General features: G+C 51.5%; 52 protein-coding genes and 1 tRNA gene. 33 read left to right on the top strand and 20 right to left on the bottom strand.

All coding sequences use genetic code 11. From position 1 onward, the window contains the following. Positions 1-185: 185 nt before the first annotated feature. The 12 genes from rhaB to GBAG_RS19200 all read left to right on the top strand — a co-directional run bounded on the left by rhaB (position 186) and on the right by GBAG_RS19200 (position 13,579). Positions 186-1,658 (top strand): rhamnulokinase, encoded by a 1,473-nt coding sequence (gene rhaB / locus GBAG_RS19255; RefSeq protein WP_034499329.1) that lies wholly within the window; start codon positions 186-188, stop codon positions 1,656-1,658. Continuing rightward, positions 1,655-2,914: an L-rhamnose isomerase gene (locus GBAG_RS19250; RefSeq protein ID WP_034499328.1), complete on the top strand. Its 1,260-nt coding sequence runs from the start codon at positions 1,655-1,657 to the stop codon at positions 2,912-2,914. Before rhaB ends, GBAG_RS19250 begins: the two co-directional genes overlap by 4 nt. Positions 2,915-2,982: 68 nt before the next feature. After that, positions 2,983-3,807 carry a rhamnulose-1-phosphate aldolase gene (gene rhaD / locus GBAG_RS19245; protein ID WP_034499326.1) on the top strand — a complete coding sequence of 275 codons (825 nt, stop codon included), beginning with the start codon at positions 2,983-2,985 and terminating at the stop codon, positions 3,805-3,807. 81 nt (positions 3,808-3,888) lie between these two features. Then, positions 3,889-4,881 (top strand): rhamnose ABC transporter substrate-binding protein, encoded by a 993-nt coding sequence (gene rhaS / locus GBAG_RS19240; RefSeq protein WP_034499325.1) that lies wholly within the window; start codon positions 3,889-3,891, stop codon positions 4,879-4,881. Positions 4,882-4,976: 95 nt separating this feature from the next. Then, positions 4,977-6,488, top strand: a complete 1,512-nt coding sequence (locus tag GBAG_RS19235) for a sugar ABC transporter ATP-binding protein (protein WP_034499323.1) — start codon at positions 4,977-4,979, stop codon at positions 6,486-6,488. Further along, positions 6,488-7,495 (top strand): ABC transporter permease, encoded by a 1,008-nt coding sequence (locus GBAG_RS19230; protein WP_034499321.1) that lies wholly within the window; start codon positions 6,488-6,490, stop codon positions 7,493-7,495. The genes GBAG_RS19235 and GBAG_RS19230 overlap by 1 nt, the downstream gene beginning before the upstream one ends. Then, on the top strand, positions 7,488-8,492 hold the full coding sequence (locus tag GBAG_RS19225; RefSeq protein ID WP_034499319.1) for an ABC transporter permease: 1,005 nt from the start codon (positions 7,488-7,490) through the stop codon (positions 8,490-8,492). The genes GBAG_RS19230 and GBAG_RS19225 overlap by 8 nt, the downstream gene beginning before the upstream one ends. 92 nt (positions 8,493-8,584) lie before the next feature. Beyond that, a complete protein-coding gene (gene fucO, locus GBAG_RS19220; protein WP_034499317.1) occupies positions 8,585-9,733 on the top strand; it encodes a lactaldehyde reductase in 1,149 nt (382 codons plus the stop codon). Next, positions 9,730-10,044: an L-rhamnose mutarotase gene (rhaM, locus tag GBAG_RS19215; protein ID WP_034499315.1), complete on the top strand. Its 315-nt coding sequence runs from the start codon at positions 9,730-9,732 to the stop codon at positions 10,042-10,044. Before fucO ends, rhaM begins: the two co-directional genes overlap by 4 nt. 182 nt (positions 10,045-10,226) lie before the next feature. Continuing rightward, the gene (locus GBAG_RS19210; RefSeq protein ID WP_034499313.1) at positions 10,227-11,549 is read left to right on the top strand and encodes a 6-phospho-beta-glucosidase; all 1,323 of its coding nucleotides are present in this window, start codon (positions 10,227-10,229) and stop codon (positions 11,547-11,549) included. Between the two features lie 18 nt (positions 11,550-11,567). After that, entirely contained in the window at positions 11,568-12,818 is a 1,251-nt protein-coding gene (locus GBAG_RS19205) for a PTS sugar transporter subunit IIC (RefSeq protein WP_034499311.1), read from the top strand. A 32-nt stretch (positions 12,819-12,850) separates the two neighbouring features. Further along, on the top strand, positions 12,851-13,579 hold the full coding sequence (locus GBAG_RS19200) for a GntR family transcriptional regulator (RefSeq protein ID WP_034499309.1): 729 nt from the start codon (positions 12,851-12,853) through the stop codon (positions 13,577-13,579). 63 nt (positions 13,580-13,642) lie between these two features. Here the strand turns inward: GBAG_RS19200 and GBAG_RS19195 are convergent, their stop codons facing one another. From GBAG_RS19195 to GBAG_RS19140, 12 genes are all read right to left on the bottom strand, one after another. Beyond that, a complete protein-coding gene (locus GBAG_RS19195; RefSeq protein ID WP_034499308.1) occupies positions 13,643-14,608 on the bottom strand; it encodes a chemotaxis protein in 966 nt (321 codons plus the stop codon). A gap of 105 nt (positions 14,609-14,713) precedes the next feature. After that, the gene (locus GBAG_RS19190) at positions 14,714-15,271 is read right to left on the bottom strand and encodes a P-loop nucleotide/nucleoside kinase family protein (protein WP_034499305.1); all 558 of its coding nucleotides are present in this window, start codon (positions 15,269-15,271) and stop codon (positions 14,714-14,716) included. Further along, positions 15,268-15,705: a PTS sugar transporter subunit IIA gene (locus tag GBAG_RS19185; RefSeq protein ID WP_034499304.1), complete on the bottom strand. Its 438-nt coding sequence runs from the start codon at positions 15,703-15,705 to the stop codon at positions 15,268-15,270. Before GBAG_RS19185 ends, GBAG_RS19190 begins: the two co-directional genes overlap by 4 nt. A 9-nt stretch (positions 15,706-15,714) precedes the next feature. After that, positions 15,715-15,984, bottom strand: coding sequence for a hypothetical protein (locus GBAG_RS19180; RefSeq protein WP_034499301.1), 270 nt, complete (start codon positions 15,982-15,984; stop codon positions 15,715-15,717). 68 nt (positions 15,985-16,052) lie between these two features. Next, on the bottom strand, positions 16,053-16,895 hold the full coding sequence (locus GBAG_RS19175) for a class II fructose-bisphosphate aldolase (protein ID WP_034499299.1): 843 nt from the start codon (positions 16,893-16,895) through the stop codon (positions 16,053-16,055). Continuing rightward, positions 16,882-18,249: a PTS sugar transporter subunit IIC gene (locus GBAG_RS19170; protein WP_034499297.1), complete on the bottom strand. Its 1,368-nt coding sequence runs from the start codon at positions 18,247-18,249 to the stop codon at positions 16,882-16,884. The genes GBAG_RS19175 and GBAG_RS19170 overlap by 14 nt, the downstream gene beginning before the upstream one ends. Continuing rightward, the gene (locus GBAG_RS19165; protein ID WP_034499295.1) at positions 18,242-18,556 is read right to left on the bottom strand and encodes a PTS sugar transporter subunit IIB; all 315 of its coding nucleotides are present in this window, start codon (positions 18,554-18,556) and stop codon (positions 18,242-18,244) included. Before GBAG_RS19165 ends, GBAG_RS19170 begins: the two co-directional genes overlap by 8 nt. A gap of 11 nt (positions 18,557-18,567) precedes the next feature. Further along, the gene (locus tag GBAG_RS19160) at positions 18,568-19,548 is read right to left on the bottom strand and encodes a 6-phosphofructokinase (protein ID WP_034499293.1); all 981 of its coding nucleotides are present in this window, start codon (positions 19,546-19,548) and stop codon (positions 18,568-18,570) included. Positions 19,549-19,942: 394 nt separating this feature from the next. Beyond that, on the bottom strand, positions 19,943-20,524 hold the full coding sequence (locus GBAG_RS19155) for a maltose acetyltransferase domain-containing protein (protein WP_034499291.1): 582 nt from the start codon (positions 20,522-20,524) through the stop codon (positions 19,943-19,945). A gap of 12 nt (positions 20,525-20,536) precedes the next feature. Further along, positions 20,537-21,802 (bottom strand): MFS transporter, encoded by a 1,266-nt coding sequence (locus GBAG_RS19150; protein ID WP_034499289.1) that lies wholly within the window; start codon positions 21,800-21,802, stop codon positions 20,537-20,539. A 61-nt stretch (positions 21,803-21,863) separates the two neighbouring features. Beyond that, positions 21,864-23,987 carry an alpha-galactosidase gene (locus tag GBAG_RS19145; RefSeq protein ID WP_034499282.1) on the bottom strand — a complete coding sequence of 708 codons (2,124 nt, stop codon included), beginning with the start codon at positions 23,985-23,987 and terminating at the stop codon, positions 21,864-21,866. 106 nt (positions 23,988-24,093) lie between these two features. Further along, entirely contained in the window at positions 24,094-25,101 is a 1,008-nt protein-coding gene (locus GBAG_RS19140) for a substrate-binding domain-containing protein (protein WP_034499279.1), read from the bottom strand. Between the two features lie 186 nt (positions 25,102-25,287). Between GBAG_RS19140 and GBAG_RS19135 the strand changes: the two genes are divergently transcribed. From GBAG_RS19135 to GBAG_RS19120, 4 genes are all read left to right on the top strand, one after another. Next, positions 25,288-25,731, top strand: coding sequence for a PTS fructose transporter subunit IIA (locus tag GBAG_RS19135; RefSeq protein WP_034499277.1), 444 nt, complete (start codon positions 25,288-25,290; stop codon positions 25,729-25,731). Between the two features lie 16 nt (positions 25,732-25,747). Beyond that, complete coding sequence (locus GBAG_RS19130; protein WP_034499275.1) at positions 25,748-27,205, top strand: PTS fructose-like transporter subunit IIBC; 1,458 nt, start codon at positions 25,748-25,750, stop codon at positions 27,203-27,205. Beyond that, entirely contained in the window at positions 27,195-28,256 is a 1,062-nt protein-coding gene (locus tag GBAG_RS19125) for an aminopeptidase (RefSeq protein WP_034499274.1), read from the top strand. Before GBAG_RS19130 ends, GBAG_RS19125 begins: the two co-directional genes overlap by 11 nt. Before the next feature lie 120 nt (positions 28,257-28,376). Continuing rightward, positions 28,377-30,110 (top strand): putative frv operon regulatory protein, encoded by a 1,734-nt coding sequence (locus GBAG_RS19120; RefSeq protein WP_034499271.1) that lies wholly within the window; start codon positions 28,377-28,379, stop codon positions 30,108-30,110. A gap of 47 nt (positions 30,111-30,157) precedes the next feature. Here GBAG_RS19120 and fdhD read toward each other — a convergent pair whose 3' ends face one another. Continuing rightward, positions 30,158-30,982: a formate dehydrogenase accessory sulfurtransferase FdhD gene (gene fdhD / locus GBAG_RS19115; protein ID WP_034499268.1), complete on the bottom strand. Its 825-nt coding sequence runs from the start codon at positions 30,980-30,982 to the stop codon at positions 30,158-30,160. A 172-nt stretch (positions 30,983-31,154) separates the two neighbouring features. Here fdhD and fdnG point away from each other — a divergent pair, with 172 nt between their 5' ends. Genes fdnG through GBAG_RS19085 form a run of 5 tightly spaced genes read left to right on the top strand, consistent with a single transcriptional unit; the run spans position 31,155 to position 37,650 of the window. Beyond that, entirely contained in the window at positions 31,155-34,205 is a 3,051-nt protein-coding gene (gene fdnG / locus GBAG_RS19105) for a formate dehydrogenase-N subunit alpha (protein WP_156104914.1), read from the top strand. A 12-nt stretch (positions 34,206-34,217) separates the two neighbouring features. Continuing rightward, positions 34,218-35,123 (top strand): formate dehydrogenase subunit beta, encoded by a 906-nt coding sequence (gene fdxH, locus GBAG_RS19100; RefSeq protein WP_034499262.1) that lies wholly within the window; start codon positions 34,218-34,220, stop codon positions 35,121-35,123. Further along, the gene (gene fdoI, locus GBAG_RS19095) at positions 35,120-35,755 is read left to right on the top strand and encodes a formate dehydrogenase cytochrome b556 subunit (RefSeq protein WP_034499260.1); all 636 of its coding nucleotides are present in this window, start codon (positions 35,120-35,122) and stop codon (positions 35,753-35,755) included. Before fdxH ends, fdoI begins: the two co-directional genes overlap by 4 nt. Beyond that, positions 35,752-36,681, top strand: a complete 930-nt coding sequence (gene fdhE, locus GBAG_RS19090; protein WP_034499258.1) for a formate dehydrogenase accessory protein FdhE — start codon at positions 35,752-35,754, stop codon at positions 36,679-36,681. The genes fdoI and fdhE overlap by 4 nt, the downstream gene beginning before the upstream one ends. A 60-nt stretch (positions 36,682-36,741) precedes the next feature. Further along, the gene (locus GBAG_RS19085; protein ID WP_034499256.1) at positions 36,742-37,650 is read left to right on the top strand and encodes an alpha/beta hydrolase; all 909 of its coding nucleotides are present in this window, start codon (positions 36,742-36,744) and stop codon (positions 37,648-37,650) included. 11 nt (positions 37,651-37,661) lie between these two features. Here the strand turns inward: GBAG_RS19085 and GBAG_RS19080 are convergent, their stop codons facing one another. The 3 genes from GBAG_RS19080 to GBAG_RS19070 all read right to left on the bottom strand — a co-directional run bounded on the left by GBAG_RS19080 (position 37,662) and on the right by GBAG_RS19070 (position 39,144). Then, positions 37,662-38,222: an RNA polymerase sigma factor gene (locus GBAG_RS19080; RefSeq protein WP_034499254.1), complete on the bottom strand. Its 561-nt coding sequence runs from the start codon at positions 38,220-38,222 to the stop codon at positions 37,662-37,664. 5 nt (positions 38,223-38,227) lie between these two features. Beyond that, positions 38,228-38,701 carry a hypothetical protein gene (locus tag GBAG_RS19075; protein ID WP_034499344.1) on the bottom strand — a complete coding sequence of 158 codons (474 nt, stop codon included), beginning with the start codon at positions 38,699-38,701 and terminating at the stop codon, positions 38,228-38,230. Between the two features lie 221 nt (positions 38,702-38,922). After that, positions 38,923-39,144, bottom strand: a complete 222-nt coding sequence (locus tag GBAG_RS19070) for a YgdI/YgdR family lipoprotein (protein ID WP_034499252.1) — start codon at positions 39,142-39,144, stop codon at positions 38,923-38,925. 122 nt (positions 39,145-39,266) lie between these two features. On the opposite strand from GBAG_RS19070, the gene GBAG_RS22855 reads away from it, so the two are divergent. The 4 genes from GBAG_RS22855 to GBAG_RS19050 all read left to right on the top strand — a co-directional run bounded on the left by GBAG_RS22855 (position 39,267) and on the right by GBAG_RS19050 (position 41,423). Beyond that, positions 39,267-39,758 carry a hypothetical protein gene (locus GBAG_RS22855; protein ID WP_156104913.1) on the top strand — a complete coding sequence of 164 codons (492 nt, stop codon included), beginning with the start codon at positions 39,267-39,269 and terminating at the stop codon, positions 39,756-39,758. Between the two features lie 363 nt (positions 39,759-40,121). Next, the gene (locus GBAG_RS19060) at positions 40,122-40,610 is read left to right on the top strand and encodes an Hcp family type VI secretion system effector (protein ID WP_034499248.1); all 489 of its coding nucleotides are present in this window, start codon (positions 40,122-40,124) and stop codon (positions 40,608-40,610) included. Next, entirely contained in the window at positions 40,610-41,155 is a 546-nt protein-coding gene (locus GBAG_RS19055; RefSeq protein ID WP_034499245.1) for a DUF2778 domain-containing protein, read from the top strand. Before GBAG_RS19060 ends, GBAG_RS19055 begins: the two co-directional genes overlap by 1 nt. A gap of 19 nt (positions 41,156-41,174) precedes the next feature. Continuing rightward, entirely contained in the window at positions 41,175-41,423 is a 249-nt protein-coding gene (locus tag GBAG_RS19050; protein WP_034499243.1) for a hypothetical protein, read from the top strand. Between the two features lie 73 nt (positions 41,424-41,496). Here the strand turns inward: GBAG_RS19050 and GBAG_RS19045 are convergent, their stop codons facing one another. Next, positions 41,497-42,027 carry a hypothetical protein gene (locus tag GBAG_RS19045; protein WP_034499241.1) on the bottom strand — a complete coding sequence of 177 codons (531 nt, stop codon included), beginning with the start codon at positions 42,025-42,027 and terminating at the stop codon, positions 41,497-41,499. 129 nt (positions 42,028-42,156) lie between these two features. Here GBAG_RS19045 and GBAG_RS19040 point away from each other — a divergent pair, with 129 nt between their 5' ends. After that, positions 42,157-42,345 carry a toxin-antitoxin system HicB family antitoxin gene (locus GBAG_RS19040; RefSeq protein ID WP_034499239.1) on the top strand — a complete coding sequence of 63 codons (189 nt, stop codon included), beginning with the start codon at positions 42,157-42,159 and terminating at the stop codon, positions 42,343-42,345. Positions 42,346-42,417: 72 nt separating this feature from the next. Here the strand turns inward: GBAG_RS19040 and GBAG_RS19035 are convergent, their stop codons facing one another. Further along, the gene (locus tag GBAG_RS19035) at positions 42,418-43,026 is read right to left on the bottom strand and encodes a DUF6680 family protein (protein ID WP_034499238.1); all 609 of its coding nucleotides are present in this window, start codon (positions 43,024-43,026) and stop codon (positions 42,418-42,420) included. A gap of 165 nt (positions 43,027-43,191) precedes the next feature. Next, positions 43,192-43,286: transfer RNA gene (locus GBAG_RS19030), tRNA-Sec, on the bottom strand. Positions 43,287-43,626: 340 nt separating this feature from the next. On the opposite strand from GBAG_RS19030, the gene yicI reads away from it, so the two are divergent. Further along, positions 43,627-45,951 carry an alpha-xylosidase gene (gene yicI / locus GBAG_RS19025; protein ID WP_034499236.1) on the top strand — a complete coding sequence of 775 codons (2,325 nt, stop codon included), beginning with the start codon at positions 43,627-43,629 and terminating at the stop codon, positions 45,949-45,951. 41 nt (positions 45,952-45,992) lie between these two features. Here yicI and GBAG_RS19020 read toward each other — a convergent pair whose 3' ends face one another. Beyond that, positions 45,993-46,586 (bottom strand): YhgN family NAAT transporter, encoded by a 594-nt coding sequence (locus GBAG_RS19020; protein ID WP_034499233.1) that lies wholly within the window; start codon positions 46,584-46,586, stop codon positions 45,993-45,995. Positions 46,587-46,749: 163 nt separating this feature from the next. On the opposite strand from GBAG_RS19020, the gene asd reads away from it, so the two are divergent. The 6 genes from asd (at position 46,750) to glgP (ending at position 57,666) form a co-directional block, all read left to right on the top strand. Next, the gene (gene asd, locus GBAG_RS19015; RefSeq protein ID WP_034499230.1) at positions 46,750-47,856 is read left to right on the top strand and encodes an aspartate-semialdehyde dehydrogenase; all 1,107 of its coding nucleotides are present in this window, start codon (positions 46,750-46,752) and stop codon (positions 47,854-47,856) included. 350 nt (positions 47,857-48,206) lie between these two features. Beyond that, positions 48,207-50,393, top strand: a complete 2,187-nt coding sequence (glgB, locus tag GBAG_RS19010; protein ID WP_034499226.1) for a 1,4-alpha-glucan branching enzyme — start codon at positions 48,207-48,209, stop codon at positions 50,391-50,393. After that, the gene (gene glgX / locus GBAG_RS23010; protein ID WP_034499223.1) at positions 50,390-52,372 is read left to right on the top strand and encodes a glycogen debranching protein GlgX; all 1,983 of its coding nucleotides are present in this window, start codon (positions 50,390-50,392) and stop codon (positions 52,370-52,372) included. The genes glgB and glgX overlap by 4 nt, the downstream gene beginning before the upstream one ends. Positions 52,373-52,387: 15 nt before the next feature. After that, entirely contained in the window at positions 52,388-53,671 is a 1,284-nt protein-coding gene (gene glgC, locus GBAG_RS23005; protein WP_034499220.1) for a glucose-1-phosphate adenylyltransferase, read from the top strand. Between the two features lie 91 nt (positions 53,672-53,762). Continuing rightward, positions 53,763-55,196 (top strand): glycogen synthase GlgA, encoded by a 1,434-nt coding sequence (gene glgA, locus GBAG_RS18995; protein ID WP_034499218.1) that lies wholly within the window; start codon positions 53,763-53,765, stop codon positions 55,194-55,196. A 22-nt stretch (positions 55,197-55,218) separates the two neighbouring features. Further along, positions 55,219-57,666, top strand: coding sequence for a glycogen phosphorylase (gene glgP, locus GBAG_RS18990; protein ID WP_034499215.1), 2,448 nt, complete (start codon positions 55,219-55,221; stop codon positions 57,664-57,666). Positions 57,667-57,671 lie beyond the last annotated feature (5 nt).

The raw sequence follows: 57,671 nt of genomic DNA, 5'->3' as shown, positions 1-57,671 counted from the left end.
AATTATCAGGAAATGCGGAGAGCGTCACAGGGCAGCTTTATGGGGGATAAACATGAATCTGTGACATCACTCACGTTCACCTTTGCCTTTTTGCCAACGGCTGGTAGGCACTGTCAGTGTCGAGAAGGTGGACGACGGCGTTACTTTTTAGAGTGGGGGCAATTAATTTAGCAAGGACCCCCAAAATGACTCTACGCCATAGTGTTGCGGTAGACCTGGGCGCATCAAGCGGCCGTGTCATGCTGGCGCGTTTTGATAGCGACACTCGCAGTATCTGCCTGCGCGAAATTCATCGTTTCACTAACTGCTTAAAACTGGCCGAAACTTCCACCATCTGGGATGTCGACGCGCTGGAAGATGAAATCCGTACCGGCCTGCAAAAAGCCTGCGACGAAGGCATTGCTATCGACAGCATCGGCATCGACACCTGGGGTGTGGATTACGTGCTGATTGACCGCGAAGGCAAGCGCGTCGGGCAGCCTATTTCCTACCGCGACAGCCGTACCGATGGCGTGATGGACATCGCGCTCAAGCAACTGGGCCGGGAAGATATTTACCGCCGCACCGGCATTCAATTCCTGCCATTTAACACGCTCTATCAGTTCCGTGCGCTGGTGGAACAGCAGCCGGAACTGATCGATAACGTCGAGCACGCCCTGTTGATCCCGGACTATTTCTGCTTCCGCCTGACTGGCGCACTGAACTGGGAATACACCAACGCAACCACCACGCAACTGGTGAATATCAACAGCGACAACTGGGATGAAACGCTGCTCGACTGGGCGGGCGTGCCGCATAAATGGTTCGGCACACCGACGCATCCGGGCAACGTTATCGGGCAGTGGATTTGCCGTGAAGGCAACAAAATCCCGGTGGTTTCGGTTGCCACGCATGACACCGCCAGCGCGGTGATTGGTGCACCGCTGAAAGACAAAGATGCCGCGTATCTCTCTTCCGGCACCTGGTCGCTGATGGGTTTTGAGAGTAAAACGCCTTATGCCAATAGCGCGGCGCTGGCCGCCAATATCACCAACGAAGGTGGTGCGGAAGGGCGCTATCGGGTGCTCAAAAACATTATGGGACTGTGGTTGTTGCAGCGCGTGACACGCGAACTGGGCATCACCGATCTGGCTGATCTTATCGATCGCACCAGACAAACACCGGCCTGCCGTTTTGTGATCAACCCGAATGACGATCGTTTTATTAATCCGGAAAGCATGAGCCGCGAGATTCAGGCGGCGTGTCGCGAAAGCAACCAGCCGGTGCCGTTCACCGACAACGAACTGGCGCGCTGCATTTTCGACAGCCTGGCGCTGCTGTATGCCAAAACGCTGTCAGAACTCGCCTCCGTCCGTGGCCGCCCGTTTAGCTGCCTGCACATTGTCGGTGGCGGCAGCCAGAATGCCTTACTCAATCAGCTATGCGCCGATGCCTGCGGTATTCCGGTGTTCGCCGGGCCGATTGAAGCCTCAACGCTCGGCAATATCGGCTGCCAGTTAATGGCACTGGACGAAATCACTGATGTCGATGACTTCCGCAAAGTGGTCGCCGCCAACTATGAACTGAAATCTTTTTCCCCCGAAACAGAAAGCGAAATTGCCCGTTATATCGCGCAGTTTCCGCTGAACATTCAAACACGAAAGGAGTTTTGCGCATGACCACATCTCTTGAAACAGCCTGGGAACTGGCGAAACAGCGCTTTGCTGCTGTCGGTGTTGATGTTGAAGCCGCACTGCAACAGCTCGACCGTTTACCGGTTTCTATGCACTGCTGGCAGGGCGATGACGTTGCCGGATTTGAAAACCCGGAAGGCGCGCTGAGTGGCGGGATTCAGGCGACGGGCAATTACCCCGGTAAAGCGCGTAACGCCGCTGAATTACGCTCGGATCTGGAACGCGCACTAAGCCTGATCCCTGGGCCAAAACGCCTGAATCTGCACGCGATTTATCTGGAGTCCGAACAGCCGGTTGCACGCGATAAAATCAAACCAGAACATTTTAAAAACTGGGTTGAGTGGGCGAAAACCAACAAATTAGGGCTGGATTTTAACCCGTCTTGTTTCTCGCACCCGTTAAGCGCCGACGGTTTTACGCTTTCGCACGCTAACGATGAAATCCGCCAGTTCTGGATTGACCACGTTAAGGCCAGCCGCAAAGTGTCCGCGTACTTCGGTGAACAATTGGGCACGCCGTCAGTCATGAACATCTGGATCCCGGATGGCATGAAAGACATCACCGTTGATCGACTGGCCCCACGCCAGCGTTTAGTCGCCGCTCTTGATGAAGCGATGAGCGAAAAACTCAATCCGCAACACCACATCGACGCGGTAGAAAGCAAACTGTTCGGCATTGGTGCAGAAAGCTATACCGTCGGCTCCAACGAATTCTATTTTGGTTACGCGACCAGCCGCCAGACCGCACTGTGTCTGGATGCAGGCCACTTCCACCCGACCGAAGTTATCTCTGACAAAATCTCCAGCGCGATGTTGTATGTGCCGCGCCTGCTGCTGCACGTGAGCCGCCCGGTGCGTTGGGACAGCGATCATGTGGTGCTGCTGGATGATGAAACTCAGGCGATCGCCAGCGAGATTATTCGCCACGATCTGTTCGATCGCGTGCACATCGGCCTGGATTTCTTCGACGCCTCCATTAACCGCATCGCCGCATGGGTTATCGGCACCCGCAACATGAAGAAAGCGCTGTTGCGTGCATTGCTCGAACCTACCGAAACTTTGCGTCAGCTGGAGCTGGAAGGCGATTACACCGCGCGTCTGGCATTGCTCGAAGAGCAAAAATCACTGCCGTGGGCGGCGGTCTGGGAAATGTATTGCCAGCGCAATGACACGCCGGTTGATGCCCAGTGGCTGAAAACAGTGCGGACTTATGAAAAAGACGTGTTGAGTCAACGCGCTTAACCACCCTCATCCCGGCCTTCTCCTAAGAGGGAGAAGGGGAAAAACGAACACAACAGGAACACAAGACTATGCAGAACATCCTTAACGCCTGGTTTGTAGAAGGCATGATCAAAGCAACGAGCGACGCCTGGCTGAAAGGCTGGGACGAGCGCAATGGCGGTAACATCACCATGCGTCTGGATGAAGCGGATATCACGCCATTCCAGGCTGAATTCCATGCCGCTCCGCGTTATATCGCCCTAAGCCAGCCGATGCCTGAACTGGCGAACACGCCGTTCATCGTGACCGGTTCCGGAAAATTCTTCCGTAACGTGCAGCTCGACCCGGCGGCAAATATTGGCGTGGTGAAAGTGGACAATCGCGGTACGGGCTACCACATTTTGTGGGGGCTGGAGAACGAAGCGGTGCCGACTTCGGAACTGGCTTCGCATTTCCAGTCACACATCGTGCGTATCAAAACCACCGGCGGAAAAGATCGCGTCATTATGCATTGCCACGCCACCAACCTGATTGCCCTGACTTACGTGCTGGAAAACACGACCGACGTGATTACCCGCAAATTGTGGGAAGGCAGCACCGAGTGCCTGGTAGTGTTCCCGGACGGCGTGGGCATTCTGCCGTGGATGGTGCCGGGCACCGATGAAATTGGCACGGCGACCGCGGGCGAGATGACAAAACACTCGCTGGTGTTGTGGCCGTTCCACGGGGTATTTGGTAGTGGCCCAACGCTTGATGAAGCGTTTGGTCTTATTGATACCGCTGAGAAGTCTGCCGAAGTATTGGTAAAAGTCATTTCGATGGGTGGCATGAAACAAACCATTTCTCGTGATGAGCTTATCGCGCTGGGCAAGCGTTTTGGCGTCACCCCATTAGCAAGTGCATTAGAGCTGTAAGTCGTAAACGTAGGGTGGGTTCATCCACCCTACGAAAAAAATAAAAAACCTGCAAACCCTACATACATCGGAGTACAAGCAATGAAAACTAAAGCAATATTAGGTTGTACGCTCACCGTTGTCGCACTGGCTCTGTCCAGCTCTGCCCTTGCTGAAGTGAAAATCGCGCTGGTGGCGAAATCCCTCGGGAATGGTTTCTTTGAAGCCGCAAACGTCGGGGCGCAGGAAGCCGCCAAAGAGTTGGGGGATGTAAAAGTTATTTATACCGGCCCAACCACGACAACCGCCGAAGCACAAATTGAAGTTCTCAACGGCTTGATCGCTCAGGGTGTTGATGCCATTGCTATTTCTGCCAATGACCCAGACGCGCTGGTTCCGGTGCTGAAAAAGGCCATGCAGCGCGGCATTAAAGTGGTTTCTTGGGATTCCGGCGTGGCAAAAGAGGGCCGCCAGATTCACCTTAATCCTTCCAATAACGCATTGATTGGCGAAACCAACGTCAAGCTGGCGGCTGATGCATTAAAAGCGATGAACCTCGAAAAGGGCGACGTCGCGATCCTGAGCGCTACACCCACCTCAACTAACCAGAATATCTGGATTGCTGAGATGAAAAAAGTGCTGCCGAAATACCCTTCCGTGAACCTGGTGACGGTCGCTTATGGCGATGATCTATCTGATAAAAGCTACCGTGAAACCGTCGGCCTGTTGAAATCCTACCCGGATTTGAAAGTGATAGTCTCGCCGTCGTCCGTCGGGATTGTTGCCGCCGCGCAAGCGGTGAAAGACCAGGGCAAAATCGGCAAAGTTTATGTGACTGGCCTGGGTTTACCGTCAGAAATGGCGGGTGCGGTGAAATCTGGTGCGTCGAAAAGCTTCGCTATCTGGAACCCTATTGATTTGGGCTACGCCGCGACTTATCTGGCGGATGATTTAGTCAAAGGAACCGCCACCAAAGATGAAGCCAGCATGGGCAAATTGGGCAAAGTGAAACTGGATGCAGACGGTAGCGGCGCGATGGCTGAACCGTTTGTTTACGATGCCAGCAACATTGATAAATTCTCCAAAATATTCTGATTGGGTATTAAACAACCCTCACCCTAACCTGTTTTCCCCCTCTCCTGGGGGAGAGGGTCGGGGTGAGGGCGATCTGATTTAATGGGGAATTTACCATGACACTCACTACACCATTGCTGTCCCTGAAGGGGATAACGAAAGTTTTCCCCGGTGTGCGCGCGCTTGAAAACGTCCACCTCGATTTGTGGCCAGGAAAAGTCACGGCGCTAATCGGTGAAAACGGCGCAGGTAAATCCACACTGGTTAAAGTCATGACCGGGATTTATCAGCCGGAAGAGGGCGAACTGCTTTATAAAGCGATACCGATAACGCTGCCAAACCCGGAAGCGGCGCACAAAGTCGGCATCACGGCGATTCATCAGGAAACGGTGCTGTTCGATGAACTGACCGTCACCGAAAACATTTTTGTCGGCCACTACATTTATCGCGGCTTCTTCAAGAAGCTCGACTGGCCCGCCATGCACCAACAAGCGCAAGACATCCTCACTCGCCTTGAAGTGCAAATTAACCCTCGCGCCACACTCAAAACGCTGAGTATTGCCCAACGTCACATGGTGGCGATTGCCCGCGCGCTGTCGTTTGAAGCGCAGGTCGTGATTCTCGATGAGCCAACCGCCGCACTTTCGCAGCATGAAATCGTCGAGTTCTATCAAATCGTCGAGCGCCTGAAAGCCGAGGGGAAAGCGATTCTGTTTATCTCGCACAAGTTCGACGAGATTTTTGCCATCGCCGATCACTACACCATTTTGCGCGACGGCATCTATATCAGTTCCGGGCAAATCAGCGAGATAACCGAAGAGCGGATGGTCACCATGATGGTCGGGCGCGAAATCACTCACGCCTTCCCGAAAGTGAATTGCGAGCCAGGCGAGGTGGTGCTGGAGGTGAAAGACCTCTGCCATCCAACCGAATTTGCCCATATCGACTTCCAGTTACGCAAAGGGGAAATCCTCGGTTTCTACGGCTTAGTCGGTGCCGGGCGTACCGAATTAATGCAGGCGCTATCGGGTATTTCGCGCCCGTCCCACGGCGAAATCTTGCTCAACGGCCAGGCGATGCAGTTCCGCCAGCCAGCGGACGCGATCAAAGCCGGGATTGTCTGCGTGCCGGAAGAGCGTCAGAAGCAGGGCGCGATTATCGAACTGCCTATTTATCAAAACATTAGCCTGCCCCAACTGAGCCGCCTTAACCCGCGCGGTGTCTTAAACGATGCGCGCGAATGGGCGTTGGCGGACGAATACGCCAAACGGTTACAGGTAAAAGCCTTTAGCTGGAAACAGCCGGTTGAAACGCTTTCCGGCGGCAACCAGCAGAAGGTGGTGATCGGCAAATGGCTGGCAACTCAGCCGGAAGTCATCATTCTCGACGAACCGACCAAAGGTATCGACATCGGCTCGAAAGCGGCGGTGCACCAGTTTATGTCCGAGCTGGTTGGCCACGGTCTGGCGGTGATCATGGTGTCGTCCGAGCTGCCGGAAGTGATGGGCATGGCCGACCGAATTATCGTGATGCACGAGGGGCTGATGGTGGCGCAATTTGAAGCAGGTGAAGCGAGTGCTGAGATGATTGTTAGCGCCGCCAGCGGTTCCCATGAGGAGGCAGCATAATGTGGCAATCTCTTCTCAAACATCGTGAATTCCTCTTGGCGGGTGTGATCTTGCTGATGATTCTGGGGATTGGCAGCCGCGTGCCGTCGTTCCTGGCGCCCGGCAACCTCGTAGAAATGTTCAATGACACCTCGATTCTGATCATTCTCGCCCTCGGCCAGATGATGGTGCTGCTGACCAAAGGCATTGATTTGTCGATGGCCGCGAACCTGGCGCTCACCGGCATGATTGTCGCCTTGCTTAACTTCCACTATCCGCAAATCCCGGTCTGGGCGCTGCTATCCCTGGCGACCGTTCTTGGCCTGGTGATGGGGGTGATTAACGGTTTGCTGGTCTGGAAGCTCGGCATTCCGGCGATTGTCGTCACGCTTGGCACCATGAGTATTTATCGCGGCATAATCTTCCTGCTCTCAAACGGCGGCTGGATTAATGCGCATCAGATGAGTAGCGATTTTCTCGGATTGCCGCGAGCGGTAGTGCTGGGCATGCCGTTGCTCAGTTGGTGTGCGGTCGCGGCCCTTTTGCTGGTGGGGTATTTCTTGCGTTACAGCCGCACCGGGCGGGCGATGTACACCGCGGGCGGCAACGCGACGGCGGCGTATTACACCGGAATCAATGCCGGGAAAATGCAGTTCATCAGTTTTAGCCTCTCGGGAGCGCTGGCCGGTTTTTGCGGCTATTTGTGGATTTCTCGATTTGCCGTTGCGTATGTCGATGTCGCTAACGGTTTTGAACTGCAAATCGTCGCAGCCTGTGTGATTGGTGGAATTAGCACCATGGGTGGAATCGGGCGTGTGCTTGGATGCCTGCTGGGTGCTCTGTTCCTCGGCGTGATCAACAACGCGCTGCCGGTGATTGGCGTATCGCCATTCTGGCAAATGGCGATATCGGGTGCGGTGATTGTGATTGCGGTGCTGCTTAACGAACGCGGCAATAAACGCAAAGGGCGGCTGATTCTGCGCGACGCAGCGCTTGCGCGACAAACTTCGGGAGCGAGCCATGAATAAAACGCTGATCTCTGAATCTGTGCCATCGCAGGCTGGAGCGGCTCCGCTGTTGCGCCGTTTGCTGTGCTGGGAGTCATTTTTACTGGCGGTAACGCTGGCGGTCTTTGTGGTAAATGCGCTGGCTTCACCGTATTTCCTCAACATCTGGAACCTGTCAGATGCCACCTTTAACTTCACGGAAAAAGCGATCATCGTTTTGCCGATGGCGATGTTGATTATCGCCCGTGAAATCGACTTGTCTGTAGCGTCAACCATTGCGCTCAGTTCAACGGCCATGGGCTTTTGCGCTCAGGCAGGTGTCGATACCGCAGGGCTGGTGTGCATCGGGCTTGGCGTCGGGTTGTTGTGCGGTTTGTTCAATGGCCTGCTGGTCACGCGTTTTAACCTTTCATCAATTGTTATCACCATCGGCACCATGAGTCTGTATCGCGGCATTACCTACATTTTGCTGGGCGACCAAGCGCTAAACCACTACCCCGAAAGTTTTGCCTGGTTTGGGCAGGGCTATGTCTGGGGGGCATTGTCGTTTGAATTTGCGCTCTTCATTGTGCTGGGGGCGGTTTTCGCCTTCCTGCTGCATAAAACTAACTTTGGCCGCCGGACTTACGCCATCGGCAATAACCCCACCGGCGCGTGGTATTCCGGCATCAACGTGAAACGTCACAACCTGATGTTGTTTGTGCTGGTGGGCGTCATGGCGGGACTTGCCTCGGTGTTGCTGACCTCGCGTCTTGGCAGCACACGCCCGACTATTGCTATGGGTTGGGAATTAAGCGTGGTGACCATGGCGGTGCTGGGCGGCGTCAATATTCTTGGCGGCTCTGGCAGCATGGCGGGCGTGATCATCGCCGCGTTCCTGATGGGCCTCGTCACCTTCGGACTCAGTCTTTTGAATGTGCCGGGCATCGTGATGTCGATTATTGTCGGCGCGATGCTGATTACCGTGATTTCACTACCGATTATTACCCGGCGTTTTTTAGGTCGTCGGCGAGTTTGATTTTTTCCCTCCCTGGTTCTCCCCCTCTCCTGGGGGAGAGGGCCGGGGTGAGGGTATGGATTTATAAAACATCAATATTAAGGAGAATAGTAATGAGCTTTATGTTGGCTTTACCAAAAATCAGCCTTCACGGCGCAGGTGCCATCGGCGATATGGTGAAATTAATTGCCGCTAAACCCTGGGGAAAAGCCCTGATTATTACCGACGGGCAACTGGTGAAAATGGGCCTGCTCGACAGCCTGTTTAGTGCGCTCGATGAACATCAACTTTCTTACGAACTTTTCGATGAAGTGTTCCCGAACCCGACCGAAGAACTGGTGCAGAAAGGTTTTGCCGCGTACCAGGCGGCAAGTTGCGATTACCTGATTGCCTTCGGTGGCGGCAGTCCGATTGATACCGCCAAAGCGGTGAAAATCCTGACGGCAAACCCTGGCCCATCCACCGCATATTCTGGCGTAGGCAAAGTCGCCAACCCTGGCGTACCGCTGGTGGCGATTAACACCACCGCAGGCACTGCAGCGGAGATGACCAGCAATGCGGTAATCATTGATTCTGTGCGCCACGTGAAAGAAGTGATTATCGACACCAATCTGATCCCGGATATCGCCGTGGATGACGCCAGCGTGATGCTCGATATCCCGGCAAGCGTGACCGCCGCAACCGGCATGGACGCGCTGACTCACGCCATTGAAGCCTATGTTTCCGTTGCAGCTCATCCGTTAACTGATGCTAACGCACTGGAGTCTATCCGCCTGATTAGCCAGTGGTTGCCAAAAGCAGTCGACGAAGGGCACAACCTCGAAGCGCGTGAAATGATGGCTTACGGGCAATACCTGGCGGGCATGGCATTTAACAGCGCCGGCCTTGGCCTGGTACATGCGCTGGCTCACCAACCGGGTGCGACGCACAACCTGCCGCATGGCGTGTGCAACGCGATCTTGCTACCAGTTATCGAAGCCTTTAACCGCCCGAAAGCCGTTGCACGTTTTGCGAAAGTTGCCGCAGCGATGGGCGTAAATACTCAGGATATGAACGAAGAAGAAGCCAGCTTTGAGGCGATTCTGGCGATTCGTGCGCTTTCTACTCGCGTCGGCATTCCATCTGGCTTTAGCCAGCTTGGAATTCAAACTGCAGATATCGAAGGCTGGCTGGATAACGCTCTGGCTGACCCATGCGCAGGGTGTAATCCACGCCCGGCAACACGTGAGGAAGTGCGTGAGCTGTATATGGAGGCGCTATGATCCGCAAAGCTTTTGTGATGCAGGTAAATCCAGATGCCCATGAAGAATATCAACGTCGCCATACGCCGATTTGGCCAGAGCTGGAAGCGGTACTTAAACAGCATGGTGCTCATCACTACGCTATTTATCTTGATGCGGAGCGCAACCTACTTTTTGCCACGGTAGAAATAGAGTCCGAAGCTCGCTGGAATGCGGTCGCACAAACGGAAGTTTGCCAGCGCTGGTGGAAGCATATGAGCGAAATCATGCCGAGCAATGCCGATAACAGCCCGGTGAGTGTGGAGCTGAAAGAGGTGTTTTATTTAGAGTAAGACCTTTTTCCAAACAAGTTGAATCTATTCCCCGGCCCCGGTCGGGGATTTTTTGCCGATTTTCAGGTTATCAATAACCCTTTTAAATATGTGACAAATATCCAAAGTTGCTCTCAACGAGTGTGATATTTTCTTTTTTGCAAACTGGCATATGCCAGTTTAATTTAAAAAAAGGAAGCATCATGAAGCCATTAAAGATAGTTACTCTTGGCGGTGGTTCTGGTTATACGCCGGAACTCATAGACGGATTTATTAAAAGACACGCTGAACTTCCTGTTAGCGAATTTTGGTTGGTGGATATTGAAACAGGCCGTGAAAAGTTGGAAATCGTCGGTCAACTCGCCCAGCGAATGGTGAAAAAATCGGGTATTCCCATGACGGTGCACCTTTCCACCGACCGCCAGTTGGCGTTAAAAGATGCCGATTTCGTTACTACACAAATTCGCGTCGGGCAGCTTGCCGCACGTATTCAGGATGAAAAGATCCCCCTGCGTTATGGTGTTTTGGGCCAGGAAACCACTGGTCCTGGCGGTTTTATGAAGGCGCAGCGCACCATTCCGGTTTTGTTGGAAATCTGCAAAGAGATGGAGACGCTCTGCCCGGATGCCTGGCTAATCAACTTCACTAATCCGGCAGGGATTGTGACTGAGGCCATTGAGAAGCACAGCAAAATCAAATCTCTGGGGATTTGTAGCGGTGCAAACAGCATGATGATGGATATCGCGAAAACCTACGGCGTGGGCCGCGAGGCAATTGATGCCAGAATTATGGGGCTGAACCATTTAATTTTTGCCGACCGAATTACTCTGCATGGCAAAGATATTACCGCTGATTTTATTGAGAAACTTGCGCAGGGAGCGAGTGACAATAAATTAAAAAATATCCCTGATGTGGGTTTACCGCCTGAGTTTATCCGCGCGCTGAATGTATATCCACTCTCCTATTTAAAGTATTTCTACTTAAATCGGGAAATGGTTGAGCATGAACTGGAGGAATTAAATCAAGGCGGTACTCGTGGCGAACGTTCGCTGCAAATTGAAAAGGCCCTGTTTGAAATTTATCGCAACCCTGAGCTTTGCGAAAAACCCCCGGAACTCTCAAACCGGGGCGGCGCTTATTATTCCGACACTGCCTGCTCGATTATCAGCGCGCTTTATAACAATAAAAAAGAGGTACATGTCGTTAATACCGCCAATCGAGGGACAACGCCTGATTTGCCGGATGACGCAGTCATTGAAACCAATGCGCTGATTGATAAACAGGGCGCACGTCCTTTGGCTTACGGGCGCTTGCCAGCCCGCATTCGTGGGCTAGTTCAGAGTGTTAAAGCCTTTGAAGAACTGACCATTGAAGCGGCAATGACCGGCAATAAACATACGGCTTTGCTGGCGCTGGCGGCTCACCCGTTAGTGCCGTCCGTGGCGGTTGCGGAGAATATACTCAAGGAGTATTTAGCCGCTAACCGAGACTTCTTGCCGCAATACACTCTCGCCATGGATGAATAGTCATTAAAGGAATATTTCATGCAAAGCTTTCTGGAAAACAGAGTTATTCCGGTCTTAATGAAGCTCGGCAATAACGTTATTTTGGTCGCCATTCGTAACGGTATCGCTTTTACATTGCCATTTATTATTGCCGGAAGCCTGTTTCTGATTATTGCTAACTTACCCATTCCGGGCTGGAGTGAGTTTCTTGGAGCCTATGCGGATAAACTCAGTGTCCCGGTACAGGCAACTTTTGGGATAATTGGTTTAGTCGCGGCGATTGGCATCAGTTATAACCTGGCAAAACAATACAACCTTGATGGTCTAAGTTGTTGTTGTATTACGGTAGCGGTTTTTGTTCTCGCGCAACTCGATAGCCATTATAAAATTAACGTCGATAATTTTGGGGCCGCGGGGTTATTCTCAGCCATTATTTTGTCGATATTTACGGTCTATACCGTACGCTTTTTTATCACGCACAAAATCTATATCCGAATGCCAGAAGGTGTTCCTCCCGCCGTGTTGCAATCGTTTATCAGTCTGGTACCCGCAGTGGTATGCCTTACGATCGTCTGGTTTGTACGCGTGATTCTGAATTTTGATATCAACGCGTTCTTTACTCTGCTGCTCAGCCCACTGGTTCACGGTTTAGATACGTTGCCTGGTATGTTAATTCTGGTAGCGCTTATTTCGTTGTTATGGAGCTGCGGCATTCATGGCACCAACGTACTTTCCGGGATCACCAGCCCGATATTTTTAAAATTTATTGCTGAAAATACTCAGGCATATCTTAGTGGCCAGCCCGTTCCACACATAACCGCCGAAGGGTTTTATAACTTCTTTATCTGTGCCGGTGGATCGGGTGCCACCATGGGTTTAGTGCTGGCAATGCTGCTGTCTAAAAGCCGTTATTACAAATCCATTGGCCGCGTCTCTTTTGGGCCGTCGATTTTCTGTATTAACGAACCGGTTATATTTGGCGTGCCGATGGTCCTCAACCCAATCATGATGTTCCCGCTGATTGTCGCGCCCATGGTGATTTGTACCTGCTCTTATCTGCTGATGGATTTCGGCATTATTGGCAGGCCGGTATTCCAAATCCCCTGGACGATGCCACCCATTCTGAATGCGTATTTTGCCACCGGCGGGAATATTCCTGCGGCAATATGGTCGGGCTGCATGATTATTATTTCGACAATCATCTACTATCCGTTCTTCAGAATAATGGAAGTAAAACAGTTGGCTATTGAAGCGCAGGAAGCAGAGTTGTTAGCTGAAGTGGTACACTAATGGCTGGATGATAACACCCGGAAATAACCCCTATGGCTGCGCGATATATAGAAATAAAGAAGAGTATTCAGGATGATATCCTCAGCCATCGCTACCAGCTTGGCGAGAAAATCCCGTCAGAAAGAGAGCTTGCCGTGCAATATGGCGTCACGCGAGTGACGCTACAAAAAGCGATGCATATCCTTGAACAGGAAGGGTTTATCGAGCGAATCCATGGCAAAGGAATGTATGTCACGAAAGTGATTGAAGACAATGTCTATATGCTCAACAGCGGTACCGGGGATTCTATTTTAGGCTTTTCTCGTGAATTTGGTCAGCAGGCGAAAATCACCAGCCAGCTTGTTCAACATGAACAAATTCAAGTGCCGCAGTGGGTCGCGCAGCAGTTGGAAATGCAGCCAGAACAGCGGGTGCATTTTATTCGACGTATCCGTTTAATTGACGGTGTCCCGGTGCTGGTTGAAGACTCATGGATAAATAGTGATGTTATCGAAACCATTCCAGGCTCAGTGCTAGAGCATGGCTCTTTATATGAATACATCGAAAAATACACCGGCAAAAAAATTAAGTTTTATAACTCGGTTATTGAAGGCGATTTGTTCAATGAAGAACTCGCCGCTTTATTGTCGATTTCTGAAGGTTTACCAATGCTCAAAGTCTCTGGTGTGACCAAACTTGAAGATGGCAAAGCGTTTAACTTTTCGTGCAGCTACAACCGCGCAGACAAATTCAAAATAAAAAATAGCTGGGTGGGGAAGTAACAGGTAATAAACAGGTTTTGTAGGGGGGATAAACCTCAGCGCCAATCCACCCTTTTCGCCTGTTTAAACCACCGCACCTTCCAGCGCTTTATTAATCACTTGTGAAAGCTCTTTCACATCGAACTTCGCCACATAGCCGTTCGCGCCCACTTTGCGGACGTGATCTTCGTTGGCGCTGCCTGAAAGCGACGAGTGAATCACCACCGGAATGTGTTTTAACGTGATATCTGTTTTGATATTTCGCGTCAGGGTAAATCCGTCCATTTCTGGCATTTCAATATCCGTTAAAACCATACCAATGCGGTCGGTGATCGGCTGGCCAGCGGCCTTGGCTTCTGCGGCGATCACTTTTATTTTCTCCCAGGCCTCTAAACCCGTGGAATGCATCATCACCGGAATACCCATGCCTTTCAGGCCTTGCTCAAGCATCAAACGGGCGACTTTTGAATCTTCGGCAACAATCGCGACAGCACCCGGTTTCAGAGGGTTTGTGTTCCCTTCGATGGCCGCCATATCGACTTTGCGCCCGGAAGGAATAATGTCGTAAAGAATCTGTTCAACATCGAGTACCAGCGCCAGTTCGCCTTTGTATTCGTCGCTATTGAGTGAAGCGATACTGGTGATATTGCGGCTACTCACACCGGATTCGGCGGCGTGAACCTGGCTCCAGTCGAGGCGGATAATATTTTCTACCGACTCCACTGCAAATGCCTGTGTGCTGCGGGCGTACTCGGTTATCAGCAATAAATTCAAGCCAGTTTGTGGCGTGCAACCCGTAACGGCTGGCAGGTCGATGACCGGAATAAACTGGTCGCGAATATTCGCCATGCCCAGCAGGGGCGATTTCATTCCCGCCGCACGGTTAATTTTCGGCATCGGCACAATTTCACGTAGCTTAAAAACGTTGATGCCATACAGCTCAGAATTCCCGCCGTGCTGGCCTTCTCCTAAGCGGAACAACAACAGCTCAAATTTGTTGGATAACGCCAGGTTAGCCCTTTCATCAATATCTTTTTGAAAACTATCCATTTAAACCTCTGCTCGGTAACCTGGCGGGTAGTCGCCCTGGCGCGTGTTTAAGTTATCGGCAGAATGGGGAAAAAGTGGAGTCTGTATAGCCGGGAAAATTCACCCTTATTGGCCCATTCCATTATCCAGCCATGCCACGAGACCGGCTCTGTCTATCGGCTCGCGGTGGTCCACGGTGTAAACCGGCCCAAGCGACATCGGTTCTGCGTTATCCGCAAGTTTTACCAACTCCGGCAGATATTCTTCCCCTGGGTGCCCGTGGCGTCTTACGCCAAGCCGCTGCGCATAGCGTTCGGCGGCGAGGGGGCCAGGAATTTGGTTCCATACCTCCAGAACCCGGGTAACGCCCGCCTGCTCAAGATATCGTTCAAGCGCCTCTTTCGGTTGGAAGCCAAACCATGCATCGACAATAAAGACACATTGCATTGGGCTATCGGCCACTATCGACCAAATGACCTCATAAGCGGCACTTCCGAGGCGGCGGTTGAATGGCCGATCAATTTCATCGAACTGGGCCATAAAAGGCTCTTTTATGCCATCAATGGTCAGAATCGGTAGCGCAAAATGTTCGGACAACAAACGGGCGATAGTGCTTTTTCCTGAGGCGGGTACGCCGTTCACAAGTACCACCGTTTTGCCCTGTGTTCGCGTGGTCTGGCTCATAATATTGCGATCACCTCTTCCTTACCTTTTGCCCGACGCAGTTTTGCCATCACATCATCATCGCCCAACAAATTCACAATCGCGCGGATACCTTCTTCGATGTGCCCGTTGCTGTCGCAGGCGGCAAACATAATCACGATATCGGCCTTTTCGCTGTCGGCAAAGGCGATGGGCTCATCAAGCAAAACCAGACTGAAGCCATTTTTTATCACCCCGCATTCCGGGCGAGCGTGGGGCATGGCGACGCCCTCTTCAAAAACGTAATACGCACCATGCTCAAGGGTGTTATTAATTACTGCCTGGTAGTAGGAGGGCAGGATATAGCCATTATCAACCAGCGGTTGAGCCGCCAGTCTAATCACCTTTTTCCAGTCCGTTTCGCGCACGCCAACTTGTATTGCTTGCGCTTCAATTAATAACTCTTTAATGGCCATGAGTTCTCCCTAAATATTCTTACGAATAATATTTCTCAGCTCATCAATTTTGACAAATAAAGCATCGATATGCTGACGGTGTGTTTTACTCTTCGCAAAAACTTGTAACGCCTGGTTATAGCGCAACATTAATGCTTTTTGTGTTTCGCCATTATTTGGGTTTTCCGTTAACGTGTTTTCCAGAGCAGTTAATTCAGTTTCAAGTTGTACGGCTTGAATATCATATTGCGCCGTATCCGAATTATCACTGTGAAAAAGTTTTTTTAAAGATCCAAACATAGCTAGCTCCCGCCCGACGGTTGCCACGCAACCAGGGTTACAATGAAGAGTAGAGGATAACGCCTGCTTTATTTAAATAATGCGATCTTTTCGATTAATACAGCAGCGACTGCATCATTTGCCGGTATTAAAAATTTGCGCACACTGTCATTCACTTTGCCCTTCTCGAAGGTTTCTTTGCAGTGTCCAACCCATTGCACGTTCATTTCAGTACCGACGTTGACTTTATCAATGCCCCCGGCGACGGCGCGGCGCATATCTTCATCGCTGACACCTGTGCCACCGTGCAGTACCAGCGGGGTTTTGGTCACTTCGCTGATATCCGCCAGGCGTTGATGCTGAATTTTCGCTTTGCCGGTATACAGGCCGTGTACCGTACCGACGGATACCGCCAGCATATCCACCCCGGTTTCATCAACAAAGCGTTTGGCGTCTTCGGTGGTGGTAAAGCAAATATCTTCCATGGCAACCGCTTTGCCATCTTCTGAGCCGCCAATCGCGCCTAATTCTGCTTCTACAGAGATATTTCGCGGGCGAGCAATATCAATAACCTTACGGGTATTAGCAATATTATCTGCCATGTCCAGATGGGAACCGTCATACATTACTGAACTAAACCCGGCATCGATGGCTGTTTTAATGGACTCAATATCTGAGCAGTGATCCAGATGCAAGCAGGTGGGTATTTGCTGGCTTTCGGATAAAGAACGAATGGAATCTACTAATAAACGATAACCTAAATATTCCGCCGTCCCGGTAGAAATTTGAATCATTAACGGGCTATTGGTTGCTTTGGCAGCTTTAAAATAAGCGGGCAGCATTTCAAGACAATGCAAATTAAAGGAGCCTACCGCTTTAAATTTACGCTCTTTGGCTACCTGTAATAAATCCGGGAAGTTATACAGACTCATGTGCTTTTTCCTCTTGAGGTTTGGTTGATTTGCCATTCACGAACCAGGCGATAAGCGCTACGAACAGGATGAATAAGCCGACAAACGTCCAGTTATTCTGGAATACATGTCCCAAAATCAGGCCGCTACTGATCACATCAGAATCACTGAAAGTCACACCGGTAAAGCCGTAGCTTTCAAGCATTGGCACCAGGATGGCTGGCAGGAAGGTAATAAACAGTCCATGTACTACGCCGCCGATGATTGCACCGCGTCTGCCGCCCATTGCGTTACCGAAAATCCCAGCGGTGCCGCCAGCAAAGAAGTTGGTCAACAAGCCAGGCAGAATCATCGCCAGGCCAAACATTGGGAAGACAATCATGCCGATGATGGAGCCGACAGTTGTGGCAAGGAAACCAACAATTACGGCATTGGGGGCGTAAGGGAACAGCACCGGGCAGTCCAGCGCCGGTTTGGCATCCGGTACGATGCGCATCGCAATACCACGGAACGCAGGCACCAGTTCGTTAAGCAGCAAACGCACACCGCTATAGAGCACGAATACCCCGGCAACAAACTGAATTGCCTGCATAAACGCAAACATCAGGTAATTCACGCCGTTGGAGTATTGGCCGATGTATTCCGGGCCTGCCGCCAGCGCCGGGATGAGGTACATAGGGATCATCACCACGGCCATCGAAAGGTAAGTGTCCTGCAAGAATTTGAAGTTATCCGGTAGCACCAGGTCTTCGGTAGATTTAGAACCCTTGCCGACAACTTTCGCCACCGCAGCCTGCACCAGATAACCAATAGTGCAGAAGTGGCCCAGAGCGACATCGTCAGAACCGGTAATGCGGCGTACCACAGGTTGGGCGAGGGCAGGCATCAGCACCGCCATAATTCCGCCGAAGATCCCGCCAGTAAGAATCAACGGTAGCCCGGTCAGCCCGGCTTTATAGCCGATAACTGCACCAATCGTTGCCATCCAAAGCAGTGCTTGCCCGGTGAGAAAGATGTACTTAAACGGCGTGATGCGGGCAATGATGATGTTGACGATAAATATCACCATCAGCGTGAGTGCCACTTCGGAACCCAGCTCACGGTTTGCAAGGCCGGCAATAGCGGCCACATCGGTGATGTAGCCTTTCATACCGAAACCGTGGGTGAAGATGTCGTTCAGGAAAGTCAGCGTATCAACAATAATGTTGATACCCGCCATCATGATTAAAAAACCAAGCAGCGTTTTAAACGTCCCTTCCGCGACTTTACCCTTCGATTTTTTTTGCAGCAAAAGACCGAGCATGGCAATAAAGGCAATCAATATTGATGCCTGTCCTAGCAGGTCTTTAACAATAAAGTTAATGATGCTATTCATGGTCGAATACCTTCACATTGCGTTCTTTTAAAAAGGCGACAATCTTTTGTTCGATTTCGTCTTTATCCGTGAGACGGTGCAGCACAATGACGCGTTTAATTTCCTCTTCGCTGGCATCGGCCGTTAAAATATCGGCGAAGGTTTTTTGCGTTAAAATAATGTCAGATTTAAAGGCCCCCGCTTCTGATACGGTGGTGTGATCAATTTCTGCCGGGATTTGAAGTTTTTTAAGTACCGCAGTTGCAGCCATTTCAATGGCGAAACTGGAACCTAAACCACAGCCGCATACACAAAGAATTTTAAGCATTGAAAGTCTCCTCAAATAATATTGAGCTGCTTCGCTAATTTATAATGATGCCCTTCGGTGTCGACGAGGCGTTTTTGCATACTGATTAAATCTATAGGGATCGGTTTGTTACTCGAATTAATAATAATGGCTTTATTTCTCATACCGGACTGGATACAACGAACGACTTCACCTGCCATAATTGTGCCCTGATAAATTTCCTCGCAGGTAGGGTCACCGTTACGCAGGCTATAACCAATAATTGACTTACGAATTCGTACGCCAATTTTTGGCTCAAGTTGTTTAATCATGGTGTCAATCGCCCCCTGGAAACCGGGGGAATATTCTTTGGTGTAACCTTCAGAGCAAAGGATTACGACGCTGTTTTGTGTCTCAAGGCGTGCGCTAATCTTGTGTGCCAGTTCGCTCAACGACTGCTGGCATTCGGGGATGAGCGCAAAATCAGCATTGCTTTTAATCGCCGATTGCAGCGTCAATTCACCGCAGTAGCCGCCGAGCAGTTCAACCATAAAAACCCGCCCTGGCAAAGCGCGACCTGTATTACGCAGTTTGCCGACTTCTTTAATGACTTGTTCACAGGCAGTTGAAAAACCAATGGTGTAATCACTGCCGTAAACATCGTTGTCGATAGTCATACCGACACCGAAACAATTCACACCATATTCGCTAAGGTTATTCAGAAACTGTAAGGAGCCGTCTCCGCCTGCCATAATAAGCACATCGATATGCAGGGTTTTTAACTGTTTTGCGATGGTTTCATATTCGCTACCCATTAATTTACGATGAGTTCTGCCTGAAGACATAATCGGAATGGCAGCAACAGAAAAATCCACTAGATCCCGTGCGGAAATAGCCTGGTGATTATTCTGCAATAAACCTGGAATACCACCGTTAAACAAAACGATTTCTGCTTGTGCCAGTCGGGAAATCTGAAAAACAAAATTATTTATTCCCGTGACATCACCGCCGCTAATTACCATGCCGATTCTCATGACGCTCGCCTCGTTTATTTGCTTGCAGACATTTTTCCCTTTAAACAAGACTTGAATTTGCAATGGATGTCACAAAAGCAGGATTCATTTAAGCCTGGAGGTCATTGACAGAGGGTTTTTAGGGGCTTTTTTTGTGATATGAATCACAGCTAATTAATTGCGGAAAACAAAACATTTGTTGAAAATATTTTATATTTCAATGGATTAATCTTGGCGGGTGAAAACTAATAATATCAGCGTGTACTTGGTTTTGATGGGGGATTATTAGCTTTCAAAAATGTGACTGCTAACGCATTTTTATATGGCTGAAAAGGGAAGGGTTTAATTTAGATGTCTAAAAGAAATAAGCGTGAAGACGGATAAGCCATCCGTCTTCATCATTTAAAAGGGCATTCTAACCAGCAAAAGACAATTTATCTTCCACGGTAATGTCACGCAGCACCCGGCAAGGCACGCCTGCGGCAACCACGTTTGGCGGAATAGATTTTGTCACTACGCTACCCGCGCCAATCACGCTGTTGCGGCCAATCACCACGCCGGGGTTGATGATGACGCCCGTTCCCAGCCACACGTTATCTTCAATGATGACGGGCAAAGAAAACTGCTGCCCGGTGATGCGGATCTCCGGGTCTATCGGATGCCCGGCGGTAGAAATAGTCACATTGGGGGCAACCATCACGTTATCGCCAATCGTCACCGTGGCATCGTCCACCACGATGAAATTAAAGTTAGCGTAAAAGTTTTTGCCGATATGCGTGTGGTTGCCATAAGCCACGCGGATGGGCGGCTCGACCCAGCAATTTTCGCCCACGCTGCCAAATAATTGCTGGAGCAGTTCGGCACGGTGAGCTTCTTGCGAAGGGCGCGTCATGTTGTAGTCATAGACCAACTCTTTGCCTGCCCGGCGCTCTTCCGGCAACCCTTCGCAGTGGTCCGTATACAGCTCGCCAACTTCCATTTTTCTTCGTACTGACATGTTCTTTCTTCCTTAATTTGCCGGAGCTGCCGCAGTTTGTGGGAGCGGGACTCTGTGATTTGACAGGGTAAACGCTGACACGACGGTGATGGTCAGCACGATACCGCCCAGAATCAGGTATGTATCCTGGAAGCCAATCTTATCGTACATATTTCCGGCAAAAGCCGAGAGGAAAATCGCCGCGGACTGTTTGGCAAACTGGAAACCAATCAAATAAATCGTGGCTGACAGGCGGGTGTCGAACACGCCGGTAATATATTTAAATGCCCCAACCAACAGGAACGGCACTTCCAGCGCATGCAACATTTTGAGTGCAATCACTTCAAACGCGGAGGTGGCGAAAGCCGAGCCGATGATACGCGTGGTCATGATCGCCCCGGCAATCAGCAGCGTGTTTTTGGCGCCGATGCGGTTAATGATCCACGGCGAGCAGAACATAATAATCGCGTTGCAAATTTCTCCGGCAGTGGTCGCAAAACCGAAGGCTTGGGTGCCTTGCTGCGGAGTATCAAAGAAGGTTTTAAAGAAGGTCGCAAACTGTTGATCGAAGACGTCGTAAACGCATGCCACACCCACTACATAGAGAATGAACATCCACATTTTGGGCATTTTAAATAACGAAAAGACCATTTTTGCAGAAATCTGGCGCTGATTGGCACCCAAAGAATCCATAACCTGCGCGGTCTGGTTTGCCTGTGGGCGAGCGACCAGCAACAGCACCATCAAAATCACGGCCGCACCTGAACCCATCCAGAACACAAACGCCGGATTAACGTTAAATAACACCCCTGCGGTGGAAGCGCACAACCCCCAGCCCAGGCAGCCAAACATCCGCGCTTTACCGTATTCAAAATAGCTATTGCGGCTCACACGCTCGATATACGCCTCAATTGCGCCGGAACCGGCAGAGAATACAAAACCGATATAAATCCCGCCAGCAAGCGCCCCGAGCACGATATTGGCTTTTAGCAGCGGAGCAAAAACATACAAGAAGAAAGGGGCGAAGAAGAACAGCATCAGGGTTATGACCCACAGCAAATGCTTTTTAAGCCCAAGCTTGTCGGAAATGATCCCCAGAACGGGCTGGCAGAGAATGGCAAACAGAGAAATACAGGAAAACACGATCCCGGTATGCGTTTTATTCAGGCCGATTACGTCCGAAAGCCAGATGGGCAGGAACGGGAAACAGGTCGCCATAATGAAAAAGTAGAGAAAGAAAAACAGGCCAAAAATCCAGAAATTAGGGTTATTTTTATGGGTACAGGCAGGCATGCTCATTGTGTTTTCCTCAAAGGGACAAACTTGATGGGGCAGCGTGTGCCGCCCCGATGTCATGGTATTACACGCGTTCAAAGCCAATCAAAATGGCGCTTTCCGGGTCGAGGATCGGCAGGGCTAATCCGGCCTGCGCCAGCCATTCCCCGCTAACGGTTTGCGTTGTTTCCATCCAGCCCGGTAGCTTGCGCATGGTATGACCGCCTTTGCCCACCACGCTGATTTGCGGATGGTCGAGCAGCGTGATGCAATAACGTGCCGCCGGGTCGAGGCCTGGCACGCGCAAATTACCGGCGAGCGTATAATCCGGCATCGCCAGTTGGCTGACTAAATACAGCGCCTGAGACTTATCTTCCGCAACGACACCTTGCACTTGCGTTGTGGCATCTGGCATATCCACGCGCCACTGTTTGCCGGTATGCAGCAGCGGTCGCCACTGTTTGTAGAGTTGCACGTAGCGCTCGTAACCTGCGCTTTCGGCAGCGTCGGCCGTCATCGGGTCAAGCTCCATACCCAGGTGCCCGAACAGGGCTGTCAGGCCACGAAACTCAATGCTGTGCTGACGATAGGTGGCATGGCAACGCAGATTACCGATGTGCGCGCCCATCACTTCTGGTGGGAAGAAATAGCTCATGCCGCGCTGGATGGTATTACGCTCCAGCGCATCGTTATTGTCTGAGGCCCAGAAACGGTGGGTGCGTTTTAGCACTTCATAGTCGATTCGACCGCCACCCGATGCGCAGGATTCAAACTCAACATGCGGGTATTTGCGGTTAAGTTCGTCCAACAGACGGTAAAACTGACGAGTTTGTGCATCCGCTGCCGCTTTGCCATTATGCCCCGCCTGAACCAGCTCGCGGTTCATATCCCACTTCACGTAATCAATCGGATGTTCGCCCAGCAGCCAGTTCATGCGCTCTAAAAGATAATCGAACACCTGTGGATTGCTAAGATCGAGCACCCACTGGTAACGCCCGGTTGCCTGCTCGTAGCCCGGCAGCGCCAGTACCCAATCAGGATGCGCACGGTATAAATCGGAATCCGGGTTAATCATTTCCGGCTCGACCCAAATACCAAATTCCATGCCGCATGCCTTCACATGGTTGATAACCGGCATCAAACCATTCGGATATTTTTGCTCGTCAAGATACCAGTCGCCGAGCGCTGCCCGGTCATGATTGCGGCCTTTAAACCAGCCGTCATCAATGATGAAACGCTCCACGCCCAATTCGGCGGCGCGGCTCGCCATCTGCATGATGTATTCCGGGTTATGGTCGAAATAGATCCCTTCCCACGTATTGAGATGCACCGGGCGCGGCTTATTTTCCGGGAAGCGAATAACCTGTTCGCGCAGGAATTGGTGAAATTGCTGGCTCATACCGTTCAGCCCATTGCCAGAATGGCTGGCATAAAGCCACGGCGTGTGCAGCGTTTCGCCTTCACCCAGCGCCATTTCCCCCGCCAGATACAGCGCTTCGGCTTGCAGATAACGACGGCCATCCGTTTTCACTTCGCAGCGCAGACGATGGTTGCCGCTCCAGCCCAAATGCACGCCCCACACAGCGCCTTGCTGTTCACTAAATGCGGCCGTTCCCGCAATCATGGCCGGGAAATGTTCATGCGAGGTGCGCCCCCGGCGATTTTCCAGCACGAAGCTGTCGTGTTCGAGACGAATGCGGTGTGGCTGGAATTCACGTGTCCAGCGCCCATGAAACGCCATGACTTCCAGGGCGCGTTCAGCAATGGGCAGAGTGATAGCCAGGCGATCCACTTGCCACGGAGTCGCGCGTAAGTTGGTCAGCCCATGGCGAATTTGCAACACGCCGCTGCTATCAAGACGAAGCTCGCTAATCAGGCGCAAACCGGCCTGCTTATCCTCAGCGGTGATCGTTAAATTCTGGCCGTTTTGTTCCACCTGCGTGGTGGTAAAGATAGGGGAGGCATCCAGGCCGTTGCGATGGCCTTCAATCCCCGGCGAGCCAAACAGACCGCGCCCGAGTTCTGCACCTAAGGTTATCGGCGTATCAATATCAAGGCGGCCATTGGCGATGGGGCGATCCAGGCTGGCGCAATCTAGCGGTGAAAAGTGCACAAGATGCTGGCCCCAGTAGACAATTTCGGCGAAAGGTTGGGTTCTTATAACGATGTCGCTTTGGGCGCTGGTTAAGCGATGATAAATCGGTTCCATGAATGGCATCTCCGGGAAAGTGATGTCATTACTGTTGATCCGAAACGTTTCGGATGCCAACCAAAACGTTTCGGTAATGTGATCGTGATTATAAAATCAGTGAAAATCAGGCTGGAGGATTAGTGGTGACGCCGGGAAAAAATTCCGGTTGCCAAAGTATTTGCAGGGAATCGATAGGTTGGCCGGAAATCAGGCCCAGCACCATGCTTGAAATTTGCTTTCCGACACCTTCACGCGTCGATTGAATCACGGCGGCGACGTCAGTTTCGACAATGCTGTCTGTTGGCAAACCATCATAAACCACGAGGGACACGCGGTTTTCACCCGTCAGCAATCCCATATGTTGCAATGCCATCGCGGCACCGTCGCCATGCGAGTTGCAGTCGGTAATTATCGCCGTGGGTGGCGAAGGTAACGCCATTAACTCTTGCACGGCTTTGTAACCCGCGCGGCGGGTTGGTGGCACTTCGCGTAGATAATCCGTGCATAACTGGTGGTTTGCGAGTGCATCAAGATAGCCGTTGCGGCGTTGCGTGATAAACGCCTGGTAGTTATTTTCGCCAAGCAGCGCGATTCGCTCATGTCCGAGTGAAATCAGATGGTTAGCCGCATTAAATGTGCCAGCGTGGTTGTCAAAATCAAACCATGCGTAGGGTTGAGCCAGTTGGCTGCGACCCAGTGCCAAAAACGGAAAACCGGCAGATTGTAGCTGCTGCAAACGTGGATCGTTATCGAGCGTGTGAGCCACAATCAGCGCATCGACACGGCGGCCTTGCACCATGCGCATAAATCCGTGCCGATCGGCATTATCGTCATCGGCAATAAGCAGTAAATCCACTTCATGTTGCGCCAGTTCACGGCTAATTTCGCCGACCATGTCCATAAAGACGCTGTTATTGAGCGGCACGGGATGAACAGGAAAAACCAGCCCAACGGCATCAATTTTCCCCATCTTCAGGCGGCGGGCAAAGGTATTTGGGCGGTAACCACGGCGCTGTGCTTCGGCTTCGACACGTGCTTTTGTCTCTTGCGATACATCGTCATAACCGTTCAGCGCGCGGCTGACAGTAGTAACAGAAAGTCCGAGTTGTTTGGCGATGGCTTTAAGCGACATAAAAATCCGTGTCTGGTGAGTAAGTGGCGGAGCTGAAAGCTAGTTTCCCGCAACAATGTGTACCCGTCCACAGAATAACGTGATTAAGAGTCGCAAATATGTCACCGGGTCTGTGACATATCCGCTGTTATTTGCAGGCGTTTAACTTTCTACACTATCGCTTTGAATCTTCGATGGAGCGAACAGATGTCCTTCCTCAATGCCAATGCAGTAAACCTCAATATTGGCGGCAACAGCGCTTATTCAGTGCTGAAAAACCTTGCTGCAATGGCGGCAGATCTTGGCTACATCAATGACAAACAAGCCTTTATGCAAACGCTATTGCTGCGTGAACAAAACCACTCCACGGGTTTTGGTTCTGGTGTGGCGGTTCCCCACGGCAAAAGCGTTGCGGTAGTAAAACCTTTTGTTTTGTTCGCCAGAAGCACCCTGGATATTGACTGGAAAGCGATGGATGGCGAAGGGGTTAACTGCTGGATTTGCATCGGCATTCCCGAGATCGGCGGCGAAGAACAGGTGAATGTGATTTCCACATTGTGCCGCAAAATTATTCACCAGGATTTTATCCAACAGCTGAAAACCGGCAATGCGCAGGATGTCGTCGCGCTGCTCAACCAAACTCTCTCCTGAGCCTGAGGAACACGCCATGGAAGCCCCTCTCAAACTTGTCGCTATAACAAACTGCCCGGCGGGGATTGCCCACACCTACATGGTGGCTGAGGCGCTGGAGCAAAAAGCCCGTTCGCTTGGGCATGTCATTAAAGTTGAAACACAAGGTGCAAACGGAGTCGAAAACCGCCTGTTGGACAGCGAAATCGCCGCTGCGGACTACGTTATTCTCGCTATTGGGCGCGGATTAAACGAAGAAGATCGCGCCCGTTTCGCCGGGAAAAAAGTGTATGAGTTGCCTATCTCGCAAGCGCTAAAAAACATTAATCAGATCTTTGAACAATTACCGACGCATTCAAAACTTTTCGCGGCAGATAGCGGCGTGAGACTGGGAAATCAGGAAGTAAGGCAGGGCAGCGTGATGAGTCACCTGATGGCAGGTGTTTCAGCCGCTCTCCCGTTCGTGATTGGCGGCGGTATTCTGGTGGCAATCGCCAATATGCTGGTGCAATTTGGCCTGCCGTATCAGGACATGAGCAAAGGCGCGCCGTCGTTTAGCTGGATTATCGAGTCCATCGGCTATCTTGGCTTCAAATTTATGATCCCGATAATGGGCGCATATATCGCCTGGTCAATTAGCGATAAACCCGCGTTTGCTCCGGCGTTTATCGTCTGTTACCTCGCAAATGACAAAGGTTTACTCGGCACTCAATCTGGCGCGGGATTCTTGGGCGCGGTCGTGCTCGGCCTGGCGATTGGTTATTTCGTTCGTTACTTCCGTAAGGTCAAACTTGGCAAGGCGCTGCAACCTCTGCTTGGCTCGATGCTGATCCCTTTCATTACGCTTTTCGTGTTTGGTGTTTTGACGTATTACGTCGTCGGGCCGTTTATGGCGAGCATCATGGACGGGCTGCTGCATTTCCTGAATACCATTCCACCGTCGATGAAACTGGGCGCGGCGTTCCTTGTTGGGGCCATGCTGGCGTTTGATATGGGTGGGCCAATCAACAAAACTGCGTGGTTCTTCTGCTTTTCACTGCTCGAAAAACACATTTATGACTGGTACGCGATTGTCGGCGTGGTGGCATTAATGCCGCCGATGGCTGCCGGTATCGCCACCTTTATTGCGCCAAAACTGTTTACCCAGCAGGAAAAAGACGCCGCAGGCAGCGCGATTGTGGTGGGGGCTACCGTGGCAACCGAACCTGCAATACCGTATGCGCTGGCTGCACCGTTACCGATGATTACCGCGAATACTTTAAGCGGTGGGATCACTGGAATGTTGGTTATTGCCTTTGGTATTCAACGCCTGGCTCCGGGCCTTGGCGTATTCGACCCGCTGATTGGTTTGATGTCTCCTGTCATTCCATTTTATGCGGTGCTTGCCGCAGGACTGGCGTTGAACATCACGCTGATTATTGTGCTCAAAGGCGCCTGGCTTAAACATAGCGCTCGTAAACTCGCAGCAAAACAGGACGTTGCTCATGAAATTTAACTTCTTAAAACAGCTTTGTGACGCCAGCGCAGTCAGTGGTGACGAACATGAAGTCCGCCAAATTCTGGCGCGCCAACTACGCCCCTTCGCGGATGAAATTACGTTCGATGGGCTGGGCAGTTTTATCGCCTGCAAAGGCAATAAAGGCCCGAAAGTGGCGATAGTCGGCCATATGGATGAAGTCGGTTTTATGGTGAAACACATCAGCGAACAAGGCTTTATTTGGTTCGATACCATTGGGTCATGGTGGAACCAGTCAATGCTGAATCACCGCGTAACAATCAGAACCCGTGGCGGTGAGAAAATCCCCGGTTTGATTGGTTCCGTAGCGCCTCATGCCTTAAGTGAAAAGCAAAAACAGCAGCCGATGGCGCATGAAGAAATGTTTATTGATATCGGTGCCAGCAGTCGGGAAGAAGTCTGTTCGCGCGGCATCGCTATTGGGGATTTCATTAGTCCAGAGGCCAATTTTGCCCGCTGGGGTGAAGATAAAATCACCGCGAAAGCGCTGGATAATCGTGCGGGTTGCGCATTAATGGCGGAGTTATTTGAGAGTGTTAATAACCCTGACATCACGCTTTACGGCATTGCGACGGTTGAAGAAGAAGTCGGTCTGCGCGGGGCTCAAACGTCTGCCGAATTTGTTAAACCGGATATTGTGATTGTGCTGGATACCGCCGTGGCAGGGGATATTCCCGGCATCGACCCCATTAAATTCCCGCTCAAACTTGGCCACGGCCCGGCGGTAATGCTGTTTGATAAACGTTATTTCCCCAACCAAAAGCTGGTGGCAGCGCTGAAGCAAAGTAGTGAAGCCGTAGGCGCGCCCGTGCAGTTTTGCACAATGAAAACGGGGGCCACAGACGGCGGGCGTTTTAATGTGATGGGAGGAGGCCGCCCGGTAGTGTCCATTTGCCTGCCAACACGTTATCTGCACGCGAATAGTTCGATGATTTCCGGGAACGATTATGCAGCGGCTTTTAGCATGATTCATCATCTTCTAAATAGAATTAACGCTTCATTTATTGATGAGGTAAATACTTATATTTAAAGATAATTACGGGATTGCGTAAGTTCTGGAATGTATCTCGCAAACCCGTTTTTTGATGCTTGCCATTCTCCGGGCGAATCGCAAAAGTGGTTATGTTTTCTTCAACCCGGTACGCCATCAATGCTTAGTGAACGTCAGTTGTCCCTGCTCGAAAGACTGGAAAACCAGAACCTGACCATGAAGGAGTTGGCGAGCGGGGGAAATGTCTCCAGCCGAACTGTGCTGCGCGATATCGACTACCTGAATTTTACTCTCAGCGATGCGGCACGCATTAGCACTAACGGTAGTGGCTATCAGTTAGATATTTTCGACAGAAACCGTTATTTCATGCAGTTACAGCGCCATGATAACGATGACAAAATGCTTTTTGTCTTACTCACGAACCTGTACACCACACGGCTGCAACTGGCAGAAGCCCTCAATTTGCCTGAGAAAATCGTTAACGATCAACTCGCACGGCTCAAGCAGCGAAGCTCACGGTGCTTCAGGATCACCAGCAGGCCAAACTCCGGGCACTATATTGATGAGCCGCGCCGAAAGAAGCTGATCATTTTGGCTAATTTAATCAAAAAATCACCGTCGGCAGTCTGTGCCAGTCTCAACCTTGAAAGCCGGGTCTTTCAGGTTCTGCAACAGAATATTGAAGGCATCAGCGATAACTCTGAATACTGCGCAACGTTGTTGTTGGCGGTTTACGCGCTGCGAAATCAAAAATCGCCTTCGGTACCGGCAGGCAACAGCCAGACTTTCCATGCTGCTTACGAAGCCGCTGGACTGTACCTTTCGCATGACGCGCTGAAGGAAGCCGATTCCCTGGTAAAAGCGCTGCAAGACAGTGCTTCGCAAGTCACCACCACAGTGATAGGCGAGTTGACGAATGAGTTATTGATTAGCCACGGTTTGGGGGAACTGGATCAGCAACTGATTGATGACCTGACTGCTCATATTGCGCGGTGTGCGGCGCGGCCTTTATGGTTACAAGAGAGCCGTCAAGGGTCCATGAACAACCTGAAGGCAGCGTGGCCAGTGGCGTTTGATCTCAGCATCGGGCTGATTAACCAAATCAGGCAGCGGCTGAATATTGAAATTTATGACAGCGATTTGATAGGCCTGTATTTCGCCTGTGCGCTGGAACGCAACCAGGGTGAAAAGCACACCATTGTTTTGCTCGCCGAGCAAAATGCCATCGCCACTATCAATCAACTGGCTATTGAACGTGAGTTGCATAATTGCCGGGTGGTTATCGCGCTCCACCCTGCGGAGTTGTACGCATTGTGCGAAGAAATGACTCCCGCGCTGATTATCAATAACAGCGCTTTTCCACTGGATACACTCGTGGCGGAAATGCTGGTTATCAAGAATATTATTAATCCGGCAGGCATTAATCTCGTGAAAGAGAAGCTGGATTATTCATTGATAAAACAAAAGCTACCGCAATTTATCCCTGAGGAGTGCAGTTTTGTTTATGCCAACACTCCGGGTGATCAGTGGCTAACCATTATCAAAGATATCTGTGCCAGGTTAGTGAAGCGGGGGCTTTTAAATAAGGATGATGCGCACAGTGTTTATCAACGAGAAACTGAAGGGGAAAACCTGGTCGTCAATCATATCGCCATCCCCCATTGCTGGAGTGAATCGAGCAATCAATTTCGCAGCTATTTTATTTGCCTTAAACACCCGGTGATGATTAACGGCGAGTCTGTTGCCCATCTGTTGTTAGCCTGCACCAGCACTGCATTGCGCCAGGAGCTAAAGATTTTCAGCTATTTAGCTAATGCGTTAAACCGCTACGATGCGCATGAGATTGAACGCATCAGGAGCTACCCGCAGTTTATGGCGTTACTTTGCGGCTAACCCGTTACCCGCTAACCATTAAAAACGAATGCTGAAACAGGTGATTATTATCGCAGCCGCTGCGGGTGCGTATAAACCGTGGCTCGACCTGGTTTACTAAAGCCAACCAGCGTCAAATTGCAGCGGCTTGCCACTTCTACGGCAAGCGTTGTCGCGGCAGAAACGGCAAACAGAATTTCGACGCCGCACTGGGCCGATTTTTGCACCATTTCATAGCTGGCACGGCTTGAGACTAAAACCGCGCCGTTGTGCCAGGCCTCGCGAGCGCGTGCACCGAGCAGTTTATCTAATGCCACGTGGCGACCAATATCTTCTCTGCCATCCAGAATGGTGCCGTTTGCATCAAGCCAAAGTGCGGCGTGAGTACAACCCGTGAGTTGCCCGACCGGCTGGTATTCGCGCATCTGGTTTAAGGCGGCATCAAGTTGGTTTAAATCGAAGGTTTGCGTAAATGGCAGCGGGGTAATCGGGCGACCAATATCATTGAGCTGCTCCACACCGCATACGCCACAGCCGGTGCGCCCGGCAAGGGAGCGTCGGCGCTCTTTCAAGCCCATAAAACGGCGGCTGGAAAGCTCAATTTGCACTTCTAAGCCATTACAAACGGATAAAACATCAATTCCATAAATGTCTGCCGGAGATTCAATAATCCCTTCAGATAAAGAGAAACCGAGCGCAAAAAGTTCCAAATCTTTGGGCGAGGCCATCATGACCACGTGAGAAATACCGTTGTAGACCAGCGCTACTGGCACTTCTTCAGCCAGCCAGTCGTCTTTGGACTCGAGCAAATCCTGGCGTTGCCATAGCTCGATAGTCCGCGCACCAGTGACGGCGTTCACAATTTTGCTTTGATTTGGGTTGGAATTGTTCACTTTGTCTTAACCTGATTGGAACAGCCTTAATTCTAATGTGGTATTCTGGAAACACTAACCCTTCTGGAGTAGGGGATATTTCCAGTTCGGTTTGATTGTGGACTTTTGCGGCGCAGACCGCAAAAAAAATACACCTATAAGTCATGTGAAAATGTCGAAACAAGGAGCACCCATGCAGGTCAGCAGAAGACAGTTCTTTAAGATCTGTGCTGGCGGTATGGCAGGGACTACAGCAGCGGCACTGGGTTTTGCCCCGGGCGTTGCACTGGCGGAAACACGGCAATACAAATTACTACGTACCCGTGAAACGCGTAATACCTGCACATACTGTTCCGTCGGTTGCGGGCTATTGATGTACAGCCTCGGTGACGGCGCGAAAAATGCCAAAGCATCTATCTTCCATATTGAAGGCGACCCGGACCATCCGGTAAACCGTGGTGCACTTTGCCCTAAAGGCGCAGGGCTGGTGGATTTCATCCACAGCGAAAGCCGTCTTAAATTCCCGTCTTACCGCGCCCCAGGCTCGGATAAATGGGAACAAATCAGCTGGGAAACGGCGTTTGACCGTATCGCCAAACTGATGAAAGCTGACCGCGATGCCAACTTTATTGCCCAGAATGACCAGGGAACCACGGTTAACCGTTGGCTTTCCACCGGCATGTTGTGCGCATCCGCTTCCAGTAATGAAACCGGCTATTTAACCCAGAAATTTTCCCGCGCCCTCGGCATGTTAGCCGTAGATAACCAGGCGCGTGTCTGACACGGACCAACGGTAGCAAGTCTTGCTCCAACATTTGGTCGCGGTGCGATGACCAACCACTGGGTTGATATCAAGAACGCCGATCTCGTTATTGTGATGGGTGGAAACGCGGCAGAAGCGCATCCAGTCGGGTTCCGCTGGGCGATGGAAGCCAAAATCCACAACGGTGCGAAGCTGATTGTTATCGATCCGCGCTTCACGCGTACCGCTTCGGTGGCGGATTTCTACACCCCGATTCGTTCCGGCTCAGACATCGCTTTCTTGTCTGGCGTGTTGCTGTACCTGATCAATAACAATAAATACAACCGTGAATACGTTGAGGCTTACACCAACGCCAATCTGATTGTGCGTGAGGATTACAGCTTCGATGACGGCCTGTTCTCGGGCTATGACGCGGTAAATCGTAAATACGACAAAACCACCTGGAACTATGAGCTGGACGAAAAAGGCTTCGCCAAACGCGACCTGACGCTGACTCATCCACGTTGCGTGTGGAACCTGCTCAAAGAGCACGTTTCTCGCTACACGCCGGAAGTGGTTTCCAATATTTGCGGCACTCCGAAAGATGACTTCATCCAGGTCTGTGAATACATCGCAGCGACCAGCGTAAAAGATAAAACCGCGTCGTTCTTGTACGCGCTGGGCTGGACGCAACACTCCGTGGGCGCGCAGAACATTCGCACCATGGCGATGATTCAGTTGCTGCTCGGCAACATGGGGATGGCAGGCGGCGGCGTCAACGCCCTGCGCGGCCACTCCAATATTCAGGGTCTGACCGACCTCGGCCTGCTGTCACAAAGCCTGCCAGGCTACATGACGCTGCCGAATGAAAAACAGCCTGACCTCCAGACTTACCTTGCTGCCAACACGCCGAAACCGCTGCTGGAAGGCCAGGTCAACTACTGGGGCAACTACCCGAAATTCTTCGTTTCGATGATGAAAGCCTTCTTCGGCGACAAAGCCACAGCGGAAAATAGCTGGGGTTATGACTGGTTGCCGAAGTGGGACAAGGGCTACGACGTCCTGCAATATTTCGAGATGATGAACCAGGGCAAGGTGAACGGTTATTTGTGCCAGGGCTTTAACCCTGTCGCCTCGTTCCCGAACAAAAACAAGGTCATTGCGTCACTGTCGAAGCTGAAATTCCTCGTGACCATCGACCCGCTGAACACCGAAACCTCGAACTTCTGGCAAAACCACGGCGAGATTAACGATGTCGACCCGTCGAAAATCCAGACCGAAGTGTTCCGCTTGCCATCCACCTGCTTTGCTGAAGAAAACGGTTCTATCGTTAACTCCGGCCGCTGGTTGCAGTGGCACTGGAAAGGTGCGGATGCCCCAGGGGAAGCGCTGAACGACGGCGAAATCCTTGCGGGTATCTTTAGCCGCATGCGCCATATGTACCAAAGCGAAGGCGGTGCGCTGCCTGAGCAAGTGCTGAACATGACCTGGAATTACCAGACGCCAGACAACCCGGCTCCGGAAGAAGTGGCGATGGAAAGCAACGGTAAAGCGTTGCAGGACGTGGTCGATCCGGCAACCGGCGCGGTACTGGTGAAAAAAGGTCAGCAGCTTAGCTCGTTCGCACAACTGCGCGATGACGGCACTACTTCCAGTGGCTGCTGGATTTTCGCCGGTTCCTGGACGCCAGACGGCAACCAGATGGCACGCCGCGATAACGCTGACCCGTCTGGTTTGGGTAACACGCTAGGCTGGGCCTGGGCCTGGCCGCTCAACCGCCGCATTCTGTATAACCGTGCTTCTGCTGATCCAGCGGGTAAACCGTGGGATGAAAAACGCCGCCTGATCTCCTGGGATGGCGCGAAGTGGAGCGGCGCGGATATTGCCGACTACAGCACTGCCGCACCTGGCACTGACGTTGGGCCGTTCATCATGCAGCCGGAAGGTTTAGGGCGTCTGTTTGCTATCGACAAGATGGCAGAAGGGCCGTTCCCGGAACATTACGAGCCGTTTGAAACGCCGCTTGGCACCAACCCGCTGCACCCGAACGTGGTTTCTAACCCGGCGGCGCGCGTGTTCAAAGGTGACCTGGAAGCGATGGGCAAGCATGACAAATTCCCGTATGTCGGCACCACGTATCGTTTGACCGAGCATTTCCACTACTGGACTAAACACGCGGTACTTAACGCCATCGCGCAGCCAGAGCAGTTTATCGAGATTGGCGAAAAGCTCGCGAATTCACTCGGCATTGCTCACGGCGACACGGTGAAAGTCTCCTCCAACCGTGGCTTTATCAAAGCCAAAGCGGTGGTGACCAAGCGTATTCGCCAGCTCGATGTGAACGGCCAGAAAGTGGACACCATCGGTATTCCGATTCACTGGGGTTATGAAGGTGTGGCGAAGAAAGGCTTTATCGCTAACACCCTGACGCCATTTGTCGGTGATGCCAACACGCAAACGCCTGAATTTAAGGCGTTCCTGGTCAATGTGGAAAAGGTGTAACGGAGACGAATTATGGCTTATCAATCTCAGGACATTATCCGTCGTTCCGCCACCAACGGCCTCACGCCCGCGCCACAAGCGCGGGGAAGTCAGCAAGAGGTCGCGAAACTTATCGACGTCACCACCTGTATCGGCTGTAAAGCCTGCCAGGTGGCATGTTCGGAGTGGAACGATCTGCGTGATGAAATCGGCAGCAACGTCGGTGTTTATGATAATCCGGCTGATTTGACCGCCAAATCATGGACGGTCATGCGCTTCTCGGAAGTGGAGCAAAACGACAAACTGGAATGGTTGATCCGCAAAGATGGTTGTATGCACTGCGCGGACCCAGGCTGCCTGAAAGCCTGCCCGGCTGAAGGCGCAATCATTCAGTACGCCAATGGTATTGTCGATTTCCAGTCCGAGCAGTGCATCGGCTGCGGTTACTGCATTGCCGGTTGCCCGTTCGATGTACCGCGCCTGAACCCGGAGGACAACCGTGTCTACAAATGTACCCTGTGCGTAGACCGTGTGACCGTCGGCCAGGAGCCTGCCTGCGTGAAAACTTGCCCAACCGGCGCGATTCATTTTGGCTCGAAAGAGTCGATGAAAAACCTGGCGGGCGAGCGCGTGGCAGAGTTGAAAACACGCGGTTATGACAACGCCGGATTGTACGACCCGGAAGGCGTTGGCGGCACTCACGTGATGTACGTGCTGCATCATGCGGACAAGCCGACGCTGTACCACGGCCTGCCGGAGAATCCGTCCATCAGCCCAACCGTGAAATTCTGGAAAGGTGTCTGGAAGCCGCTCGCCGCTATTGGCTTTGCTGCGACCTTCGCCGCCAGCGTGTTCCACTATGTGGGAGTTGGCCCGAACCGTGCCGATGATGAAGACGAAAACTTGCACCATGACGATGACGAGGTGCGCAAACCATGAAAAAACAAGTGACCATTCAACGTTACAGCGCACCAGAGCGCATCAACCACTGGGTAACCGCCTTCTGCTTCATACTGGCGGCGGTGAGTGGGCTGGGGTTCTTCTTCCCATCCTTTAACTGGCTGATGCACATTCTGGGTACGCCGCAGCTGGCGCGCATCCTCCATCCGTTCGTCGGTGTGGTGATGTTTGCCTCGTTTATCATCATGTTTTTCCGTTACTGGCACCACAATCTAATCAATCGGGATGATATCTTTTGGGCGAAGAATATTCGTAAGATCGTCGTCAACGAGGAAGTGGGTGACACCGGGCGTTATAACTTCGGCCAGAAATGCGTGTTCTGGGCGGCGATTATTTTCCTGGTGCTACTGCTGGTGAGCGGCGTGATTATCTGGCGTCCTTACTTCGCTCCTGCTTTCTCAATCCCGGTGATTCGCGTAGCCCTGATGGTGCATTCATTTGCCGCAGTGGCACTGATTGTGGTTATTATGGTCCACATCTACGCCGCCCTTTGGGTGAAAGGCACGATTACCGCGATGGTGGAAGGCTGGGTCACAACGTCCTGGGCGAAGAAACACCATCCGAAATGGTATCGTGAAGTTCGCCAGAAACAGGAAAAACGACAGGAATGAGCATTCGCATAATCCCGCAAGACCAGCTGGATAAGAGCGCGAAACGTACGGCGGAGACTATCCCGCCGTTACTGTTCCCCCGGCTGAAAAATCTCTACAACCGCCGTGCAGAACGCCTGCGCGAACTGGCGACCGACAATCCGCTGGGTGATTTCCTGCGCTTTGCGGCGCTTATTGCCCATGCGCAGGAAGTGGTGCTGTACGACCACCCGCTGGAAATGGATTTAACGGCGCTGATTCAGAAATCTTCTGAAACGGGCAAGCCGCCGCTGGATATCCATGTTCTGCCGCGTGACCCGCACTGGCAGCGTTTGCTCAACTCATTGATTGCTGAGCTAAAACCAGAGATGAGCGGCCAGGCGCTGGCGGTTATCGAAAATCTGGAAAAGGCTTCAACTCAAGAGCTGGAAGAGATGGCTACTGCGTTGTTTAACGCTGATTTTGCGCTGGTTTCCAGCGACAAAGCCCCGTTCATCTGGGCTGCGTTGTCGCTTTACTGGGCGCAAATGGCGAGCCTGATTCCAGGGCGTGCGAAAGCGGAATACGGCGAGCAACGCCAGTTCTGCCCGGTTTGCGGTTCGATGCCGGTTTCCAGCATCGTGCAGATTGGCGGCACCAGTGGCTTGCGTTACTTGCACTGCAACTTGTGTGAAACCGAGTGGCACGTGGTGCGTGTGAAATGTAGCAACTGCGAGCAAACCCGCGATTTGAACTACTGGTCGCTGGAAAGCGAACAGTCAGCGATTAAAGCGGAAAGCTGTGGCGACTGCGGCACCTACCTGAAGATTCTCTATCAGGAAAAAGATGCCAAAGTGGAAGCCGTGGCCGACGATTTAGCCTCGTTAGTGCTGGATGCACGCATGGAGCAAGAAGGCTTTGCCCGCAGCAGTATCAATCCTTTCCTGTTCCCGGGGGAAGGGGAGTAACAAGTTCCCAGGGCGGAGAGCTTTGGCTTATCCGCCCTGGTCATCACGCAGGATCACAGTATGTCCCTCGAACCCGCAATTGCCGGGCTGGTTGATGAATTTATTAACTCTGGCCGCCCTTCTTCACGCCAACAAACTTTTGCCGAACGCCGGGCTGGGTATATCGCCAGCACTGTTTTAGCGGGCGAAACCGAAACCCGAGTCGACGTGAAAGACATCAGTCTTAATGGATGCACGTTACGTATATTTTCCCCACTAAATTCAACCGGATCACTCCCCGCCGTGATCTACTACCACGGCGGTTGCTTTGTTAGCGGGGGGTTTGAAACCCATGACAATCAGTTACGCCAGCTTTGCTATCACAGTGGTTGCCGGGTGATTGCCGTTCAGTATCGTGTGGCACCGGAGCACACTTACCCGGCTGCGCATGACGACGCTGAGCGTGCAGCGGACGCTATCTGGCAAGCGGCGGAACAACTGGAAGTGAATCGTGAACGAATCACGCTCGCGGGCGACAGCGCTGGCGGGCACATTGCTCTGGTCACCGCCTTGCGCCTGAAAAGTGCGGGAAACTGGCTGCCTGCGCGGCTGATGCTGATTTACCCGATGCTGGACGCGACGGCGGAATCGGTCAGTTATCAGGAAAATGGCTACGACTACATCATTACCCGCGATACGCTGCTTTCAGGCTACGAAGCCTATATGCCCGATCTTGACTCAATGGATGAAGAGGCCAGCCCGTTATTTCGTGAAGATTTTGCAGGCCTGCCGCCGGTACATATCATTACCGCTGAATATGACCCACTGCGTAATGAAGGCGAGGTTCTGCATGAGTGCCTGATGGATCAAGGCGTTGAGTCCACCTGCCAACGCTATCTCGGCGTGATCCACGGCTTTTTCCAGCTTGGTGGTATCAGCCAGGCAGCCCGCGATGCCATGCGTGATGTTGCGTGGCGGGTCGGTCAATAAGCGCAATTAACTCAGTCTTCGGTTAGCTCATCATAAAGAGTGCGAAGACGGGTTCGTAGATAAAGCACGGCCTTGTGTTTGCGGGATAACAGGGCCTGGACGCTAGTGCCTGTTTCTTCCGCTAACTCTTTAAAGCTGTAGCCGTGGAGTTCGGTTTTTTCGAACGCCTCACGCTGCGCCACAGGAAGCTCCGACATTGCATCTTCCAGCTCATCCCAGAGCAGCTGACTCAGATATTCGTCTTCCGGTGACTGTGGCACGCCAAACAACGTTTCCGCCAGTTCGTCTTCAGGAAGAAAACCATCATCGTCGTCAGAATAGTAGTCAGAAAGCGGAAGCTCGCGCTTTTTACGCGCCCTGTCGGTCATTTCATTACGTGCGGCGCGAAACAACCAGGCGGCGACGTTCTCCACCGGTTGCTCCACCTTCATCAACTGCCATGTCACTTCTTGCAGGATATCGTCTGCGTCATCACGTATCGGCGTGCGGCCAACGATAAATGCTTTCAGCTTCGAGCGACAAGCGTTGAGCGCCAACATGACTCGAGAATGTCCTGCCGTCCCGGCTTTCATTATCGTCACTCAGCTTGCGTCGGTTTCTGGACGTTATCTTCCGGCTTCTGACGGCAAGGCTCATGCTCACCGCGCTCGTGGCGATCGGCATGATGCTCATCGCGATGATGGCAATGCCCGCGGCCATGACGCCAGAATCCCCCACGGCGCTGCTGAACAAACTGCTCGCGCTGTTCTGGTGTCATTTGCATCCAGCGTTCATGCATACGACGGCGATCGCGGCCCATACCGAACATCCCTGGACGCAGCCCAAGACCGCCGAACAGAATCCGACACAGCACCAGCAACCCAAGCGCCTGCCAGAAGCCAATGCTTTTCACGCCGATAATCGCAGGCAACAATGCATTCCACAGCGACATCACCAGCAGGCTTAACACGGCAATAAACACAATGCCAATCAGCAGTGGTTTCGCCATCGGGTGGCCGCCGAATCCGCGACCGTGCTCCCGGCCATGTCCACGCATATCAAAATCTCTCATCATTTTTACTCCTCATCAGATTAGTTAATTATTGCTTCTGATGAGGTAGACGAATGAGAAGCAGAAATATTGCCAGGAAAATGAAATTTTTATGCGGCTAGAATAAAAGTACACCCTCTCCGGCACGTATTTGTGCAGCACAGACAGTGATTTAACCCAGGGAATAAGCGGGGGGATGAAAATACCAGCCAACCTAAGCTGGCTGATATTGGCGCAGAAAATCAGTCTTTCTTAATCATCTGCACGATTTGGTCATTATTAATCTGGCGCTCGTTGCCTTGCTGATCGGTGTAACTAATCAGGCCAGTATCTGAATCCACTTGCGGTTTCCCCTGCGTCACAATCATATCGCCTGCTTTGGTCGACATAACGTAATCGCTCGAACACGCCGTGACCGAAAGCGCTACACCGCTTAACAGAAGAACTGCCATCAATTTTTTCATGCTGAAACATCCCTTTTAAATAAGAAGGGGATTCTACCTACTGCGCTCAAGACAGATTGTTAAGGTGTATTACGAAGGGTTTTAGGGGGAGGGTTCAGCGTTGCCACAAAACAAAAACCCGCATGGCGAAACCATACGGGTTTTCAGTTTGTTCAGGCTTAAGAGCTCAGATGCGCCTGCTTTCTGCGCGCGATATCAATAAACAAAATGCTGGCGCCAAAAGACAAACAGGACGCAATAATCAAGACAAGAAGATAGGACGTGACATAGCTATATTCTTTGTCCAGATGGGACAGTTGTTCCGATATCAGATCAATGTTTTCTACGGTGTAATTTCTGCACGCATAAAGCCCGTACCAGAAGGCGCTGAAGCCGACCAAACACGTGTAACAGAACCAGGTGAGTTTTTTATCTATGTACTCAAGATAAAACTTTGGGTCGGAGTAGGCGACTTTGAGAAGCCCAAAAAAACAGCCAAAGTAGATGCCAATCAACCACTTCAACACATCCCAGTTCATACAAACCTCTTAAATTGCTGCTACCTGTTTCGTCAGGCATTAAAAAAGGGCTACGCGTCACGTAACCCCTTGTTTTCGTTTGTTTACGCCAGGTGAGTTTTTGTGGCGGGAACAATATCTGCACAGTATGTCACATGCTTCATCGACAAAGAAGACCGTACAGGTTGTGCGGTAGGGGGATGTAGGATGGATAAGCGTTAGCGTCATCCACCATTTGTCGGGTGACGCTGCGCTTGCCCGACCTACGAAAATTGAGGGAAATATACATCGAAATAATGAATATAACATTCTGGGATATATATTTTTGATATAACTCTTCACAATTATCTTCATGTCTGACATTTTTATTATTTTAACTGCGAAATAGATCATGAAAATATGTTTTTTGTTCCTGTAACTTTAACGTGATATTTGATTTTCACGTTAATAACACATCAACTAATAATGGAGAAATAGAACATGGCTGTTCCTGCATATTTATGGCTTTATGATGCAACCGGTGCATTAATTGTTGGTGACTGTAACGTGTTGGATAGGACTGGTGCTATTGAGCTGCAAAGTTTCAACCATGGTGTACATGTCCCTTTTGACGGGAACAGTGGAAGCCTTGCCGGGACTAGAGTCCACGATCTGTTAAGCTTCACCAAAGAGTTTGATAAGGCTACACCTTATCTATATCGTGCGACCGCTCAGTGTGAAAAACTTCAAAAAGCTATTATTAAATGGTATCGCATTAATGACGCCGGAATTGAAGAAGAATTTATGCACATGATGATGGAGGGGATTCGTGTAATAGGAGTTACGCCTGTAATGCATAATTTTAAAAGTTCTAATCAGCCTTCTAATCCGACTGAATCTATATCACTGGGCTACCAGCGTATAACCTGGAAATATCTGGATGGGAATATTCAGTATACCGACGAATGGAATAACCGGGTGGTCTACTGATGATTTATTGCAGGCTTGATTTTAATCATCTGCTGGATCACGGCCGGATTGCCGACTTTCAGGTATCTGGCGTCGGGCGTTTTCCTGTATTCAGTGGTATGGGGAATTATGTGAATCGCCCTGAGTGCTCAATGCTGAGCAATGCAGCGATACCTCCTGGAAGTTACTGGATTGTTGAGCGCCCCTCCGGTGGGCGGCTTGGTGCGTATTACCAGTGGGGGAAGGAAATGTGGACAGGTAATACTTACGACGATTGGTTTGGCCTATTCCGAAAAGATGGCGTTATTGATGATCACATGGCCTTCCAGGTTGGTGCAGGGCAATATTTCCGTTCCAGCTTTCGCCTTCACCCGCTCAGACCGGACGGCACAGGCTTAAGTGAAGGTTGTGTAACTTTCTATCGGCGCGAAGACTTCTATACAGTGCGCAGAGCATTGCTTGCTACGCGCAAACAGCAAATATTAGGCGGCGGTGGTTTATTTTCTTATGGTGAAGTTGTTGTGATCGGAAGAAACAGCGGGGCATGCGATATTGAAGAGTCTTAGATGGATATTAAGGACTGGCTTGTTTTTATTTTTTGGCTGGTTGCTGGTGCTCGGCGGTGTGTTTCGTTCACTTTCTTATGCGCTGGCTGGGCCATATACCAATCTGCTTACGTCGCTGGGAATGGGGCGATTACCGGATTATAGCCAACGGCTGGAAACAAACGGGATAGTCATATATTTCACTCTTTCCGTCATCCTCGCTGTTTTGCTGGTAGCGCTGCTCGAATGGCTGGTTTTGTACGTCATTAAAGACATGCGTTCGAGATAATATATGAGAACTTTAACAAGAGTGCCATCCACCAAAAATGGTGGATGACGCAAGCTTATCCACCCTACAAAAACTAGTGAATCCCAGGCACTGCCTCGCCGCTGATCATCACCAGCCCGCCATCTGTGCTAACAAAGCGTGGTGCTTTTAAATCCTCGACCAGAACGTTAACCAACTCGAATAATAGCCCTGTGATGTGTTCTTTCTGCTCGGGTGACTGCTGGTGTTGCAGCAATAAGATGGTGAGTGCGGAACAATACTCGCGCAGAGTTTCGGAATCAGTAGAAAGCGGAGCACGATAATTATCGGGTTCCGCCACATCCACTGTCAGTCGTTCGATTAAATGCGCGGGTAACGGCGTTTTTAGCGCAACTTTCAACACTTCGAGCGCGGCAAGCAGTCGCCCACACAATGCCATACATTCGGTGTTGTCGTCGTTTTCAATCAGCGCATCGACATGGTGCTGGCAGGCGTCGAGGATCTGGAATAAATCCAGATGCGCACCAAGTGGGGTTTTTAGCAGTGCGGTAATAGCGGTTTCATTAACTGACGGCAGGCACACGCTTTCAGTGCAAGCGGTTGTGGTACTATTGGTGTTAGCCATTGCGTTATGTCCTTAACGATAGTGGTTAAACGCCTCGGTAGTGTTGACGCACTCCGGGGCGTTGCTCTTTATCTCGTACCGTTATAATGTACGTACGCGACTAGAACATAATGAGGAACGCGTACGTACATGTCAACTATCAAACGTGATAAAAGCCCTAAGGGAAAAGGACTATCTCCGACATTTCAGATCCGCATCACACCGGAACTGAAATCCCAATTTGAAGTTGCAGCGAAAGATGCTGGTATGAGTTTGGGGAATTGGTTGAAGGAGTTGGGTAGGAAAGAATTGGAGAGGCTGGATCACAAAGAAATATAGAATTTATGTTTCTATATTTTTTCGCCATCAGATTTTAAATATGACGGCGAAAAATTAGGTATGTATAATTACTCACTGTGAATTGAATATTTTTTCGACAACATCTGATTTCTCTGTCTTCTCTTTTTGTGTGGGAAGATCCATTCCAGTAATATTAATTGAAATGGGAGATTTCCCTTGCAATACCTTTAATAATGACTCTTTCCCTATGGTTGCATAATTCTCATCCGTGTTGAAACGCTCCGGATAATATACTTGATTCTTAATGTGTGTTTTATCGAAATCATAACCTAAATATTTTGCCATCCTACTAAGCAATTCAATCTGGTGATTCTTTCTTTCTGATTCCCAGTTATCAGCATTTTCAGCTGTGTATTTTCTGGTTGCTAAAAAGTCTAAATATTCTTTCCACGCAAGGCGTATATTTTTTTCATCTTTATTTTTTTGATTTGAAAATATAACATCAATAGAATTCAATGCTTCTACATGTCTAATATCAGTTGACGTCGCTCTGGTTGCCATAAGAGTTCTAAATAAAAATTGTTGATTTTGACCCACTTCTCTTTTTCTATCTAAATAACGTGTAGCTTGAATTGCTAGCAATGGTGCAAACAATGTTGCTAAAACAACAAGAGTATTACTATTAAACAACATTCCAAATAAATTTGTACTAGTTTCCATAAAGATCTCCAGCGCAAAATATTATTAAATGACTAAAAGTGCATATAATTAGCGAGATTTATAAACTCACGCTAGTATAGATAATTATGCTAGGAGTGGAAGTGATTAATGGATCAGGATCGTAAAATGTGTAATTCCGCATATCTACATGATTGAATCAAAAAATGGCGGAAGATCACAGGAGTTGAACCTGCCCGGCACCGCTGGCGGCACCAACTGGATTTGAAGTCCAGCCGCCTCACCGGAGACGACGATCTTCCTAGCCTCGATTGCTACATGGAGGCGGTGCGCAGTATACCTGGTTTCTCCCGCTTACCAAACAATGCTTTGCCCTTTCCACAATGATTTCCTGAAAACTATTAGCCGGATCAATTAAACCGTACGAAATCCACGCGTTTAGCACTTCTGGCACCCTCTATTGAGCGACTCTGCTCACACTTATCAAGAAACGTAATCTGATAACCAGAAATTGGAATTCCGGCCCGCCTCCCGATGCTTTAAAACCTGAACTATCGAATTTTTTACACTCGCTTTTAAAGGTGATCACCAGACCCACTGGCACACCGTTTCCAAAAATTCAGTATTCAAAAGGACGGCATAATGAAAATTAGTGACGGCAACTGGCTGATTCAGCCCGGTTTAGCGCTTATCCACCCGGTGCAAGTGTTTGAAGTTGAACAACAGGGCAACGAAATGGTGGTGTACGCGGGCATGAAGGATGTGCGGGAGCGGGGGAATCAGCTTGATACTCCACTGTTTACGCTGCGCTTTTTCTCCCCGCAGGAAGGGATTGTTGGTGTGCGCATCGAGCATTTCCAGGGCGCGGTGAATAACGGCCCGCATTATCCGCTCAACGTATTGCACGATGTGAAAGTGACCATGCAAAACACCGCTGAATTTGCCGAGCTGAAAAGCGGCAACCTGGCGGTGCGCGTAACCAAAGGCACTGAATGGGCGCTGGATTTCCTGCGCGATGGCGTGCGTATCACCGGCAGTGCAGTGAAGAACAACGGTTATGTGCAGGATGCGAACAGCGGTAATACGCACATGTTCGAGCGCCTGGATTTGGGCGTCGGTGAAACGGTTTACGGCCTGGGCGAGCGTTTTACCGCATTGGTGAAAAATGGTCAGACGGTGGAAACCTGGAACCGCGATGGCGGCACCAGCACCGAGCAATCCTACAAAAATATTCCGTTCTATCTCACCAATCGCGGTTATGGCGTGCTGGTGAACCACCCGGAATGTGTCTCCTTTGAAGTCGGTTCCGAGAAAGTCTCCAAAGTGCAGTTCAGTGTCGAAGGCGAATATCTCGAATATTTCGTGATTGACGGCCCAACGCCGAAAGCGGTTCTCGACCGTTACACTCGCTTCACCGGCCGCCCGGCGTTGCCGCCAGCGTGGTCGTTTGGCCTGTGGCTCACCACTTCCTTTACCACCAACTACGACGAAGCGACGGTTAACAGCTTTATCGACGGCATGGCCGAACGCAATTTGCCGCTGCACGTGTTCCATTTCGACTGCTTCTGGATGAAAGCCTTCCAGTGGTGCGATTTTGAGTGGGACCCGGTGACGTTCCCCGATCCGGAAGGCATGTTGAAACGCTTGAAAGCGCGTGGCCTGAAAATCTGCGTGTGGATTAACCCGTATATCGGCCAGAAATCCCCGCTGTTCCGCGAAGGAATGGAAAAAGGCTATCTGCTCAAACGCCCGAACGGCGCGGTGTGGCAGTGGGATAAATGGCAGCCAGGCCAGGCGATTGTCGATTTTACTCATCCGGCGGCGTGCGAATGGTATGCAGGGCATCTGAAACGCCTGGTGCGCATGGGTGTGGATTGCTTCAAAACTGACTTTGGCGAGCGCATTCCAACGGATGTGGTGTGGCACGATGGTTCCGACCCGCAGAAAATGCACAACCATTACGCGTTCATCTATAACGAGCTGGTGTGGAACGTGCTCAAGCAAGAGCTGGGCGACGAAGAAGCGGTGCTGTTTGCCCGTTCAGCCTCCGTTGGCGCACAACAATTCCCGGTTCACTGGGGTGGCGACTGCTACGCCAACTACGAATCAATGGCGGAAAGCCTGCGCGGCGGCCTGTCACTCGGCATGTCCGGCTTTGGCTTCTGGAGCCACGATATTGGCGGCTTCGAAAATACCGCTCCGGCGCATGTGTATAAACGCTGGTGCGCGTTCGGGCTGCTTTCCAGCCACAGCCGCCTGCACGGTAGCAAATCCTATCGTGTGCCATGGGCGTATGACGATGAAGCCTGCGACGTGGTGCGCCACTTCACGCAGCTGAAATCACGCATGATGCCGTATCTGTATCGTCAGGCGGCGCAGGCCGCAGAGTTTGGTACGCCGATGATGCGCGCCATGATGCTGGAGTTCCCGGACGATCCGGGCTGCGATTATCTCGACCGCCAGTACATGCTGGGCGATTCCGTGATGGTTGCGCCGGTGTTCTCGGAGGCAGGCGACGTGCAGTTCTATCTGCCAGAAGGGCGCTGGACGCATTTGCTCAACAACCAGCAAGCGCAAGGTAGCCGCTGGCATAAAGAGAAGCATGATTTCCAGAGCCTGCCGGTGTACGTGCCTGACAATACGCTGTTAGCGCTGGGCAATAACGACCAGAAACCGGATTACGCGTGGCATGAAGGCACCGCCTTCCAGCTGTTTAATCTCGACGATGGGCGCGAGGCGCTTTGCGAAGTCCCGGCAGCAGACGGTTCGGTTATCTTCACGCTGAAAGTTCGTCGTGAAGGCAATACGCTGGCGGTGCAGTGCGAGGGTCAGGCAAAAGACTGGACGCTGTGTCTGCGCAATATCGGTAACGTGAAAGGGGTGAAGCAAGGTAAGAGTGCTGCGGGCGAGCAGGGTGTGGTGATTACACCGGATTCGCACGAGGCGGGATTGGTTATCGAGCTTTAATTGGTCTTTCCCCTCTCCCTAAGGGAGAGGGGACTAAAAATTTAACCCTTCATCCACACCCGCAGCCCATCCAGGAACATCTGCGTCGCCAGCATGACCAGCACCAGTCCCATCAGGCGTTCCAGTGCGTTCACGCCTTTCTCGCCCAGCAGGCGCAAGAACAGCGACGATTGCAGCAAAATCGCCACGGTGCCGCCCCAGGCCAGCAATAGCGCTATCACTAAATGGCCCATTTGATTCGGATACTGGTGCGATAACAGCATTAACGTTGCCAGCAGCGTCGGCCCGGCAACCAGCGGGATCGCCAGCGGCACAATAAAGGGTTCTTCGCCCGCAGGCAGGCCAGAGGCGTTCCCTTCGTGGCTTGGGAAGATCATTTTAATCGCAATCAGGAACAAAATTATCCCGCCGGAAATAGACACGCTTTCTGTGCGCAGGTTAAGAAACGCGAGAATTTTTTCCCCGGCAAACAAGAAAATCAGCATGATGATCAGCGCAATAAGCAGCTCGCGGATCATGATGGCCCGGCGGCGCTTCGGCTCGGTATGCTTGAGCACTGACATAAAAATCGGCAGGTTTCCCAACGGGTCCATAATCAGGATTAACAGTACTGCCGCAGAAATGATTTCGGTCATGAATAGTGTTCTCTAATAAATAACGTGTTCATTGATAAGTTGTATTTCTAATAGCGCGCATATCATTGATTAATTTCACTTGCGACTTTGGCAGCATTTTGTAATGTGGGCAGTAATCTCAATTAATGTGCACAACGCAAACACCTCTGCAGGATTAGTCGCTATGAAAAATGTTGGTTTTATCGGTTGGCGCGGTATGGTCGGTTCCGTTCTCATGCAACGCATGGTTGAAGAACGCGATTTTGACGCCATTCGTCCGGTTTTCTTCTCCACTTCTCAGCTCGGCCTCGCGGCTCCGTCTTTTGCCGGCCAGAACAACGGCACGTTGCAGGACGCGTATGACCTGGAAGCGCTGAAGGCACTGGACATCATCATTACCTGCCAGGGCGGCGATTATACCAACGAAATCTATCCAAAGCTTCGTGAAAGCGGCTGGCAAGGTTACTGGATTGATGCGGCTTCTTCTCTGCGTATGAAAGATGATGCGATTATCATCCTCGACCCGGTAAACCAGCACGTTATTCAGGAAGGTCTGAACAATGGCGTGAAAACCTTTGTGGGCGGTAACTGCACCGTCAGCCTGATGCTGATGTCTCTCGGCGGCCTGTTCGCGAACGACCTGGTTGACTGGGTTTCCGTTGCGACTTACCAGGCGGCATCTGGCGGCGGTGCGCGTCATATGCGTGAACTGCTGACTCAAATGGGCCAACTGCATAGCCATGTTGCCAGCGAGCTGGCGGACCCGGCTTCTGCCATCCTGAACATCGAACGTAAAGTGACGGATCTGGCCCGTAGCGGCAGCCTGCCAACGGATAACTTTGGCGTGCCACTGGCTGGCAGCCTGATCCCATGGATCGACAAGCAGCTTGATAACGGCCAGACCCGCGAAGAGTGGAAAGGCCAGGCTGAAACCAACAAGATTCTGAATACCGGCACCGTCATTCCTGTTGATGGCTTGTGTGTCCGTGTTGGCGCACTGCGTTGCCACAGCCAGGCGTTCACCCTCAAACTGAAAAAAGATGTCTCTCTGCCAACTATCGAAGCGATGCTGGCCGCCCATAACGATTGGGTGAAAGTGGTGCCAAACGACCGCGATATCACACTGCGTGAACTGACGCCTGCGGCAGTCACCGGCACATTGACCACACCTGTCGGGCGTTTGCGTAAGCTGAACATGGGGCCGGAGTATCTTTCTGCCTTCACCGTTGGCGACCAGCTTTTGTGGGGTGCGGCGGAACCGTTACGTAGAATGTTGCGCTTGCTCGCATAATTACACTTACTCACCAAAGGGGCATTGCAGCCCCTTTTTTTATCACGTCATATACCCTTCATACTTCACGTTATGGATGTGTTGGTTGCACTCCGTCACCCCAGCCACTTACTTAAGTAAGCTCCTGGGGATTCCTGAGTTTACCGCCTTCCCATAACGTGAATTATTTGGGTATACATGAAGCGTATGACTTTAGTTCATTAATTTTCGGGAGCAAAACAGAGCGTTGGCTATGCTTTATTCAGGGCGATAAACCGCCATGAAAATTAGTTGGGCGGAACGGCTTGCAGGAAAACAATGTTATTGCCGTCCGTTAGGGTCAATGAATGACAAAAAACAGGACGAATGCCATGTCTGTTCATCCAGAAAAAGACGTGATAAATGCGCTAATTGCGGGTCATTTTGCTGATCCGTTTTCTCTGCTGGGAATGCATAAAACAGAAGCCGGGCTGGAAGTACGCGCCCTGTTACCCAACGCCACAGAAGTCTGGATTATCGACCCTAAAACCGGTGGGAAGGTCGGTAAATTAGAGTGTATTGATTCTCGCGGTTTCTTTTGCGGGGTTATTCCCCGACGTAAAAATCCTTTTCGTTACCAACTGGCTGTCGTCTGGCATGGCCATGAAAATCTGATTGATGATCCCTATCGCTTTGGGCCGCTAATTCAGGAAATGGATAGCTGGCTGTTGTCCGAAGGTACCCATTTACGCCCTTACGAAACGCTCGGCGCACACGCCGACACGATGGATGGCGTGACCGGTACTCGTTTTTCTGTTTGGGCACCCAACGCCCGCCGCGTCTCGGTTGTGGGTCAATTCAACTATTGGGATGGTCGTCGCCACCCGATGCGTTTGCGCCGTGAAAGCGGGATCTGGGAACTCTTTATTCCAGGTGCTCACCCCGGGCAGTTATATAAATTCGAGCTTATCGACACCGAAGGGCATCTGCGCCTGAAGGCTGATCCGTATGCTTTTGAGTCGCAAATGCGCCCGGAAACGGCGTCGCTGATTTGTGGCCTGCCTGAAAAAACCACGCTGAGTCCTGCGCGTCAACGCGCCAACGGCTTTGACCAGCCGATCTCAATTTACGAAGTGCATCTCGGTTCCTGGCGTCGTCATACCGACAATAATTTCTGGCTCAGCTATCGCGAACTGGCAGACCAACTGGTGCCGTACGTGAAAGAGATGGGCTTTACGCACCTCGAACTGTTGCCGATTAACGAGCATCCGTTCGATGGCAGTTGGGGCTACCAGCCACAAGGGATGTATGCGCCGACGCGCCGCTTCGGCACGCGCGACGACTTCCGCTACTTCATTAATGCCGCACATGCTGCGGGCCTGAATGTGCTGCTGGACTGGGTTCCCGGGCATTTCCCGACGGACGACGCTGGCCTTGCGAAATTCGATGGCACCTCGCTTTATGAACACGGCGACCCGCGTGAGGGTTATCACCAGGACTGGAACACGCTGATTTATAACTATGGACGGCGTGAAGTCAGCAACTATCTGGTCGGTAACGGGCTGTACTGGATTGAGCGCTTCGGTATTGACGGTCTGCGCGTTGATGCGGTGGCATCAATGATTTATCGCGACTACAGCCGCCAGCCTGGAGAGTGGATACCGAACGATAAAGGCGGGCGCGAAAACCTCGAAGCTATCGAATTCCTGCGTAATACCAACCGTATTATCGGCGAGCAAACGCCGGGTGCGGTGACGATGGCGGAAGAGTCCACCGACTTTGCAGGCGTGTCGCGCCCGGCTTCAATGGGCGGCTTAGGTTTCTGGTTTAAATGGAACCTCGGCTGGATGCACGACACCCTCGACTATATGAAACTCGACCCGGTGCATCGCCAGTATCATCACAACAAAATGACCTTCGGCATGCTGTACAACAGCACCGAAAACTTCGTGCTGCCGTTGTCGCATGACGAAGTGGTCCACGGCAAAAAATCTATTCTCGACCGTATGCCGGGTGATGCGTGGCAGAAGTTTGCCAACTTGCGTGCGTACTACGGCTGGATGTGGGCATTCCCCGGCAAGAAATTGTTGTTCATGGGCAATGAATTCGCCCAGGGCCGCGAGTGGAACCACGACAGCAGTCTCGACTGGCATTTACTGGAAGGCGGCGATAACTGGCACCACGGCGTGAAACGCCTGGTCCGCGATTTAAACCACACTTATCGCCATCACGCTGCAATGCATGAGCTGGATTTCGACAGCTACGGCTTTGAATGGCTGGTGGTCGAAGACAACGTGAATTCGGTGTTTATCTTTGTGCGCCGCGACTCGAAGGGCAATGAAATCATTGTTGCCAGTAACTTCACTCCGGTACCGCGTTACAACTATCGCTTTGGCATTAACCAGCCAGGCCGCTGGCGTGAAGAGCTGAACACGGACTCGATGCACTATCACGGCAGTAACGCCGGGAACAGTGGCGTGGTGCACAGCGATGAGATCCCAAGCCACGGTCGCGAGCACTCCCTGAGTCTGACCCTGCCTCCGCTTTCGACTATCTGGTTGGTAAGGGAGGCTGAATGACACAACTCACTGCCGGAAACTCCGCGCCTTACGGCTCGTTTTATGATGGAAAAGGGGTGAACTTCACCCTGTTTTCCGCAAATGCTCATAAAGTCGAACTGTGCGTGTTCGACGAACACGGTCACGAGCAACGCTACGATTTGCCGGTGCGAACCGGAGATATCTGGCACGGTTATTTGCCTAATGCCAAACCCGGTTTGAAGTACGGTTACCGCGTGCATGGGCCGTGGGAACCGCATAACGGCCATCGTTTTAACCCGGCAAAATTGTTACTCGACCCTTGCGCCCGCGTGGTGGTGGGTGGGGTGGAACATCATCCCCATTTGCATGGCGGTTATGACGAACCGAATCTGGAAGACAGCGCCCCGCATATGGCGAAATGCGTGGTGGTGCAGGATAAGTTTGACTGGGAAGACGATGAATATCCGCGCACTGCGTGGGGCGATACCGTTATTTACGAAGCTCACGTGCGCGGCCTGACGCTGCTTCACCCAGGTATTCCCGAAGAACTGCGCGGAACTTACGCTGCACTTGGCCATCCGGTGATGATTAACTACTTCAAACGCCTGGGGATTACGGCGCTGGAGCTGTTGCCGGTGGCGCATTTTGTTAGCGAGCCGCGCGTTTCACACCTCGGACTGAGCAACTACTGGGGCTACAACCCGCGCTCTATCTATGCCGTCGAAGGTTATTACGCGGTGAATCACGATCCGCTCAGTGCCGCCAATGAGTTACGTGGCGCGATTAAAGCGTTACACAGCGCGGGTATCGAGGTGATTCTCGACATTGTGCTCAACCACAGCGCGGAACTGGATCGCGATGGCCCGACCCTCTCACTAAGCGGAATCGATAACCGTAGCTATTATTGGTTAATGGAGAATGGCGATTACCAGAACTGGACGGGTTGCGGTAATACGTTGAATTTGAGTACGCCAGGCGTGGTGGCGCAGGTGGTGGATTGTCTGCGTTATTGGGTCGACAGCTGCCACATTGATGGTTTCCGTTTCGATTTAGCTTCTGTTATGGGGCGCACGCCGGAATTTCGCCAGGATGCGCCGCTGTTTGAAGCCATTAAAAATGACCCGGTTTTGTCGCAGATAAAACTGATAGCGGAACCCTGGGATATTGGCGCGGGGGGTTATCAGGTCGGCAACTATCCACCGTTATTTGCGGAATGGAATGACCATTTTCGTGATGGCATGCGGCGTTTCTGGCTGCGACAAGATCTATCGTTAGGAGGATTCGCGTGCCGCTTTGCCGGTTCGAGCGATGTGTATCGTCGAGGCGAGCGTAAACCTTCAACCAGCATCAATTTAATCACGGCGCATGATGGTTTCACGCTGCGTGACTGTGTCAGCTTCAATCAAAAACACAATGAAGCAAACGGCGAAGATAACCGTGATGGCACCAACAATAACTACAGTAACAATTACGGCTTCGAAGGGCTGGAAGCCTCGTTGTATATCAAAGAACGGCGGCGCGACAGTGTTCACGCCTTGCTGACATTGTTACTGCTTTCCCAGGGTACGCCGATGCTTTTGGCCGGTGACGAACATGGTCACAGCCAGCACGGTAATAACAACGCTTACTGCCAGGATAACCAACTGACATGGCTTGACTGGGAGCATTGTAACGATGGCTTAACCACATTTACCGCGGCATTGATTCATCTACGCAAGACGATTCCGGCGCTAACCCAGAATGTCTGGTGGGAGGACGGTGATGGCAATGTTCGCTGGTGGAATAAAGAGGCTCAGCCTCTGAGTGCTGACGAGTGGGAAAACGGCGTTCATCGCCTGCAAATCCAGCTTTCAGAACGTTGGCTTATTACGATTAACGCTACCGAAGAAGTGGCCGACATCGTATTACCCGAAGGGGAATGGCGCGCCATTCCTCCGTTTGCCGGCGAAGACAACCCGGTGGTGATGGCTGTATGGCATGGTCCGGCGCACGGAGTCTGCGTATTCCAGAAGTCATAAAAAAAGGAGTCAGTCATGGTTAGGCTTGATAAGAACGATCCTCTGATGTTGGCAAGACAACTGCCAAATAAATCTGTCGCCCTGATTCTGGCTGGTGGGCGCGGTACCCGATTGAAAGATTTAACCTCTACACGCGCCAAGCCTGCCGTTCACTTTGGTGGCAAGTTCCGAATCATTGATTTCGCGCTGTCGAATTGCATTAACTCGGGTATTCGCCGCATCGGCGTTATCACCCAATATCAGTCACATACGCTGGTGCAGCATATTCAGCGCGGCTGGTCGTTTTTCAGCGAGGAGATGAACGAATTTGTCGATTTGCTCCCGGCGCAGCAGCGGGTACACGGTGAAAACTGGTATCGCGGTACGGCGGATGCGGTGACGCAAAACCTCGACATTATTCGCCGCTACAAGGCGGAGTATGTGGTTATCCTCGCGGGCGATCACATCTACAAGCAAGATTATTCACGCATGTTGATTGACCACGTGGAGAAGGGGGCGCGTTGTACGGTGGCATGTATGCCAGTGCCGCTGCACGAAGCTTCGGCATTTGGCGTGATGGCGGTGGATAGCGAAGAGAAAATTATCGAATTCGTGGAAAAGCCGGCTAACCCGCCGTCGATGCCAGGCGACGACAGCAAAGCGCTCGCCAGCATGGGGATCTACGTTTTCGATGCAGATTATCTCTACGAATTGCTGGAAGCCGACGACAAAGACGAAAACTCAAGCCATGACTTCGGGAAAGATATTATTCCGTACGTCATGAAATCTGGCTCGGCCTTCGCCCATCCATTCCCGCTCTCTTGCGTGCAGTCTGACCCTGATGCCGAACCATACTGGCGCGATGTCGGGACGCTGGAAGCCTACTGGAAAGCCAACCTCGACCTCGCTTCGGTAACGCCGGAACTGGATATGTACGACCAGGAATGGCCGATCCGTACTCATATGGAACCGTTGCCTCCGGCGAAATTTGTGCAAGACCGTTCGGGCAGTCACGGCATGACGCTGAACTCGTTGGTTTCTGGCGGCTGCATTATTTCCGGTTCGGTGGTGGTTCAGTCGGTGTTGTTCCCGAGAGTGCGCGTTAATTCGTTTTGCAACATTGATTCTTCAGTATTGCTGCCGGATGTCATTGTCGGGCGCTCCTGCCGTTTACGCCGTTGCATTATCGACCGCGCCTGCGTCATTCCTGAAGGCATGGTAGTGGGGGAAAACGCTGAGGAAGATGCACGCCGTTTCTACCGTTCCGAAGAAGGTATTGTGCTGGTGACGCGGGAAATGCTGGCCAAATTGCCAGGTTAGGATTGACCTCCGCGCAGCAGGGGCTGCGCGTTGTAATTTTATCGTTTGGCGTTTGATTTTTTACGCCACGACTTTCCATACGGGAGCGATAATGCAGGTCTTACATGTATGTTCTGAAATGTTTCCACTGCTAAAAACGGGTGGTCTGGCAGATGTGCTTGGCGCTCTACCGGCGGCACAAATTGCAGGAGGTGTTGAGACGAGAGTCCTGCTGCCTGCATTCCCGGATATCCGTCGTGGCATTGTTGATGCGCAGGTTGTCGCACATCGTGACACCTTCGCGGGTCATATGACTTTGTTATATGGCCACTTCAACGGCGTGGGGATTTACCTGATTGACGCTCCACATTTATACGAACGCCCAGGCAGCCCGTATCACGATACTAACCAGTTCGCTTACACCGATAACGTGCACCGTTTTGCATTGCTCGGATGGGTCGGCGCTGAGATGGCTTGTGGTCTGGATCCCTTCTGGCACCCGGATATTGTGCATGCACATGACTGGCATGCGGGCCTGGTACCAGCGTATCTCGAGGCCCGTGGTCGCCCGGCAAAGTCGGTATTTACCGTTCACAACCTGGCTTACCAGGGGCTGTTTTACGCCCATCATATGAATGAAATTGACCTGCCATGGTCGTTCTACAACATGAACGGCCTGGAGTTTAACGGTCAAATTTCGTACTTGAAAGCTGGCCTTTACTATGCTGATCATATTACGGCGGTCAGCCCAACGTATGCCCGTGAGATAACCGAGCCACAATTTGCCTACGGCATGGAAGGGCTGCTGCGCCAGCGCCACCGCGAGGGACGGCTGTCCGGCATTCTTAACGGCGTGGACGAAAAAATTTGGGACCCGGCTCATGACTTGCTTCTGGCTTCGCGTTACACCCGCGACACGCTGGAAGAAAAAGCCGAGAACAAGCGTCAGTTGCAGGTGGCGATGGGGCTGAAGGTTAACGACAAAGCGCCGCTGTTTGCGGTAGTGAGCCGTTTGACCAGCCAGAAAGGTTTGGATTTGGTGCTGGAAGCGTTGCCGGGATTGCTCGAGCAAGGCGGGCAACTGGCATTGCTGGGCGCGGGTGATACCGTCATGCAGGAAGGTTTCCTGGCGGCGGCAGCTGAGCACCCTGGGCAAGTTGGGGTTCAAATCGGCTATCACGAAGCTTTTTCACACCGCATTATGGGGGGCGCAGATGTGATTCTGGTGCCGAGCCGTTTTGAGCCTTGTGGTTTAACGCAATTGTATGGTTTGAAGTACGGCACTTTGCCGCTGGTGCGGCGTACGGGTGGGCTTGCGGACACCGTATCTGACAGCTCGCTGGAAAACCTGGCTGACGGTATCGCCAGTGGATTCGTGTTTGAAGACAGTAATGCCTGGTCGCTGCTAAGAGCGATTCGGCGTGCCTTCGTGTTGTGGTCTCGCCCTTCGCTGTGGCGGTTTGTTCAGCGTCAGGCTATGGGCATGGATTTTAGCTGGCAGGTAGCGGCGCATTCCTACCGCGACTTGTACCAACGTTTGCTGTAGACATCCACCAGGAATCACTGATATGAACGCACCCTTTTCCTATGCTTCACCGACGCTCAGTATTGAGGCGTTAAAGCACTCAATAGCTTATAAACTGATGTTTACGGTTGGGAAAGACCCTGCCATTGCGAACAAGCATGAGTGGCTCAATGCCACATTATTTGCCGTTCGTGACCGGTTGGTAGAACGCTGGCTGCGTTCAAACCGTGCTCAGCTTTCCCAGGAAGTTCGCCAGGTTTACTATCTGTCGATGGAGTTTTTGATTGGCCGCACTCTTTCTAACGCACTGCTTTCATTAGGTATTTATGAAGATGTCAAAAATGCGCTGGAAGAGATGGGGCTTGATCTCGAAGAGTTGATTGACGAAGAGAACGACCCCGGCCTCGGTAATGGCGGGTTAGGTCGTCTCGCCGCCTGTTTCCTCGATTCAATGGCAACGCTTGGTTTGCCTGGCCGCGGTTACGGCATTCGCTACGACTACGGTATGTTCAAACAAAATATCGTCGATGGCCGCCAGAAAGAGTCGCCGGATTATTGGCTCGAATACGGTAATCCTTGGGAATTTAAACGCCACAATACGCGCTACAAAGTGCGTTTTGGCGGGCGTGTGCAAATGGAAGCGAAGAAATTCCGCTGGGTAGAAACCGAAGAGATTTTGGCGGTGGCGTATGACCAGATAATCCCTGGCTACGACACTGATGCGACTAACACGCTGCGCCTGTGGAATGCGCAGGCGAGTAGCGAAATCAACCTGGGTAAATTTAACCAGGGCGATTATTTCGCTGCGGTAGAAGATAAGAACCATTCGGAAAACGTCTCCCGCGTACTTTACCCGGATGACTCAACCTATTCAGGCCGGGAACTGCGTTTGCGTCAGGAATATTTCCTCGTCTCCTCCACCGTGCAGGATATTCTCAGCCGCCATTACCAGTTGCATAAAACCTACGACAATCTGGCGGATAAAATCGCCATTCACCTTAACGACACGCACCCGGTGTTGGCGATCCCTGAACTGATGCGTTTGCTCATCGACGAGCATAAATTCACCTGGGAAGATGCGTTTGAAGTCACCTGCCAGGTGTTCTCGTACACCAACCACACGCTGATGAGCGAGGCGCTGGAAACCTGGCCGGTAGACATGTTAGGTAAAATTCTGCCGCGCCACTTGCAGATAATCTTTGAGATTAACGACTACTTCCTGAAAACCTTGCAGGAGCAGTATCCGAACGATACCGGCCTGCTGGGGCGCACCTCGATTATTGATGAATCGAACGGGCGTAAAGTCCGTATGGCGTGGCTTGCGGTGGTCGCCAGCCATAAAGTGAACGGCGTTTCTGAGCTGCACTCCAACCTGATGGTGCAGTCGCTGTTTGCCGATTTCGCCGCGATCTTCCCGATGCGTTTTTGCAACAAAACCAATGGTGTTACGCCGCGCCGTTGGCTGGCACTGGCGAACCCGCCGCTTTCAGAAGTGCTGGATGAAAATATCGGCCGCACCTGGCGTACCGATCTCAGCCAACTGAACGATCTGAAGCAGCATATTGATTACCCGACGGTGCATCAGGATGTTCGCAAGGCGAAGCTGGCCAACAAGAAGCGCCTGGCAAGTTACATCGGCCAGCAGCTCAATGTGGTGGTGAACCCGAACGCGTTATTTGATGTGCAAATCAAACGTATTCACGAGTACAAACGCCAGCTGATGAACGTGCTGCACGTGATTACGCGCTACAACCGCATCAAGGCCGATCCGACAGCAGATTGGGTGCCGCGCGTGAATATCTTCGCCGGTAAAGCGGCGTCAGCGTATTACATGGCGAAGCACATCATTCATCTCATCAATGATGTGGCGACGGTGATCAATAACGATCCGGTAGTGAAAGATCGTTTAAAAGTCGTATTCATCCCGAACTACAGCGTTAGCCTGGCGCAGATCATTATTCCGGCGGCGGATCTCTCCGAGCAGATTTCGCTGGCGGGAACGGAGGCTTCCGGCACCAGTAACATGAAGTTTGGCCTGAACGGGGCGCTGACTATCGGCACGCTCGATGGTGCAAACGTCGAAATGCTGGAGCACGTTGGCGCGGATAATATCTTTATCTTCGGGAATACGGCGGAAGAGGTCGAAACGCTGCGGCGTAAAGGCTATAAGCCGCGTGAATATTACGAGCAAGATGAAGAGCTGCATCAGGTGCTGACGCAAATCGGTACCGGGGCATTCAGCCCGGATGAGCCGACGCGCTACCGTGACCTGCTGGATTCACTGATTAACTTTGGTGACCACTATCAGGTGCTGGCAGATTACCGCAGCTATGTGGATTGCCAGGACAGGGTAGATGAGTTGTATCGCCAACCGGAAGAGTGGACGATTCGCACTATGCACAATATCGCCAACATGGGTTATTTCTCGTCTGACAGGACGATTCAGGAATACGCCGATGAGATTTGGCATATTAAGCCGGTGAGATTGTAATTACT

Source organism: Buttiauxella agrestis ATCC 33320 (genome assembly GCF_000735355.1).
GTDB lineage: Bacteria > Pseudomonadota > Gammaproteobacteria > Enterobacterales > Enterobacteriaceae > Buttiauxella > Buttiauxella agrestis.
The sequence above is the reverse complement of the archived record's forward strand: the minus strand, read 5'-3'. Positions and strand labels throughout refer to the sequence as shown.

Coding starts and splice junctions, on each gene's coding strand:
- glgP (WP_034499215.1), top strand. CDS start 55,219: ATGAACGCACCCTTTTCCTATGCTTCACCGACGCTCAGTATTGAGGCG.
- glgB (WP_034499226.1), top strand. CDS start 48,207: ATGTCTGTTCATCCAGAAAAAGACGTGATAAATGCGCTAATTGCGGGT.
- glgC (WP_034499220.1), top strand. CDS start 52,388: ATGGTTAGGCTTGATAAGAACGATCCTCTGATGTTGGCAAGACAACTG.
- GBAG_RS19020 (WP_034499233.1), bottom strand. CDS start 46,586: ATGACCGAAATCATTTCTGCGGCAGTACTGTTAATCCTGATTATGGAC.
- GBAG_RS19060 (WP_034499248.1), top strand. CDS start 40,122: ATGGCTGTTCCTGCATATTTATGGCTTTATGATGCAACCGGTGCATTA.
- GBAG_RS19140 (WP_034499279.1), bottom strand. CDS start 25,101: ATGTCGCTTAAAGCCATCGCCAAACAACTCGGACTTTCTGTTACTACT.
- GBAG_RS19035 (WP_034499238.1), bottom strand. CDS start 43,026: ATGGAAACTAGTACAAATTTATTTGGAATGTTGTTTAATAGTAATACT.
- yicI (WP_034499236.1), top strand. CDS start 43,627: ATGAAAATTAGTGACGGCAACTGGCTGATTCAGCCCGGTTTAGCGCTT.
- rhaB (WP_034499329.1), top strand. CDS start 186: ATGACTCTACGCCATAGTGTTGCGGTAGACCTGGGCGCATCAAGCGGC.
- rhaM (WP_034499315.1), top strand. CDS start 9,730: ATGATCCGCAAAGCTTTTGTGATGCAGGTAAATCCAGATGCCCATGAA.
- GBAG_RS19195 (WP_034499308.1), bottom strand. CDS start 14,608: ATGGATAGTTTTCAAAAAGATATTGATGAAAGGGCTAACCTGGCGTTA.
- GBAG_RS19210 (WP_034499313.1), top strand. CDS start 10,227: ATGAAGCCATTAAAGATAGTTACTCTTGGCGGTGGTTCTGGTTATACG.
- GBAG_RS19160 (WP_034499293.1), bottom strand. CDS start 19,548: ATGAGAATCGGCATGGTAATTAGCGGCGGTGATGTCACGGGAATAAAT.
- fucO (WP_034499317.1), top strand. CDS start 8,585: ATGAGCTTTATGTTGGCTTTACCAAAAATCAGCCTTCACGGCGCAGGT.
- GBAG_RS19230 (WP_034499321.1), top strand. CDS start 6,488: ATGTGGCAATCTCTTCTCAAACATCGTGAATTCCTCTTGGCGGGTGTG.
- GBAG_RS19130 (WP_034499275.1), top strand. CDS start 25,748: ATGGAAGCCCCTCTCAAACTTGTCGCTATAACAAACTGCCCGGCGGGG.
- GBAG_RS19225 (WP_034499319.1), top strand. CDS start 7,488: ATGAATAAAACGCTGATCTCTGAATCTGTGCCATCGCAGGCTGGAGCG.
- GBAG_RS19145 (WP_034499282.1), bottom strand. CDS start 23,987: ATGGAACCGATTTATCATCGCTTAACCAGCGCCCAAAGCGACATCGTT.
- rhaD (WP_034499326.1), top strand. CDS start 2,983: ATGCAGAACATCCTTAACGCCTGGTTTGTAGAAGGCATGATCAAAGCA.
- GBAG_RS22855 (WP_156104913.1), top strand. CDS start 39,267: ATGGCGAAACCATACGGGTTTTCAGTTTGTTCAGGCTTAAGAGCTCAG.
- fdoI (WP_034499260.1), top strand. CDS start 35,120: ATGAAAAAACAAGTGACCATTCAACGTTACAGCGCACCAGAGCGCATC.
- GBAG_RS19075 (WP_034499344.1), bottom strand. CDS start 38,701: ATGAGAGATTTTGATATGCGTGGACATGGCCGGGAGCACGGTCGCGGA.
- GBAG_RS19200 (WP_034499309.1), top strand. CDS start 12,851: ATGGCTGCGCGATATATAGAAATAAAGAAGAGTATTCAGGATGATATC.
- GBAG_RS19165 (WP_034499295.1), bottom strand. CDS start 18,556: ATGCTTAAAATTCTTTGTGTATGCGGCTGTGGTTTAGGTTCCAGTTTC.
- GBAG_RS19120 (WP_034499271.1), top strand. CDS start 28,377: ATGCTTAGTGAACGTCAGTTGTCCCTGCTCGAAAGACTGGAAAACCAG.
- GBAG_RS19080 (WP_034499254.1), bottom strand. CDS start 38,222: ATGAAAGCCGGGACGGCAGGACATTCTCGAGTCATGTTGGCGCTCAAC.
- GBAG_RS19125 (WP_034499274.1), top strand. CDS start 27,195: ATGAAATTTAACTTCTTAAAACAGCTTTGTGACGCCAGCGCAGTCAGT.
- fdhE (WP_034499258.1), top strand. CDS start 35,752: ATGAGCATTCGCATAATCCCGCAAGACCAGCTGGATAAGAGCGCGAAA.
- rhaS (WP_034499325.1), top strand. CDS start 3,889: ATGAAAACTAAAGCAATATTAGGTTGTACGCTCACCGTTGTCGCACTG.
- GBAG_RS19045 (WP_034499241.1), bottom strand. CDS start 42,027: ATGGCTAACACCAATAGTACCACAACCGCTTGCACTGAAAGCGTGTGC.
- glgX (WP_034499223.1), top strand. CDS start 50,390: ATGACACAACTCACTGCCGGAAACTCCGCGCCTTACGGCTCGTTTTAT.
- fdxH (WP_034499262.1), top strand. CDS start 34,218: ATGGCTTATCAATCTCAGGACATTATCCGTCGTTCCGCCACCAACGGC.
- GBAG_RS19175 (WP_034499299.1), bottom strand. CDS start 16,895: ATGAGTCTGTATAACTTCCCGGATTTATTACAGGTAGCCAAAGAGCGT.
- GBAG_RS19055 (WP_034499245.1), top strand. CDS start 40,610: ATGATTTATTGCAGGCTTGATTTTAATCATCTGCTGGATCACGGCCGG.
- GBAG_RS19235 (WP_034499323.1), top strand. CDS start 4,977: ATGACACTCACTACACCATTGCTGTCCCTGAAGGGGATAACGAAAGTT.
- GBAG_RS19250 (WP_034499328.1), top strand. CDS start 1,655: ATGACCACATCTCTTGAAACAGCCTGGGAACTGGCGAAACAGCGCTTT.
- GBAG_RS19070 (WP_034499252.1), bottom strand. CDS start 39,144: ATGAAAAAATTGATGGCAGTTCTTCTGTTAAGCGGTGTAGCGCTTTCG.
- asd (WP_034499230.1), top strand. CDS start 46,750: ATGAAAAATGTTGGTTTTATCGGTTGGCGCGGTATGGTCGGTTCCGTT.
- GBAG_RS19190 (WP_034499305.1), bottom strand. CDS start 15,271: ATGAGCCAGACCACGCGAACACAGGGCAAAACGGTGGTACTTGTGAAC.
- GBAG_RS19185 (WP_034499304.1), bottom strand. CDS start 15,705: ATGGCCATTAAAGAGTTATTAATTGAAGCGCAAGCAATACAAGTTGGC.
- GBAG_RS19085 (WP_034499256.1), top strand. CDS start 36,742: ATGTCCCTCGAACCCGCAATTGCCGGGCTGGTTGATGAATTTATTAAC.
- GBAG_RS19180 (WP_034499301.1), bottom strand. CDS start 15,984: ATGTTTGGATCTTTAAAAAAACTTTTTCACAGTGATAATTCGGATACG.
- GBAG_RS19040 (WP_034499239.1), top strand. CDS start 42,157: ATGTCAACTATCAAACGTGATAAAAGCCCTAAGGGAAAAGGACTATCT.
- GBAG_RS19170 (WP_034499297.1), bottom strand. CDS start 18,249: ATGAATAGCATCATTAACTTTATTGTTAAAGACCTGCTAGGACAGGCA.
- glgA (WP_034499218.1), top strand. CDS start 53,763: ATGCAGGTCTTACATGTATGTTCTGAAATGTTTCCACTGCTAAAAACG.
- GBAG_RS19155 (WP_034499291.1), bottom strand. CDS start 20,524: ATGTCAGTACGAAGAAAAATGGAAGTTGGCGAGCTGTATACGGACCAC.
- GBAG_RS19205 (WP_034499311.1), top strand. CDS start 11,568: ATGCAAAGCTTTCTGGAAAACAGAGTTATTCCGGTCTTAATGAAGCTC.
- GBAG_RS19150 (WP_034499289.1), bottom strand. CDS start 21,802: ATGAGCATGCCTGCCTGTACCCATAAAAATAACCCTAATTTCTGGATT.
- GBAG_RS19135 (WP_034499277.1), top strand. CDS start 25,288: ATGTCCTTCCTCAATGCCAATGCAGTAAACCTCAATATTGGCGGCAAC.